Source organism: Nocardia sp. NPDC050378 (genome assembly GCF_040655675.1).
GTDB classification, from domain to species: Bacteria; Actinomycetota; Actinomycetes; order Mycobacteriales; family Mycobacteriaceae; genus Nocardia; species Nocardia coubleae.
In genome coordinates this window covers 1-56081 of sequence record NZ_JBFAKI010000022.1, presented here as the reverse complement: position 1 = coordinate 56081, position 56081 = coordinate 1, and the positions used below count along the sequence as shown (strand labels likewise).

Sequence of the window (56081 nt, the reverse complement as noted above, 5' to 3'; positions counted from 1 at the left end):
TTCGAGGCGGGCAGCCAAGAGCGCCGCGCGATCGACGGTCAGCAGGCGGCGGTTCATCGCCCAGCGCAGTGCCAGTAGCGCGGCCGAGGTCGCACGATCGGCGACGACCACCGAGGTCGCGTCTTTGACGCCGGGGAAAGCCAGCGGCAAGGTGATCGCCTCCGGGTGACCGAAGCTGCGACCCTCACCGGTGCCGAGTCCCGGGTATTCGAGCCGAAACCGTTCCAGCGCAGAGCGTTCGACGCGTGCGCCCGCCCTGGTGACCGGGATGTTCCCGCTGATCTGGCGCATGCCGTGCACGACGGCGGCGGTCGCCGCGGCGCTTTTCTCGGTGTGGGCCGAGTGGATGTTCCAGCCCGTCACCAGGGAGTCGACTTGATCGAGCTCGGCGCCCGCCCGGACCGCGAGCAGGTTCGCCACGCCCGGACTCGCGCCCATGCCGAGCAGCGCCGTCACCCCGGCCGCTTTCGCCTCGGCGTCGAGTTCGAGCATGTCGGCGGTGGGCTGTGGGTCGTCGCAGATGTCGATGTAGTCGCAACCCGCGGCGATGGCGGCGGCCAGGACCGGCGGGCCGAAGCGGAAGTACGGACCGACGGTGTTCACCACGAGGTCCGCCTCGCGCAGTGCCGCGGCGAGTAACGGAGTGTCGGTGACGTCGAGTGCTCGTGCTTCGGCACCGAGTTCCCCCGCGATCTCGCGCGCTGCCCGTTCGTCGCGATCGGCGATCGTCAACGCCGTGACCCTGCCGTCGCCGCGCAGGACGCGTGCCGCGACGCGCCCCATTTCCCCTGCCCCACCCAGTGCCAGAACTCGCATCACTGCCTTCCTTCGAATATATTGACTGTCATGACAGTAAATAAAGTTGGACGGCCGAGCAAGGCCTCCGAGCGCATCGCGCAGATTCTGCGGGCGGCGCGCTCGGTCGTGGCCGCCGACGGCCTCGCGAATACGACGCTGTCACGGGTCGCGACGGTGGCAGGCGTGCAACGCACCCTGGTGCTGCACTACTTCGGTAGCCGCGACGGTCTCATGCAGGCATTCGTCACCGACGCCGTCGCCGAGTACGGCGACAACCTGCTGCGCCTCGGCGCCGACGCGCCCGTCGAGGAACGGGTGGCGCGCATGTTCGAGCCCGGTGCCTACGCCGATCGCGACGATCTGGTGGTGTGGTGCGAACTGGTCGCACTAGCTGCTCGGGAACCGGTTGTGCGGGAACGTCTCACGGACCTCTGGACGAACCGATGGTTGCCCGGCCTCGAACAACAACTCAGTGCCGCCTACCCGGCCGCATCACCGGATCGGGTGGCCATCACCGCGTACGCCCTGGCCTGCCTGTTCGAGGCCCACTGGGCGTTCCACCTCCAGGGTGTGGACGAGCCCGACCGCACCGAGCAGGCCAAACAGAGCGCCCACACGCTCCTGTCCGCCCTCGCCGCCACATAGGACCCAACCGCCACAGCGCCTGCTGTCCGGCATCCGGTGCGCTCGTCACCCGGGTGCCGATACTCGTCTGCGGCGCCGGTGGCGACCCGACCCCACGGCCTTCGTTGCCGCGCAGAAGGTGGCGGCCCTGGTCGTAAAACTGCTCATTCGGTGAGCACTTTGGCGAGCAGGATGGTTCTCATGAACGCGAGCATCGAATCCATCACCTGCGCCGACTCGGCCGAATGGGAAGCGTGGCTGGCCGCGAACCATGCCTCGGCGGACGAGGTGTGGGTGCGGATCGCGAAGAAGGGCGCGCCGGAGCCATCGGTGACCATCACCGAGACGCTCGACGGCGCGCTCTGCTACGGCTGGATCGACAGTCACCGGCGTTCCCTCGACGCGCATCACTACCTGCAGCGATACTCGCCGCGACGGGCCCGCAGCCCGTGGTCGCAGGTCAATGTCGCCAAGGCCGAGGCGTTGATCGCGGCCGGTCGGATGCGGCCCGCCGGTTACGCGGCGATCGAGGAGGCCGTCGCCGACGGGCGCTGGGCAGGAGCCTACGAACGGCAAAGCACCGCCGAAACCCCTGCCGAGCTGGCAGCCGCCCTTACCGAATCACCCAGGGCGGCAGCTGCTTACGAGGCGCTGAGCCGATCGGAGCGGTATCGGCTCTTCCTTCCGATCCTCAAAGCGGCTACGCCGCAAGAGCGGGCGGCCCGCGTCGCCCAAGCCCTCACCGCACTCCGACCAGCCCCGGCGACCGCCTTCAGCGAGGTCGCGCGGCACCAGCACACCCTGTAGCCAGCGGGTTCGGGGCTCCCCGCCAGCGGTATTCAGAGCTCTTTCACCAGGATGGCGCGGGTGTAGAGGAGCGAGAATCCTCGGCCTTGCGCGTTCTGCTGCGACTTGGAACCGGGCGCGGTGGTGACTGTCGCCAGATCACAACCGGCCTTCGCCGCATCGTTGAGACGTGTTGTCAGCAGGGCGGTTTGCACGCCTCGTCGGCGATGCGCCGGCAGGGTCGCCGCGCCCGCGAGGGCCGCGATCCCACCGTCGGTGTGCAGGCTCGCGCCGCCGGCCGCCACCCCGTCTCGGTAGGCGAGGTAGCGACGGGTCCGGTTGGCCGAAGCCATGTCTCGCATCACCGTGGCAATCGCCTCGCGCGGAAATTCCTCGTGGGTCGGACCTTCGTCGGGATGGGCGAACCCGTCGACCACCACATCGAGCCACGCACCGAGATCTTCCCCGGCATCGAGCCGCACCTCCACGCCGTCCGGCACGGCGAACTCGTCGCCGGCCAACCGCATCCCGAGCACATTCTCGAACGACATCAACCGATACCCCCGCCCCGTCAGCTCCTCCCCGATCCCCGACGCCCCCAACTGCGACAACTCCACCTGCACCGGACACCCCACCCGCGCATAAGCCTCTTCGATCGCCTCCCACTCCCCCACGGACGGCACCCCGCCGAACCCGACCCCCACCACCTTGTTCAACGGCGATCCCATCCCCGCGAAACAAGCCGCCCCGCCCCCGATGTCCCGGACGAACCCCTCGACTCCCCGCCCGATCCCGACCCGAGTGGCCCCCACGATCGCCGCGGTCTCCACCCGCTCGATCCGTGCCGCCAAGTCCCCGCCGCAGAACAATGCCCGACCGTTTTCACTCATCCCCCACTTATATCCCCCGTGTCCAGCGAGTTTCCGCTCCCGAACCAAGATCACCACGCGCTGGTGGCGGCGACCTCTCGGCCGATGCCGCCACCAGCGCGTGGTGATCAGGTGTTCAGTTCAGGCGATGCGCAGGGTGACGTCGCCGAGGACGGGTGCGTCGGCGCGGTCGACGGCCGTGACCGCCGCGACGAGCGTGTCGGCCTCCCGCCACACCTTGGTGCGCAGGGTTTCGCCGGGGTAGAGCACGCCGGTGAACTTCGCGCGGAAGCCCGCGACGCGGGTGGCGTCACCGTCGAGCAGGACATCGGTGAGCGACTTGCAGACCACGCCGTAGGTGCACAGTCCGTGCAGGATCGGTGCGGGGAACCCGGCCGCCTGGGCGAATTCGGGGTCGGAGTGCAGTGGATTGCGGTCACCGCAGAGGCGGTAGAGCAGTGCCTGCTGCGGCAGGGTGGCGGTGGTGAGTTCCGCGTCGGGGGCGCGGTCGGGGAGCTCGGCTTTCGTGCTCGGCCCGCGTTCGCCACCGAAACCACCCTCGCCCTTGGCGAAGATCGACGAGCGCGCCGTCCACAGCGGTTCCCCGTCCGCACCGGTGACGGTGTGCTCCTGCACGATCACCGCATTGCTGCCCTTGTCCCAGACCTCGGAGATCCGGCCGACGGACACGGCCTTGCCCGACGCGGGAATCGGTTTGTGCACCACCACTTCCTGATGACCGTGCACCACCTTCGCCAGGTCGATCTCGACGCCGGGGAAACTCACACGCGGCGCGGCGGTCTCGCCGAGGGTCGGGGCGACGGTGGCGAAGGTGGGCAGCACCTGGGGTTCGCTGTCGTCGAGATAACGCAGCTCGACCGGGTCGGTGCAGCGCGCGCCCGCGCCGAGACCCAGGTGATAGAGCTGCACATCCGTGGGGGTCCAGCTGAATTCGCGGCTGGGCAGCGCCGCGCCGAGCGCGATCTGTGGATCGATGGGCACTACTTCACTTCCTTGGCGGTAGAGGACTTCTTGCCGACGATGTCGAGCACGGACAGGTAGGCGAAGGTGATCGCGGGACCGATGGTCGCGCCGGGGCCCGCGTAGGTGTGGCCCATCACCGGTGAGCTGCAGTTGCCCGCCGCGTAGAGGCCGTCGATCACCGAATCGTCTTCCCGCAGCACACGTCCGGCGGTATCGGTGACGAGGCCGCCCTTGGTGCCAAGGTCGCCGGGGACGATCTTCGCGGCGTAGAACGGGCCCTGCGAGATCTCGGCCAGGCACGGGTTGGGCTTCACGGTCGGGTCACCGTAGTAGCGGTCGTAGTGGCTGTCGCCACGACCGAAGTCCTCGTCCTTGCCCTTGGCCACGAAGCCGTTGAACCGCTCGACGGTTCCCGCGAGCGCGTCGGCGGGAACACCGATGCGGGCGGCGAGTTCGGCGATCGTGTCGGCCTTGACGATGTTGTCGTTCTCCATCCAGCGCTTCGGAAACCGCTGTCCCGGTTGCAGACCCGCGAAGATGTAGCGGTTGCGGTAGCGCTGGTCGAACACCAGCCAGGCGGGCACGTTCTCGCCGGGACCGGGCCCCTGGCCGTACTCGCCGCCGTACATGGTGTGCACGGCCTCCACATACGGGGCCGACTCGTTGCCGAAGCGCACGCCGCGGTCGTTGACCATGATGGTGCCGGGCAGGTTGCGTTCGGCCAGCGCGAACCAGGGCTTGCCGCCCTTGAAGATCGTCGGACCCCACCAGGCGTCCTCCATGAACCCGACCGTCGCTCCTGCCGCCATACCCGCGACGATGCCATCGCCGGTGTTGGCCGCGGCACCGGTTGTCCACTCAGTGGTTATCGGCTGCCGCTGGTACTTCGCGCGCATGTCCGCGTTGTGCTCGAAACCGCCGCTGCCGAGGATCACGCCGTAGCGCGCGGTGAACGTGACCGATTCGCCGTCGACGGTGGCCTTGACGCCGGTGATCCGGCCGTCGGTCTCCACCAGGTCGGTGAGAGGCGTGTTGAGCAGGACCGGAACGCCCGCGTCGAGCAGGCCCTTGCGCATGGCGGCGATGATGGCCTGGCCCATGCCGAGCAGGTGCTTACCGGTGAACTTGGCCAGGTAGGTGCGTGCGCCGACGCGCAGCGCCCGCATCATGCCCTTGGGGTGGCGGCGGATCAGGTTCAGCCGCACGAAATCGGCCTGCATCACGACCACGTTCATCGGCGCCTTGGCATACGGCGGCTCGAGATTGGCCAGCTCCGCGCCGAGCACCTTGCCGTTGAAGGGTGTCGGTTCGCACGAACGGCCCTGGCCTAGGCCACCTGGAGCCTCGGGGTAGTAATCGGAGTAGCCGGGCACCCACTTCATTTTCAGCGGCGTGTGGTCGAGCACGAAGTCGAACGCCTCGGCGCCGCGATCGAGGTAGGTGTCGATCTTCTCGGCGGGCACCACGTCGCCGATGATGCTGTGCAGGTAGGTGCGCGCCTCGTCGCGATCGTCGGGGCGGCCCGAGGCGAGCAGCGCCTTGTTCCCCGGAATCCACACCCCGCCCCCGGACCGGGCGGTCGACCCGCCGTAGTGCGCCGCCTTCTCCAGCACCACCACGCTCAGCCCGTGGTGCGCCGCGGTGAGGGCGGCGGTCATTCCAGCGGCGCCACTCCCGACGACCACCACATCGTATTCCCGATCACTCATGTAGAACACGTTATAGAATCAGGGCGAGGTTGCGCTATCTTGTCTGGAAGAAGCCCGAATAAAAAGGTTGAAAACCGGTTACAGTTTGGCTGTCCAGCCGAGCAGATTTCCCCAGGAGGTACCCGTGCTGTCCGACGCGCAGCGGAGTGAACTCGCCGATGAACTGGCGCGCGCCGAACACGACCGGGTGGCCGTGCCGCCGCTGGTCGACCGGTACCCCGGCATCGACGTGGTCGACGCCTACGAGATCCAGTTGCTCAACATCCAACGCCGACTCCGGGACGGGGCACAGGTGGTCGGGCACAAGGTGGGGCTGTCGTCCAAGGCGATGCAGCAGATGATGGGCGTCGACGAACCCGATTACGGGCATCTACTGGCCGAGATGGAAGTCTTCGAAGACGTCCCCGTCGACACCTCGCAGTACCTGCTGCCCCGCGTGGAGGTCGAGGTCGGGTTCGTCCTCGGCAAGGACCTGCCCGGCGAGGACTGCACCGAGGAAGACGTCCTCGCCGCGACCGTCGCCTACGCACCCGCGATCGAGTTGATCGATTCGCGGATCGAAGACTGGAAGATCGGGCTGGCCGACACCATCTCCGACAACGCCTCCTCGGCCGGGTACGTCCTCGGCGAACAGCGCGTGGCCCCGGCCGATATCGACATCACCGCCATCGACGCGGTCCTGACCCGCAACGGTGAGGTCGTCGCCGAAGGCCGCAGCGACGCGGTCCTCGGTGACCCGGTGATCGCGGTGGCCTGGCTGGCACGCAAGGTCGCGACCTTCGGCGTGCGGCTCAAAGCCGGTGACATCGTGCTGCCCGGCTCCTGCACCCGCGCCATCGACGCCCGCCCCGGCGACGACTTCCACGCCGAATTCACCGGACTCGGTTCGGTCCGTTTGCGTTTCAGCTGACCTTCCCTAGGAGTATTCCGTGACAAGTAAAGTCACCGCCGCGATCGTGGGGTCCGGCAATATCAGCACCGATCTGCTGTACAAGCTGATGCGTTCGGACAAGATCGAGCCGCGCTGGATGATCGGCATCGACCCGGACTCCGAGGGCCTGAAGCGGGCAAGCGGGCTCGGTTTGGAAACCTCCGCCGAGGGCGCGGACTGGTTGCTCGCCCTGGACGACAAACCGGACCTGGTGTTCGAAGCCACCTCCGCCTACGTGCACCGCGCGTACGCGCCGAAGTACGAGGCCGCGGGCATCCGCGCCGTCGACCTCACTCCCGCCGCTGTCGGCCCGGCCGTGATCCCGCCGGTGAATCTGGATTCGTTGCGGGACGCGCCGAACGTCAACATGATCACCTGTGGTGGGCAGGCGACCATCCCTATGGTCGCGGCCGTTTCGCGGGTGGTGCCGGTGCGGTACGCCGAGATCGTGGCGTCGGTGGCGTCGGTGTCGGCCGGGCCCGGTACCCGCGCCAATATCGACGAGTTCACCAAGACCACCTCCAAGGGTGTCGAAACGATCGGCGGCGCCCAGCACGGCAAGGCCATCATCATCCTGAACCCCGCCGAGCCGCCGATGATCATGCGCGACACCATTTTCTGCTCCATTCCCGAAGACGCCGACCGCGACGCCATCGCCGACAGCATCCTGCGGATGGAGAAGTCCATCCAGGAGTACGTGCCCGGCTACCGGTTGCTCAACGAACCCCAGTTCGACGACCCGTCGGTGGTGTCCGGCGGCATGGCGAAGGTGTCGATCTTCGTCGAGGTCGAAGGTGCGGGCGACTTCCTGCCCCCGTACGCGGGCAACCTCGACATCATGACCGCCGCCGCGACCCGCGTCGGTGACGTGCTGGCCGATCAGATCATCTCGGCTCGGGTGTAAGGAGTTTCCGCAATGAGCACAATCCTGAAGCCCTTCTCGGGCGAACTCGATGTCCGCGTCACCGACACCTCACTGCGTGACGGGTCGCATCACAAGCGCCACCAGTTCACCGTCGACGAGGTACGCAATATTGTTGCCGCCCTCGACAGTTCCGGCGTGCCGGTCATCGAGGTGACCCACGGTGACGGACTCGGTGGGTCTTCGTTCAACTACGGGTTCTCCAAGACCCCCGAACAGGAACTCGTCAAAGCCGCGGCCGAAACCGCGAAACAGGCCAAGATCGCCTTCCTCATGCTGCCCGGTGTGGGCGTCAAGGAAGACATCAAGATCTCCCAGGACAACGGCGCCTCGATCTGCCGCATCGCGACCCACTGCACCGAAGCCGACGTCTCCATCCAGCATTTCGGGCTCGCCCGCGAACTCGGCCTCGAGACCGTCGGGTTCCTGATGATGGCCCACTCCACCACCCCGGAGAAGCTGGCGAAACAGGCGCGCATCATGGCCGACGCCGGCTGCCAGTGCGTGTATGTCGTCGACTCCGCCGGTGCCCTTGTGCTCGAACAGGTTTCCGACCGCGTCGCCGCACTGGTCGCCGAGCTCGGTGACGATGCCCAGGTCGGTTTCCACGGCCACGAGAACCTCGGCCTCGCCGTCGCCAACTCCGTCTACGCGGTGCGCGCCGGAGCCACCCAGATCGACGGCTCGGCCCGCCGTTTCGGCGCGGGCGCGGGCAACCTCCCCGTCGAAGCGTTCATCGGGGTCTGCGACAAACTCGGCATCAAGACCGGCGTCGACTTCTTCGCCGTCACCGACGCCGCCGAAGACGTCGTCCGCCCCGCCATGCCCACCGAATGCCTCCTGGACCGCCAGGCCCTGATGATGGGCTACGCGGGCGTCTACTCCAGCTTTCTGCGCCACGCCGAACGCCAAGCCGAGCGCTACAACGTCTCCGCCGCCGAAATGCTCGTCCGCGCGGGCAAACGCAAACTCGTCGGCGGCCAAGAAGACCAACTCATCGACATCGCCCTCGAACTCCAACGCGAATCCGCCTCGTCCTGACCACCCCCGATCCCGAAACAAAAGCGCGTCACCACCTGAACACGTGATCACCACGCTCTGGTGGCGGCATCGGCCGGGAAGGCAACGCCACCAGAGCGTGGTGATCACATGGCCAGGGCGTGGGCGCGCGAGTTGTCGGTGGGGTGGGGGAATATGTGGCGCATGGGGGCTATCGATGGGGCGTTCGTCGGGTCGTGGGCTGTCGCCGCGGGGGCGGTTACGCGGTGGGAGTTGCGGCACGACTTCGATCGGATCGCGCCGGATGTCTATGTGGCGCGGGGATGTCGACTGGATGCGGTCGGGCGGGCCAAGGCGGCGGTGCACTGGAGTAAAGGGGCGGGGGTGATCGTGGGGCTTTCGGCTGCGGCGATGCACGGTAACCGGTGGCTTGACGCGGAGTTGCCCGCCGAGATCGCGATTCCGACGTATCGCAGGCCGCCGGCTTGGATCAGAACCCGGCAGGCACACATCGCCCGCGATGAGTGCTGCGATATCGACGGGTACCTCGTCACATCTCCCGCCCGCACTGCCTTCGATCTCGCACGCCGCTTGCCGAGGAAAGAGGCCGTTCCGGTCCTCGATGCACTGTGTCGGGCGACGAAGCTTGCGCCGCCAGAAGTGCTTTCCTTTGCCGCGACCCACGCCGGGGACCGTGGGTGTGCTCAGGTCCGATCGGTGATGCCGCTGGTCGACCCGGGCGCCGAGTCGCCGCCGGAATCACAGACGCGAATGTTGATCGTCGAGAACGGACTTCCGGCGCCGACCACCCAGATCGTCGTGCGGAACACCGCTGGCGGTTTCCTCGCCCGTCTCGACATGGGGTGGAAGAAATGGTGTGTGGCCGTCGAATACGACGGAGCCCATCATTGGACCGACCCCGCCCAGCGTACAAAAGACATCGACCGCGCCGCTGTCCTTGCCGAACACGGCTGGCAGGTGATCCGAACAGGCGCGAATCTCCTCTACACACGTCCTCACATACTTCTCGACCGAATCGAATTCGCCCTCTCAGCACGAGGCGCTTTCCTGAACACCTGATCACCACGCTCCGGTGGCGGCATCGACCGAGAGGTCGCCGCCACCAGGGCGTGGTGATCTCGGTCAGGGTGGGGGGAGGGTGGTGTGGGGGGATCGGGGCGTGAGGGTGGTGGTGAGGAATGCGTAGATGGTGACGATGAGGATGGGGGCGGCCAAGGGGGCCCAGGCCAGGTGGACAGGGACCAAGGCCGCGGTGGTCGCGGCGATGGTGAACAGGACCGCGCCGCCTACCGAGGGGATGGTCGTGGGGACCACGCCTTCGGGAGCGTGCAGGACCGCGGCGTTGAGAAGATAGGTGGTGGCTACCAGACCTGTTGCCGCCGAGGCGATTACGCCCACGTCGGCGAAGGCGAGGGCGGCGACGGCGGTGAGGACCGCGGCGACCGAGGCGGGGCGCCACCACCAGCTCGCGATGACGAAAGCCAGGGCCGGTACGCCGAGGATCGGGTTGATCAGGGCGACCGAGGCGACGAGCAGCAGGCCGGCCAGCAGGGCGAGGAATCTGGTCATCGGCGCACCCGCACTGTTCGACGGTGTTCGGGGAGCAGGCGCATGGCCTGGTCGAGGCGGGTGCCGTCGGGCCAGGCGATGATGTCGACGCCGACGGTGCCCATGTCGCGATACATCGAGGCCCGCTCGAGCTGCCACATCTTGGCCATGGTCGGGTCGAGGCCCTCGGCGAAGGGGGTACCGCGCAGCACATCGACGGCGACCACCACGTGACCGCGTTTGCGCAGGTCGATGAGGGCGAGCGCGAATTGGGTGTCGAGCAGGGTGGAGAAGGCGACGATGATCGCGCCGATCGGCACCGCGGCGTGCGGGGCCAGGGTGCCGGTGTGCTCGACATGTTCGTCGCCGACGCCGAGGACGGTGTCGACGATCCGGTAGAACTGCCTGCGTCCGATATCGGGACGCAACCAGCGCGGCGACTCACCCAGACACACCACGGCGGTGCGGTCACCGGCCTGCAGCGTGGACTGCACCACCTGGGCGGCGCCGCGCACCGACAGTTCCAGCGAGTCGCTGGCGGGCCCGGGGGCCTGCTGGGAGGTGTCGACGAGCACAACTACGTCGGCCGAGCGGTTGGTGAAGCGCTCGGTCACATAGAGCCTGCCGCGACGCGCACTCACCGGCCAGTTCACGGTGCGTAGCTGGTCGCCGGGGGCGTAGGCGCGGATGTCGGCGTATTCGACACCCGGCCCGTGCTTGCGGGTGAGGTGGGTGCCGATGCGATCGGGCAGCTCGGTGCGCGGCATGCGCATCCGCTGCGGATCGGCGATCGGGTAGACGTAGAGATTCGCGGCGGGCAGCTCGGCGGTGGCGACGGCGAGCCCGGCCGGGCTCAGCGCGGTCACCGCTGCCTGCACCGGGTAACGCCCCCAGCGGGTGGCCGAGAGTGCCAGCCGCATCCCGGCCGGTGCACCACCGGAATCGTGGGATTCCTCCACCTCGAGGTCGAGACCGGTGAGGGGAACCGGGGCCATCCGCAGCAGCGCGTGCCCGCTCTCGACGAACGCCGCGGCGACGGCGGTGACGACCTCACCCTCGAAACAGCGGACGGTGCCGCTGCCGTCGACCTGGATCCTGGTCGGGTTCTGCTGCCACGGTGCGGTGGCGAGCACCCCGAGCATCGGTGCGGCGAAGACGACGAGCTGCCACTGCCCGCGCAGCACCGCAACGACCAGCGCCGCCGCGGCGCAGCCGGCGAGGATGAACACCAAAGGCGCCGGGCGCCACCGCAGGTCGACCTCGACGGTCTTCGATTCGTCGCGGTGCTTCATGTGCTCGTGGCGCGGGGAACCGGTAGCCTGCGCAGCAGTTCGGCGATGACGTCCTCGCCGCGGATGCGCCGCACCCACATCTCCGGGCGCAGCGTGATGCGGTGCGCCATGGCAGGCACGGCGAGCGCCTTCACGTCCTCGGGGATCACGTAGTCGCGGCCGAGCAGCAGGGCACGCGCGCGCGACATCTGCACCAGGTCGAGTTCGGCGCGCGGGCTGGCACCGACCTCCACCTGCGGATGACTCCGGGTGGCGGAGGCCAGCGCGACAACGTAATTCACCACGTCGGGGTGCACGGTGACGAACTCGACCGACTGACGCATCTCCATCAGCCCCTGCGCGTCCACCACCTGGCCCACCTGCGGTGGGGTGGAACCGCGTTCGAGCCTGCGCCGGATCATCTGGGTCTCGTCCTGCTCGGACAGGTACCCCAGGCGCAGCTGGATGGCGAACCGGTCGAGCTGGGCCTCGGGCAGCGGGTAGGTGCCCTCGTACTCGATCGGGTTGTCGGTGGCCAGCACGATGAAAGGCTGTGGGAGCAGGTAGGTTTCGCCGTCGATACTCACCTGTCCCTCGGCCATCGCCTCGAGCAGCGCCGCCTGGGTCTTGGGCGGGGTGCGGTTGATCTCGTCGGCGAGGAGCACATTGGTGAACACCGGTCCGCGCCGGAAGTTGAACCGCCCGGACGACATGTCGTAGATCGTCGATCCCAGCAGGTCGGCGGGCAGTAGATCCGGCGTGAACTGCACGCGGGTGAAGTCCAGGCCGAGCGCGGCCGCGAAGGAACGCGCGATCAGCGTTTTGCCCAGGCCCGGCAGATCCTCGATGAGGACATGGCCCCCGGACAGCACGGCGATCATGATGAGCTGCATCTCATCGCGCTTGCCGACCACGACCCGGCCCAGCTCACGCAGTACCGCGTCGGAGCGCTGGACGGTCACGTTCAACGGCATTGTCATCGGTGGCCTCTAACCCCTCACATCGACTGCAATCGGCGCAGGATCTCGTCCAGCGCCGCCCTACCCGGTGCGCGACCCGTCTGGTCGCGCAACGACGAATTCGCCGGGTCCACCCAGCGCCACAGTTCGGGACCGAACTGCAGCTGACCGGCCACCTCGATGGCTCTGCGGTTCTTGGATACCCGCATGCCGGTGGACAATTCGAACTCTTTGGCCAGCAGCGGGCGCAGGTGCCGGTCCCAGTCGGCACGGGTACCGTCGGCGCGGGCGACGAGCATCTCGGCGCGGGCATGCCAGCGGCCGAGCATCTCGGCGGGACCGTTGTCGATGTACTCGGTGAGCGGCTCCTCGCGCCGCACCCGGTAGCGCAGCGACCACACCAGGACACCGAGTGCGACCGCGACCGGCAAGGCGACGGCGAGCGGAAGCAGATCGCGGTCGAGCCGCAACAGCACGACCTCGAGCACCAGCACCGCGACCACCGCCGTCACGACCACGGTCGTCCGGTTGGACCTGATCTCTTCCCCGGGATTCACGCGACCTCCACGCGACGGGCCGCCCGACGTGGGCCGGTCATGCGGGCACCACCCGTCGCTGCAGGTCGGAGAGCACGATGCGCAGCAGTTGTTCGGCGCGCATGCGCTGCCATTCGAGCATCGAGTGGGGGCTGAACCTGGCCTCCTCGAAGAGCGCGACCAGTTCGCGGGCGGAGGCGTCGTGCAGCACGCCGCTCTCGAAGGCTCTGGCCAGCACCTCCATCGGGGTGTCGGAGGCCTTCGGGCGGGCGATGCTGTCGGTGGACAGGCCGCGTTCCATGGCCACGTAGCAGGCGATGATCGCGGTGCGCGGGTCCTGGCCCGGCGCGTTCATCGCGGCCAGGCCCATCTCGGCGGCCCTGGTGAGCGAGTCGACATCGCTGGCCGACGGTGCGGCGGGCTCGTCGGCGACGGCTTGCTCGGGGGCACGCCGTGCGGCGACCGCGACGGCGGCGAGCCCGGCCAGCGCGACCGCGATCAGGGTGATGGCCAGTCCCGCCGCGATGAGCAGGGCGGTGCCGGTGAGTTCGGTCGGTCCCGCGGTGGGGTCGGGCGCGGGCGCGTCGGTGGGGGTGGGTACCGGGCCCGAGCCCTCGGACAGGGTCTCGGCGGCCGGGCGCACCGGCCGGGCGCCGGGCAGCAGGAACAGAGCGGTGACGCCCGCGGCGAACATCAGGGCGACGGAGGCGATGAGCATCGGCACGAGCACCGCGAGCCTGCGCCACTGGATTCTCGGCAGCGCGATGTCCTCGTGTTGCGGCTTGGCGAGCGGGAGGCGATGCTGACTGGCGACGACGCCGGCCACCAGGATGACGATCGAAACCAGCAGCAGCACCGGCATCACCGCGACGAGCAGCGGTGACGGGGCGCCCGATGACTCGTCCGGTCCGGCTCCGGGAAGACTGCCCTGCAACGCGAAAGTCGCGCAGGCCACCAGTGCGATCACGACGATCGCCCGCGTAATGGGCTGATTCACCCCGATCACAGCTGTACCACCAAACCCCAGAGACTGCACAAATCAGCCACATAGTTACATGCCGGGCGGTTCGCTCGGGAGGAAATCGGCTCTTTTGGATTTCCTCCTATTCATTGTCCCCCTCGCGGCAAGGGGCACGCTACGCAGTGCGAACGGTGTGAGCTCCGGTTAATGAGAGTTCACCGAGCCGGCTCGCGGTGCGCGCGAGGTCCGGCACGACGGGTACCCCGGTGGTCAGTTCGGTGACGGGTTCGGCCGCGTGGACCGTGCACGGCAGGTCGGCGTCGTAGAGGATGTCGACCAGATTCACCAGCCGCATCGCCCAGTCCGGTGGCACCGCGCGCAGCGGTGGTACCGCGACCAGGGTCCAGCGGCGGAAACGCGTGGTCAGGCGCAGGTAGTCGGCGGCGCTGGTCGCGGTGCCGCACAGGTGCTCGAAGGCGAAGGTCACCGCGTCGCCGTCGACGGATTCCGCGCGCACGGTTCGTCCGTCGGTCAGGTCGAGTACCACGCCGGGACCGGCGGTGCGCTCCGTCGACACCACGTATCGGCCGGCACAGAATCCGTGGTCGTCACGGGTGCCGAGAGTGCGGTAATCCAGCGGACCGTCGAGGGTCACGACCTCGAGGTTGGCGAGGATGCGCTCGATGGTCGGCACGAACCGGTCGTGGAACAGCGGGTTCGGCAGCAGACCCGCGGGCGGATAGTTCGACGTGACCACCAGGGTGCGACGCTCGGCGAACAGCGTGTCGAGCAGCCGGGCCACGAGCATGGCGTCGCCGATGTCGTGCACGTGGAACTCGTCGAAACACACCAGATCCGCGTCACCCAGCAAACGGCCGATCGCATTTTCGATCGAACCCAGTTCGTGTACCGCGGTGTGCAATGCGGCGAAAAAATTGTGGAAATGAAAGCGGCGCTTGCGAATCGGATCGGCCGAAGCGAAGAATCGATCCATCACCATTGTCTTGCCACGCCCGGGCCTGCCGTGCAGATACACCCCGCGCGCCCGTTTACGCACCCGCCCGTTTCGATCGAGCAACTCCCCGAGCCGCCGCGCCGCCGCCGTCTGCCCGGAATCGAGAACCACCGTCACACCGACCTCCTCGTCCCACCCAGTTGTAGTGGGGCGAGGGAGCCGGGCAACAGACATGGTGACGTGCTCAACAGGTGCGCTGAGTCACTCCGGCGCGAAACCTCAGGCGGTCAGCACCAATCCGGAGGTGGGGACGCCGGTGCCCGCCGTGACGACGATCCGTTCCAGGTCGTCGACCTGGTTCACCGAGGTGCCGCGGATCTGGCGGACGGCTTCGGCGATGCCGTTCATACCGTGGATGTAGGCCTCGCCGAGCTGGCCGCCGTGGGTGTTGAGCGGTAGGCGGCCGCCGAGTTCGATGGCACCGTCGGCGATGAAGTCCTTGGCTTCGCCGCGACCACAGAAACCCAGTTCCTCGAGTTGCATGAGGACGAAGGGGGTGAAGTGGTCGTAGAGGATGGCGGCCTGCATGTCGTCGGCGGTGAAACCGCTTTGCGCCCAAAGCTGTTCGCCGACCAGGCCCATTTCGGGCAGGCCCGTCATGGCGTCGCGGTAGTAACTGGTCATCACGTACTGGTCGGGGCCGCTGCCCTGGGCGGCCGCGGCGATGACGGCGGGACGCTGCGGAAGATCGCGGGCGCGTTCGACGCTGGTGACGACGATGGCGACACCGCCGTCGGATTCCTGACAGCAGTCGAGCAGATGCAGCGGTTCGGCGATCCAGCGCGAATCCTGATGCTGCTCCAGCGTGATCGGCTTGCCGTGAAAGAAGGCGTTCGGGTTGACGGACGCGTGCTTGCGATCGGCGACGGCGACCTTCCCGAAGTCGGCGCTGGTCGCACCGGTGACGTGCATGTACCGGCGCGCGACCATCGCCACCTGCGCGGCGGGTGTTCCGAGACCCTGGGGATAGGCCCAGCCCGCGTCGATCCCCGAGGACGTCGGTGCGGCGGCGAGCGCGGGCGAGAACTGGCCGAAGCGAGCACCGGAGCGTTCGTTGAACGCGCGGTAGGCGACCACCACATCGGCCACACCGGTGGCCACCGCCATCGCCGCCTGCTGCACGGTCGCACACGCCGCACCGCCGCCGTACCCGATGTGGCTGAAGAACTTCAGGTTCGGGATGCCGACCGCCCTGGCCACAGCGGCCTGAGTGTTGGTGTCCATGGTGAAGGTGGTCAGGCCGTCGACATCGGCAGGGGTGAGACCCGCGTCGGCCAGGGCAGCGGTGACCGCCTCCGCGGCCAGCCGCAATTCGCTGCGGCCGGAGTCCTTGGAGAAGTCGGTGGCACCGATACCGACGACGGCCGCGCGGCCGGACAGCGTGCTCATTTCGGCTCCAGATCGGGGACGGCGATGACCGAGGTGGCGATGATGTGCTCACCGAGGCTGTCGCGGCCACGGACGTCGACGGTGATCAGGGTGTCGTCGATCTCGGTGACCGTGCCCGAAAGGGTCAGCGTGTCACCGGCATACAGCGGAACCCCGAGACGCAGCGCGATCGACTTCACCCGTGCGCGCGGTCCGGCCCAGTCGGTGACGAAACGCTGCACCAGGCCGGTGTCGGTGAGGATGTTGACGAAGATGTCGTCGGAACCGCGCTGCACGGCCTTGTCGCGGTCGTGGTGCACGTCCTGGAAGTCCCTGGTGGCCAGGGCGGTACTGATCACGAAGGTGGGATCGGCATGGATCACCAACTCCGGCAGAGTGGTTCCCACCGCGAGAGCGGCGGGATCGATGGTGGTTGTCACGAACGGGTCCTTTCCGGACGGGCAGAGCGAGTCGACTCGGCGCACTGTTCCGCCATGGCTGGACGGATCAAGCGCGGCGAGGTGCCGCGCTCACCGCTTGGCCTGCCAATACGGCAGCACGGTGCCGTCGGCCAGCTTTTCGAAGGCCGCGCGCACCGACAGGTCGATGGCGACCTCGGCCGGGTCGATGCCGCGCAGTTCGCCGAGCATCCGCACGCCTTCGTCGAGTTCGACGAGCGCGACCACGAACGGCAGCTCCCGGCCGGGCACCTTCGGCGCGTGATGCACGACGAAGCTGAACACCGTGCCGGTGCCCGCCGCGACGACGTAATCGGTCGGCTCGGCCTTGTCCTGCCACAGCGCCGGAATCGGCGGGTGCCGCAGGGTGCCGTCGGGCAGACGCTGGATGCGCAGTTCACCGGCTTGGGTTCCGGCCCAGAAGAACTCGGTGTCGCGGGAGATCACCGGACCCACCCGATCGGCGGGCGCGACCTCGACCGCGGCCGTCGAGGTGGCGGCGGCATCGACGGGCGCGGGGACGGCCGGTGCGTATTTCAGGATCCGGAACAGCATTTCGGTGACCACCTCGTCGCCGACCGTCCAGGCGGTGGTGAAGGTGAGGAACCAGCCGTCACCGAGCCCGGTTCGCTTGGGCCCCTTGAACTCCGAGAGACGGCTGGTGACCGTCACCTCCTCGCCCGGACGCAGGTACCGGTGGTAGGTCTGCTCGCAGTTGGTGCCGACGACGGAGGTGTAGCCCGCCGCGTCGAGCAGTTCGTTGACGCGGCCGATGGGATCGTCGGCGGCGCGCGAGCCGTGCAGGCCGGTCATCGTCCAGACCTGCGCCATGGCGGGCGGGGCGACGATGCCGGGATGACCGGCGGCCTTGGCGGCGACCTCGTCGACATAGATCGGGTTGGTGTCGCCGATCGCCTCCACCCAGTTGTGGATCATCGGCTGGTTCACCGGGTCGCGGCCGACGCGGGGAGCACTCTCCCCCGCCGCGACCAGCGCGGTCAGCCCCGCGTGGATATCCTCGGGCACAGCAGTTTCCGGCACACGCCGCTCCTGTTTCATCGGGGCACGCGCGGCAGTTCCAGGCCGGCCGAGGCCACCAGTTCGCGCATGATCTCGTTGACGCCGCCACCGAAGGTGACGACGAGGTTCTGTTTGGTCCGCCGGTCGAGCCAGGCCAGCAGTTCGGCCGTGTCGGGATCGGCGGGGTCGCCGTAGCGGCCGACGACCTCCTCCACCAGCCGACCGGCCTCCTGCAGGGCCTCGGTGGAGAACACCTTGGTAGCCGAGGCATCGGCGATGACCGTGTTCTGCGCGGCGGCCGGATCGGCGGCGGCGACCTGCCAGTTCAGCAATTCGTTGAGCCGCACCATGGTTCGCACCCGGGCGAGCACGCGGCGCACATCCGGCCGGGTGAGCAGCTCGCGCGCCGCCGACCAGTCACGCAGGCGGTCGTAGAGCTGTTCGATCTTGCCCGACGGGCCGAGGCTCACCCGCTCGTGATTGAGCTGGGTGGTGATCAACCGCCAGCCCCGGTTCTCCTCGCCCACCAGCATGTCGGCGGGCACCCGCACGTCGTCGAAATAGGTGGCGTTGGTGTGGTGGGCGCCGTCGCAGGTGATGATCGGCGTCCACGAATAGCCGGGGTCCTTCGTATCGACGATGAGGATCGTGATGCCGCGGTGCCGGGCTTCGACCGTGCCGGTGCGGCAGGCCAGCCACACGTAATCGGCCTCGTGGGCACCGGTGGTGAAGATCTTCTGCCCGTTGACGATCCAGTCGCCATCGCCGTCACGCACGGCGGTGGTCCGCAGCGCGGCCAGGTCGGTGCCCGCCGAGGGCTCGGAGTAGCCGATCGCGAAATGGATGTCGCCGGAGAGGATTCCGGGCAGGAACTTCTTCTTCTGCGCATCGGTGCCGTACTTCTGCAGGGTCGGGCCGACGGTCAGCAAGGTCACCAGCGGCAACGGCACATCGGCGCGCACCGCCTCGTTGAAGAAGATCTGCTGTTCCATCGGGCCGAAACCCTGGCCGCCGAACTCCTTCGGCCAGCCGACACCGAGCCAGCCGTCGCGGCCCATCCGGCGAACCACCTCGCGGTAGGCGTCGCCGTGGCGATTGACCGCCATCTCGGCGTGCTCCTCCGGCGTGACGAGATCGGCGAAATAGGAACGCAATTCCTCGCGCAACCGCCGCTGTTCGGCGGTCAGATCGATGAACATCTGGCTCCCAGGAGGTCGAGCCGCAGATCCGCGCCGCCGAGCAGCCGCGCGAGATCCTTGGCCTGTGAGTAATACCGGTGCATCGGGTGGGTGATGTCGACACCGAGCCCGCCGTGCAGGTGATGGCACTGCTGCATGGCACGCGGCACCTGCGCCGCCACCCAGTACGCGAGCACGGCGAGGTCTTCGTCGATGCGGTCCTGATGCTCGGGCGAGGCGTCGTTCTGCGCCAGGGCCCAGCACGCCGACTCGGCGGCCACGTGCAGGGTGCGCGACACCACGTACAGGTCGGCGATCTGCTGGGCCACCGCCTGGAATTCCGCCAGCGGCCTGCCGAACTGCTCCCTGGTCCGCACGTGTTCGGCGGTCAGGGTCACCGCACCCTTGAGTAGTCCGTCGGCCACCGCGCCGAGGCAGGCGACGGCATAGCGGTGCAGGCCGGGCAGCGCGTCGGGCAGGAGCTGCTCGGCGGGGATCTCCACCTCGTCGAGGACGAGCGAGGCCTCCGGAACGCCCGCCGAACCGGTCACCGGGATCACCTCGAGGCCCGGAGCGACCCCGTCGACCAGGGCGACCCCGGCATCGGTCGGCACCAGGATCCAGCGTGCCTGTTCGGCGTAGAGCACGCCGGTCTTGCGGCCGGTGACGCGCACGGTGTCGCCGTCGCGCACGGCCTTGGTCGTCGGTGCGGTGGTGAACGGCGCGCCCGGTTCGTTGAGCGCGGCCGTGAGCACGGTGCCCTTGCCGATCTCGGCGAGCACCCGTTCGGCCAGGTGATCGGGCAGCACCGGCAACAGCGGAAGCACACCGAACCCGAAGGTCGGCAGTGCGGGCACCGCCGCCGCGTCGGTGGCCAGTTCCATCAGCAGGGCCGCCACCTCGGGCAACCCCATTCCGTCACCGCCGAACCGCTCGGGCACGGGGACCGCGAGCAGGCCCGAATCGATGAGACTCGGCCACAATTCCATGTCGCGGGCAGGCTCACGTTCGAGCAGGCTCACGACAACCTCGGCTACGGCATCGGCACTTTCGTCGCGGGTGAAATCCACGGCGTCCTCCTTCGAGCTAACTGTCCGCATCGCGCGGCATGCCGAGAATCCGTTCGGCCGCCACGGTCAACAGGATCTGCTCGGTACCGCCCGCGATGGAGAGACAGCGTGTGAGCAAGAATTCTTTCAGAACGTCGCTATCCAGGGAACCTTCCCGACCGGAAAGTTCCAGTGCATATTCCGCGAGCTCCTGCCGGTACCGGACGCCGACCAGTTTTCGGACGGCCGCCTGGGCGCCCGCATCGGCTCCGGCCACGGTGGCCGCCGCGATCCGCTGATCCAGCAATGTGCCAGCAATCGAGGTGGTGATCAGGGCGCCGAAATGATCCTCGCGCAATTCTGTTCCCCATCCACCGGGCGGGAAACCGGCGATCAGCGCTTCCAGCGCGCCACCGATCCCGCCGCCGCCCATGGCGACCCGCTCGGCCGACAGGGTGGCGCGGGCGATCTTCCAGCCGTTGTTCAGCGCGCCGACCAGGCAGTTGTCGGGCACGAACACGTCGTCGAGGAACACCTCGCTGAACTTCTCCTCGCCGGTGATCTGCACCAGCGGGCGCACCTCCACACCGGGGGCGCGCATGTCGACGAGGAAATAGCTGATACCGCGATGCTTGGGTGCGGACGGATCGGTGCGGGCCAGGCAGATGCCCCAGTTAGCGGTGGCACCCAGCGAGGTCCACACCTTCTGACCGCGCAGCACCCATCCGCCCTCGACCCGCTCGGCGGAAGTACGAAGGGCAGCCAGGTCGGACCCGGCGCCCGGCTCGCTGAACAGCTGACACCAGATCACCTCGCCGTGCAGGGTCGGCCAGACGAAGCGCTCGATCTGCTCCTCGGTACCGAAGCGAAGCAGGGTCGGCACCGCCCACCCGGCGACCGCGAGGTCCGGGGTTTCCACCTCGGCGCGGCGCAGTTGCTCGGCGATCTGCAGGCAGGTCATCGGATCCGCGCCTCGCCCATAGGGTTTCGGCCAGTGCGGCATGATCAGGCCCGCGTCCGCCAGCGCGCGCGGGCGTTCGGTCTCCGCAAGCGCGGCGATGGTGGCGATCTCGGCCGACAACGCGGTGTCGCCCGCCGCGTCACCGAGGACGCGCTCGGCGCCGGTGGTCCTGCGCTGCCCGTCGCGGGTGAGTTCGGTGACCCGGGCCCGCCAGCGCGCCGACCCACCGAGCAGCTGTCGCAGCGAGCTTGCCCGGCGCAGGTAGAAGTGCGCGTCGTGTTCCCAGGTGAAGCCGATGCCGCCGAGCACCTGGATGGCGTCCTTGGCGGTGTCGACGGCCGCGTCGAGCGCGCAGGCCGCGGCGACAGCGGCCGCGATCGGCAGCTCTTCGCCACCGGCGTCGAAGGCATCGGCGGCATCGGCGGCGACCGCGCGGATCAGTTCGGTGCGGCACAGCATCCAGGCGCACAGGTGCTTGATCGCCTGGAAGCTGCCGATCGGCTTGCCGAACTGCTCGCGCACCTTGGCGTAGTCGACGGCCGTTCGCAGGCACCAGCCGGCCAGCCCGGCCAGTTCGGCGGCCGCGAGGGTGACGAACAGATCGGTGACGTCGAACGACGGCGCGAAACCCCGTTCGGCGGTGGCACTCTCGGCGGTCACCCGGGCGAGCGGCACCGTCGGATCACCGCCGGACAGCGGCGTGATCGTCGCGTCGGTGAGCACGAACCAGCGGGTGCCGTCGGCGGTCTCGGCAGGCACGAGCACCTGCGTGTCCGCATCCGCCCCATAGACGAATTCCCAAGTGCCGCTGACCTTCCAGCCTTCGGCATCCGAACCCGTCGCCGCACCCGACGACGCATCGGGCAGCGCGACGCCACAGGGCGTCCCGTCGGGCGCGCCGGTGACCAGACCCGCCAGCGCGGTGGCGAGCACCGGACCGCTCACCAGGTCGTCGGCCGTCTGTTCCAGCAGTACGGCGAGGTCGGCGACGGTGCCGCCGAGTCCGCCGTGATCGTCGTCGAGCGCTACCTGGAACAACCCGAACTCGGCAAGTGCGGGCCAGCACTCGCGCCAGCTACCGCCCGCCCGCATTGTTGCAATCGGCGCCGCCGAGCTCGCCCAGCTCCGCAGGGAGGCCGCGGCGGCTTTATGCTCGTCAGTGGTGGCGATGGTCACAAGAAAAACCGCCCTTCCGGCGTGGCTCCCACTCCTAGAACATGTTCTAATATCCGGGGTGGGTGTAAGTCAAGAGACCTTCACCGGCAACCATGTTCTCCTGCCGTACTCAGCGAAAGGGTTTCCACGATGGACAGTCCCGCACCAACGCCCACCGTGACGACACTGTCCGAAGAGGAGCTGAGTTCCACCGCGCAACGGGAACGCCGCAAGCGCATCCTCGACGCCACCCTCGCGCTCGCCTCCAAGGGCGGCTACGACGCGGTGCAGATGCGCGCGGTCGCCGAACGCGCCGACGTGGCCGTCGGCACCCTCTACCGCTACTTCCCCTCCAAGGTCCACCTGCTGGTGTCCGCCCTGGCAAGGGAATTCGAGCAGTTCGAGAGCAAGCGCAAGCCGCTGGCGGGCGACGGCCCGTCCGAGCGCATGCACGGCCTGCTCACCCAGATCACCCGGATGATGCAGCGCGACCCGCTGCTCACCGAAGCCATGACGCGCGCGTTCATGTTCGCCGACGCCTCCGCCGCCGCCGAAGTGGACCGCGTGGGCAAGGTGATGGACCGGGTGTTCGCCCGCGCCATCGCCGACGGCGAACCGACCGAGCGTCAGCTCGCCATCGCCCGCGTGATCTCCGATGTGTGGCTGTCGAATCTGGTGGCCTGGCTCACCAGGCGCGCATCTGCGACCGACGTCACCGAACGCCTCGAGCTCACCGTCGACCTGTTGCTGGGCGATCGCGGATAACCCCTGCTTACCCGTCGGTACGGCCGGACGAGGACCGACGGGATTAGCCGCGAGGTCGCGGACTACCCGGACGACACTCGTGCGCACAACCCGCCGCGCCGCTCGCGCGCGAGAATTGACCCAGTATTGTTTTTGGCGCCCCCTGATCCACTCCTCCCATCACTAGGTTGGATGCGTGAGCGCACAGGAACTGCCCTTGGATGTCCGCCGTGCACTGGCGTCGGTCGCACGAGTGCCACGGCTATTGGTCGCCTCGGACTACGACGGGACAATCGCCCCGATCGTGTCCGACCCGTCGAAAGCGTTTCCCCAACGGGAATCGGTGAGTGCGCTACGCGCGCTCGCGGGGCTGACCAATACGACGGCAGCGGTGATCTCCGGCCGAGCTCTGCGCGACCTCGCCGCGCTGTCGCGGCTCCCCGTAGAGGTGCAACTGATCGGTAGTCACGGCTCCGAGTTCGATGTCGGCTTCGTGCACGCCATCGACAACGACGCCAAGCAACTGCTCTCCGAGATCCACGCCGCCTTCGCCCGGATCGCCGCCGACAACCCCGGCGTCACCGTGGAGATGAAACCGGCGAGCGCCGCACTGCACGTGCGCAACGCCAGCCCCGAAATCGGCAGGCGCGCACTGAATGCCGCGCGCCAGGGCCCGGCGTGCTGGGTGGGCGTGCAGGTCACCGAGGGCAAGGCGGTGATCGAACTCGCGGTGATCCCCACCGACAAGGGCACCGCGCTCGACACCATCCGGCACCAGGAAAGCGCCTCGGCCGCAGTGTTCTTCGGCGACGACGTCACCGACGAGAAGGCCTTCCGCGTGCTGTCGGGGCCCGACGTGGGCATCAAGGTCGGCGAGGGCGAGAGCCTGGCCAAGCTGCGCGTCGACTCCACCGAGGACGTGGCGCGCGCACTGGCCTTCCTGGTCGAGGAGCGGCGCACCTGGCTCGCCGGTGCGAGCGCACCGCGTATCGAGCGGCTGAGCATGCTCGCCAGCCCGCGCTCGGTCGCCCTGCTCACCCCCGACGCGACCGTCACCTGGTTCTGCCACCCCGAACCCGATTCGGCGGCGGTGTTCGCGCACCTGCTCGGCGGGTCGGCGGCCGGTCACTTCTCGGTGGCACCGGAGCGACCGAGCCTGCCGCTGTCGCAGCGCTATGTCGACGGCACCATGACCGTCGAAACCCGCTGGGCCAGTCTGCAAGTGGCCGACTACCTGCCCCACGACGTGACCCCCAACCGCACCGATCTGACCCGCGTCATCACCGGTACCGCCAAGGCCGTCGTGCACTTCGCGCCGCGGCCGGAGTTCGGGCAGGTGCCGGTGCGAATCGAGGCCGTGCACAACGGGCTTCGGGTGAGCGGCACCAACGATCCGATGGTGCTGCGCTCCCCCGGCGTGCAGTGGGAGATCACCTCCGACGGCATCAGCGAGCAGGCGCGGGCCGTGGTCGATCCGGCCGTGGCGCCGGTGATTCTCGAATTGCGCTGCGGTACGGCCGATCTCGCGCCGTCGATGACGCCGGAGTCGCAGCGTCGTCAGCTGGCCGAGAAGTACTGGACCGAGTGGGCCGCCGGCCTGCAACTGCCGCCGCTGAAGCCCGATCTGATGAAGCGTTCCGCGCTGACCCTGCGCGGGCTCGTACACCGGCCGTCGGGGTCGATCCTGGCCGCCGCTACCACCTCGCTGCCCGAGGACATCGGCGGCGTGCGCAACTGGGACTACCGCTACTGCTGGCTGCGCGACGCCTCACTCACCGCGCAGGCACTGGTGACGCTCGGCTCGCTCACCGAGGCCGAGGAATTCCTGGACTGGGTGCACAAAGTGCTCGCCACCCTGCCCGGCCCGGAGCGGCTGCACCCGCTGTACACGATCTACGGCGAGACCCTGCCGCCCGAGGCCGTCATCGACCTGCTGCCCGGATACGCCGGTTCGCGGCCGGTGCGCGTGGGCAACGCGGCCAATATGCAGGTGCAGCTCGATGTGTTCGGCCCGATCGTCGACCTCATCACCACCCTGGCGCAGGAACGGGAACGCCAGGGTGCCACCGACGCGGCCAAGGCACTGCCCGACGCCGACTGGGAACTGGTGCACGCCATGGTCTCCGCGGTGCAGCGGCGCTGGACCGAACCCGACCACGGCATCTGGGAGATCCGCGGCAACCCGCGGCACCACGTGTACTCGAAGGTGATGGGCTGGCTCACCGTCGACCGCGCGCTCACCCTCGCTCAGCGTTTCGATCGCGCCATCGATCCCGAATGGGTGACCCTGCGCGACACGATCGCCGAGGAGGTGAAGGCCAAGGGCTGGAACGAGGAGGTGCAGTCCTACACCGCGGCCTACGACGGCACCGATCTGGACGCGGCCACCCTGCACATCGGCCTCAGCGGCCTGATCGACCCCGCGGACCCGCGTTTCGCGGCGACCGTCGTGGCCACCGAGGCCGAGCTGCGCAGCGGCGCGACGGTTTACCGCTACCACCACGACGACGGGCTGCCCGGCGGTGAAGGCGGTTTCCACCTGTGCGCCGCCTGGCTGGTCGAGGCCTACCTGTTGATCGGTCGCCGTTCCGACGCCGAGGCACTGTTCACCCAGCTCGTCGCCGCGGCGGGCCCGACCGGCCTGCTCAGCGAGGAGTACGACCCCGTCGCCGAGCGCTCCCTCGGCAACCACCCGCAGGCCTACAGCCACCTCGGTCTGCTGCGCTGCGCCCAATTGCTCAGCGCTGCCCGCCTCCCCGTGACATCAGGCCAGATCTAGGCGCGGGGATGCGGTAGGCAGACGGCCGACGTTCTCCATAGGGGAACGTCGGCCCGTGCCCGATGAATTACCCATGTACTTGCGAAACAGGGGCGGCAGTCCGGTGGCCTCGTTCACGGCCCAGCATCATTCCTGCTAATCTAAAACGGTAACGATTTCCATTATGATCTGACGCACAACCGTGTGTGGTCCGGTCGTGGTTTGCCCCAGGAGTCCCGCGTGAACAGTCGAATCGCCCGTGCCTGTGCCGGCCTCACGGCGGGAGTGGCGGTCGCCGCCGTCCTGACGGCCTGCGGCGGTGGCTCCGAGGAATCCGGCACTCCCTCGATCGTGGCGTCCACCGATGTGTGGGGCTCGGTCGCCAGCGCGGTCGCCGGACCGGACGCCCAGGTCAGTGCCATCATCACCGATCCGGCCGCCGACCCGCATTCGTTCGAGACCTCGGCGACCGATACCGCGAAGATCAGCGATGCCGAGCTCGTGGTGTTCAACGGTGGCCACTACGACGAGTTCATCGAGCAAGCCATCTCCGGTAAGGACAAGCGGACCGTCGAGGCGTTCGAGCAGCGCACCGACAAGAGCGACGAGAACGAGCACGTCTGGTACGACGTCACCACCGTCGCCGCCGTCGCCGACCGCATCGCCGCCGAACTCGGCGAGATCGACGCGCCGCACAAGGACGCCTACACCGAGCGTGCCGTCGCCTTCAAGAACCAGCTGATGGGCATCAGCACCATCACCGGCGCCATCGCGGCGCAGACGCCGAACGCGGCCGTCGCCCAGTCCGAGCCGCTGGCGCACTACCTGCTGCTGGCCGCCAAGGCACAGGACAAGACTCCGCACGAATTCCAGGAAGCGATCGAGCAGGAGACCGACCCGTCCCCGGCCGCCGTCGCCGCCACCCGCGACCTCATCACCGGCAAGCAAGTGAAGGCGCTGATCTACAACACCCAGACCCAGGACAAGGTCACCCAGGACCTGCGCGCGGCCGCACAGGCTGCCGGTGTGACGGTGGTCGAGGTGACGGAGACGCTGCCCGAGGGTGTCGACTACGTGCAGTGGCAGACGGCCAATGCCAAGGCGCTGGCCGCGGCTCTGCGCTGACGCTCGAACCCGATCGAGGACCTCATGACCGACGCAACCGCCCTGTCGGCGCCCGGCACAACCGGCGCGTCTGCCGCAGGCGTGGCAGACGCGCAAGCGGATCCGGCGATCCGGTTGCGCTCGGCCACGATGTCGTTCGGCGAACGCACTCTGTGGAGCGACCTCGATCTCGAGGTTTCCCCTGGTGAGTTCATCGCGGTGCTCGGCCCGAACGGGTCGGGTAAGACCTCGCTGTTACGAGTGCTGCTCGGCACGCTCGGGCTTACCGCGGGCAGCGCGGAGATCGCCGGACGGCGAGCCGGGGTGGGCAATCCGGGTATCGGGTACATCCCGCAGCAGAAGACGATCGACGCCGGAGTGCTGTTGCGCGGCGTGGATCTGGTCGGACTCGGCGTGGACGGACACCGCTGGGGGCTCGGGTGGCGCAAACGCGGGAAACGGGCCGAGCAGGTCGAGGCCGCCATCGCCGCGGTCGGCGCGCAGAAGTTCGCGCATGCCCCGCTCGAATCGCTGTCGGGCGGCGAGCAGCAGCGGTTGCGGGTGGCCCAGGCGCTCGTCGGCGACCCCTCGGTACTGCTGTGCGACGAACCCCTGCTCAGCCTCGACATGGCCAACCAGCGCCTCGTGGCCGAACTGATCGACAAGCGCCGCCGCGAACACGACACCGCCGTGCTGTTCGTGACCCACGAGCTCAATCCGATCCTGCCGCTGGTCGACCGGGTGCTGTACCTGGTCGACGGCGAGTTCCGGATCGGCACACCCGACGAGGTGATGACCTCGCAGACCCTCTCCGAGCTCTACGGGACCGAGGTGGAGGTACTGCGGGTGCGCGGGCGGCTCGTGGTCGTCGGCACCGGTGACGATATGGACGCGCTGGCCTGATGGACAAGCTCACCAAGGTGCTCACGTCGATGTTCGACATCGGCACCACCGCGAACCTGCTCGGCTACGACTTCGTCCAGCAGGCGCTGCTCGCCGCCGCCCTGCTCGGCCTGCTCGCCGGGCTGATCGGGCCGCTCATCGTGGCCAGGCAGATGTCGTTCGCCGTCCACGGGACCAGTGAACTGTCGCTCACCGGCGCGGCGGCGGCGCTGCTCGTCGGCGTGGGTGTCGGGTTCGGTGCCATCGCCGGATCGGTGGTCGCGGCCGTATTGTTCGGGTGGCTGGGTTCGCGTGCGCGCGAACGTGATTCGGTGATCGCGGTGGTGCTCTCGTTCGGGCTCGGCCTGTCGGTGCTGTTCCTGTGGCTGTCCCCCGACCGCGCCGGATCGAAGTTCTCGCTGCTCACCGGGCAGGTCGCCAGCGTCGGCTACGACGGGCTCGCCCTGCTGCTCACCTGCACCGCCGCCGTGCTCGCCGTGCTCGCCGTGGTGTACCGGCCGCTGCTGTTCGCCAGCGCCGACCCCGAGGTGGCGGTGGCGCGCGGAGTGCCGGTGCGGGCGCTGTCGGTGGTGTTCGCGGTGCTGCTCGGCATCACCGCCGCGTTCGGCGTGCAGATCGTCGGCGCGCTGCTGGTGCTCGCCCTGCTCATCACCCCGGCCGCCGCGGCCGCGCAGGTGACGTCGAGCCCCCTGCGGGCCACCGTTCTCTCGGTGGTCTTCGCCGAGGTCGCCGCCGTCGGCGGGCTGCTGCTGTCGCTGGCGCCCGGCGTGCCGGTGTCGACCTTCGTCACCGGCATCTCGTTCGCCATCTACCTGGTGTGCCGGGTCGTCGGGCACCGGCAGCGCAAGCTCGCGCCCGTGCGCTGAAATCGCCACGGACCGCGCACGGCAGCGCGATGATTCATCCATGATCGATTTCTCGGTGCCGGAGGATCTGGCCGCCCTGCGCGATCGGGTGCGCGCGTTCGTCGTCGACCGGATCGTGCCGTTCGAACGCGATCCGCGGCTCACCGCGCACGGGCCGACCGACGAGTTGCGAGCCGAACTCGTCGAGCTGGCACGGGCCGAGAAGCTGCTCACCGTGCAGGCGCCCGTCGAGTACGGCGGGCTCGGGCTCAGCCACGTGGAGCAGGCGCTGGTGTACGAGGCGGCCGGGTGGTCGACGCTCGGGCCGGTCGCGATGAACTGCGCGGCGCCCGACGAGGGCAACATGTATCTGCTCGGCAAGATCGCCGACCCCGAACAGATCGACCAGCATCTGATGCCGATGATCCGAGGGGAACGGCGCTCGGTATTCGCCATGACCGAACCGGGCGGAGCTGGTTCGGACCCCGGGCAACTCAGCACGCGGGCCGTGTTCGACGGCGAGAACTTCGTGATCGACGGGCAGAAATGGCTCATCACAGGTGCCGACGGCGCCGCGACCTGGATAATCATGGCCGACCTTGCCGAGAACCCGCACCTGCCCGCCGGGCCGACACTGTTCCTCACCGAGGCCGACACGCCGGGCATCGTCATCGAGCGGATCATGAACACGATGGACCGCAACTACGTGGGCGGGCACGCGGTGGTGCGGTTCGAGAATCTGACGCTGCCACCGGATGCGGTGCTCGGCCGCACCGGTCAGGCCCTGCGCTACGCCCAGTTGCGCCTGGCTCCCGCCCGGCTCACGCACTGCATGCGCTGGCTCGGCGCCGCCGAACGCGCGCAGAGCATCGCCCTCGACCACGCGCGCACCCGCACCGCCTTCGGCAAACCCATCGGGCAGCACGAAGGTGTGTCGTTCATGTTGGCCGACAACGAGATCGCGCTGCACCAGTGCCGGCTCACCATCTGGCACACCTGCTGGCTGATGGACCAGGGGCAGCAGGCCAGGCACGAATCGTCGATGGCCAAGTCGTATGTCTCCGAGGAACTGTTCAAGGTCACCGACCGGTGTGTGCAGGTGCTCGGCGGAATCGGGATCAGCGACGAGACCGTGGTGGAAATGCTGTTCCGCGACATGCGCGCCTTCCGGCTCTACGACGGGCCGACCGAGGTCCACAAATACGCGATCGGCAGACATCTGGTCGGCCGCTAGTACCATTCGATCCCATGAGTTCGGAACTGCTGGTCGATGTCCGCGCGGGCGTCGCGGTGCTCACGCTCAACCGTCCTGCCCAGCGCAACGCCGTCACGGCGACCATGACGGCCGAACTCGGGGCGGCCCTTCGCCGCTGCGACACCGACGACGCCATCCGCGCCGTCGTCATCACGGGCACCCCACCCGCCTTCTGCGCCGGTGCCGACCTGTCGGCCGGTGCGGGTGGGGCGAGCGCGACGCTCGACCCGTCACCGTGGCAGGTGCGTAAACCGGTGATCGCCGCCGTGAACGGGCACGCCGTCGGCATCGGGCTCGCGCTCGCCTTGCAGTGCGATCTGCGCTATTTCGCCGACGACGCCGTGTACGGGCTCAGCCAGGTCCGGCGCGGTGTGCTCGCCGACGGCTACGCGCACTGGACCGTGCCCCGCCTGGCCGGGCTCGCCAACGCCGCCGACATCATGCTCACCGGCCGCACCTTCGACGGCGGCGAAGCCAAGTCGATGGGGCTGGCCAATGCCAGCCTGCCCGCCGCCGAAGTGCTGCCGACCGCGCTGGCCGTCGCCGAGGACATCGCCGGTGGCCCCGCACCGCTCCCCGTGGCCCTCACCAAGCGGCTCATCTGGGAAAGCCTCGGCATGACCCCCGCCGTGGTCGGGCAGCTCGAATCCGAGCTCAACGCGCACGTGGCCAAGAGCGTCGACGGCGGAGAGGCGATGACGGCGTTCAAGGAACGTCGTCAGCCGCAGTGGTCGGGCAGCGTCAACGACGAGTGGCCCGCCTGGGACGCCCCCGGCGAACGCCCGAGCCTCGACTAGCTCAGAAGTTCCCGTTGCACGACCCGGCCAGGTACAGCAGCGCGAAACAGATCATCAGAATCGTGCCGATGATCCCGCCGATGTACCCGATGAGCACCTGGTGACGCCCACTGAGCCCACCGTAGGAAGCGTCGATCTCGTTGAGTGCCCGCTTCCCGAGCGTCCACGCGACCGGCCCGAAGATCCCGCAGCAGAACGGGCTGAGCAGCCCGAGCACGAGAATCATGTTCGCCTGCGGGTGCTCGACCGTGGGGCCGATCGGTTGATTGGGGATCGCCACCCTACGAATTCTACGGTGTGCGACCACGATTCAGCGTCAGCTGACCACAACTAGGCCGCCGACGTGGCGTGCAGACGCCAAACTCAGCCCAGTCGACGCTGCCGAGCGATATCGGCCAACACCACACCGGCAGCAACCGAAGCGTTCAACGACTCGACCGGGCCCGCCATCGGGATGCTCAGGATCGAGTCGCAGGTCTCGCGGACCAGGCGCGACAGGCCCTTACCCTCGGACCCGACGACCACCACCGTCGGCACGCTGCCGTCGAAATCGTCGAGGGTCGTGTCGCCGCCCGCGTCGAGGCCGACGATCTGGATGCCCTGGGACGCCCAATCCTTCAACGTGCGGGTCAGGTTGGTCGCGCGGGCGACGGGCAGGCGTGCCGCCGCGCCCGCACTCGTCCGCCACGCCACCGCGGTGACGGCCGCGCTGCGACGCTGCGGGATCACCACACCCTGACCGCCGAACGCGGCGACCGAGCGGATGACCGCGCCGAGGTTGCGCGGGTCGGTGATGTTGTCGAGGGCGACGAGCAGTGCGGGCTCGGCGGTCGACTTCACCCGGTCCATCAGGTCGTCGGGATGGGCGTACCGGTACGGCGGTACCTGCAGTGCCACACCCTGGTGCAATCCGTTGGCACTCAACCGGTCCAGGTCGGTGCGCGGCACCTCGAGAATGGAGATGCCGAGGTCGGCGGCACGCTGCACGCTCTCGGTGAGGCGGTCGTCGTTCTCGGTACCGACCGCCACGTACAGCGCCGTCGCGGGCACATCCGCGCGCAGGCACTCGAGCACCGGGTTGCGGCCGAGCACCAGCTCGGGACCGTCGTCGGACTTGCGACCGGCGCGCGGCACACCGGACTTGCCGGTCGGACGACCCTGTGCCGCTTTGGCTTTGGCCGCGGCGGCCGCGCGCTTGGCGGCGGGATGCTTGGTGCGTTCGACCGCGGGCGGGGTCGCGCCGCGCCCTTCGAGGCCGCGCCGGCGCCTGCCGCCGGAACCGACGACAGCACCCTTCTTGGTGCCGCCCTTCCTGATCGCTCCGCGTCGCTGTGAATTGCCTGCCATCAGTTCGCCTTTCCGCTAGCTGCGCCCAGCGACCATTCCGGCCCCTGCGGGGTATCGGTGACTTCGATACCCGCCGCGATGAGCCGATCCCGTGCGGCATCGGCTTCTGCCCAGTTCTTGTCCGCCCGCGCGCTCGCCCGGCGATCCAGCTCCGAGCGGACCAGCACGTCGAGCGCGTCGAGCGCCGCCGAATTGTCGGCGGGGGTGTACCAGTGTTCGTCGAACGGGTCGACGCCGAGGATGCCGAGCATCGCCCGCACCTGCCCGGCCAGTTCGGCCGCTGTGTCGAGTGCGCCCGATTCCATGGCGCGATTGCCCTCGTGCACCACGCGGTGGATTTCGGCGAGCGCCTTGGGGATCGCCAGATCGTCGTCGAGCGCGGCGGCGAACGCGTCGGTCCATTTACCGACCGGCACCGCACCGGCCCGATCGTGCACCCGCCGCACGAAAGCCTCGATGCGCTGATAGGAAGCGACCGCGTCGTCGAGTGCCTTGTCGGAGTATTCGAGCATCGAACGGTAATGCGCGCTGCCCAGATAGAAACGCAATTCCACCGGCCGTACGCGAGTGAGTACATTCGGCACCGAGAGAACATTGCCGAGCGACTTCGACATTTTCTCCCCGCCCATCGTCACCCAGCCGTTGTGCAGCCAGTAACGCGCGAAACCGTCGCCCGCCGCCTTCGACTGGGCGATCTCGTTCTCGTGGTGCGGGAAGATCAAATCCATTCCGCCGCAATGGATATCGAATTCGGGTCCGAGATAGAACTCGGCCATCGCGGAGCATTCCAGGTGCCAGCCGGGGCGACCGGGGCCCCACGGCGAGGGCCAGCTCGGCTCGCCCGGTTTGGCGGCCTTCCAGAGGGTGAAATCGCGGGGGTCGCGTTTCCCGCGCGTAGGGGTTTCGCCCTGGTGCACGTCGTCGAGTTTGTGGCCGGAGAGTTCTCCGTAATTCGGCCAGCTCACCACATCGAAATACACATCACCCTCGGCGGCGTAGGCGTGCCCGCGCTCGATCAGCCGCTCCATCAGGGCGACCATCTGGGTGATGTGCCCGGTGGCGCGTGGCTCGGCCGACGGCGGCAGCACACCGAGGGTTTCGTAGGCGGCATCGAACGCGCGCTCGTGCGTGGCCGCCCATTCCCACCACGGCCTGCCCGCCTCGGCGGCTTTGTTCAGGATCTTGTCGTCGATATCGGTGACATTGCGGATGAACCGCACGTCGTAGTCGTGTGCCAGCAGCCAGCGGCGCAGCACGTCGAAGGCGACGCCGCTGCGCACATGCCCGATATGGGGCTGACCCTGCACGGTGGCACCACACAGATACACCGAGGCACGGCCGGGGACCAGCGGGGTGAATTCCCGCATGGTCCGCGTGTCGGTGTCAAAAAGGCGCAAGGTCACGGCATTCGATCCTAGTCGGTGGGATGAGAGTGGGGTTGACCGGCCGGTTCGTGGCTCGCCGCGATTCGGAGGCGGCGACGGTGGGGCGGTCGGGTGGGGTGGCCCGTCAGGGCTGCGAACACTCCAGCAGACAGGTCGCGATGGCGGCGACACCCTCACCGCGCCCGGTCAATCCGAGCCCGTCGGTGGTGGTTCCGGAGACAGAAACCGGTGCGTCGAGTAATTCGCCGAGTACTTTTTGCGCCTCGGCGCGGCGCGGGCCGATCTTCGGGCGATTACCGATGACCTGCACGGCGGCATTGACGACGGAGTAGCCGTCGTCGGTGAGGAGCCTGCGGACTTCGGTGAGCATGGCGGCGCCGGTGACTCCGGCCCATTCGGGGCGGCCGACGCCGAAGACGGCGCCCACGTCGCCCAGGCCGGCGGCGGAGAGCAGTGCGTCGCACAGGGCGTGCACGGCCACGTCACCGTCGGAGTGGCCCGCGCAGCCGTCGGCGTCCGGGAACAGCAATCCGGCCATCCAGCAGGGACGACCGGGTTCGATGGGGTGCACGTCGCTGCCGATGCCGACTCTCATTTCGCGACCTCGCTCCGGTCGGCAGAGCGACTGAGCTGCGCGAAGTCGCCGCCGGGCACGGAATCGGCAGTCGCGGAGTCCCCGACGGGCGCGGACTCGACGGTCGCGAGCTGTGTCGGTGCGTCTGCGGGCGAGGCCTCGGTCGCCCGCGCCGACTCGAGCGACGCAGTGGCGTCGGCCGAGGCCGCGTCGCTTCGCCGGGCGAGGACGGCTTCGGCGAGGGTCAGGTCGAGTGGCGTGGTGATCTTGAAGGCCAGTGGCTCGCCCGCGACGGTGTGCACGGCGACGCCGAGGCGTTCGACCAGGCCCGCGTCGTCGGTCGCGGCGACGTCGGTGGCGTAGGCGCGGCGCAGCAACTCGGCGTCGAAACCCTGGGGAGTCTGGACGGCGCGCAGGCGGGCGCGGTCGGGTGTGCCGGTGACAACGCCCGCGTCGTCGACCGATTTCACGGTGTCGACGACGGGCAGCGCCGGCACGACGGCCGGGCTGCCTGCCTGTAGTTCGGTGGCGACGCGCGCGATGAGTTCGGGCGGAGTGAGCGCGCGAGCGGCGTCGTGCACGAGGTAGTACCCGGCGTCGGGTGCGGCCGCGATGCCCGCGCGCACCGAATCCGTGCGCTCGGCGCCGCCGACGACGACCTGCACCGGCACAGGGGGCATCGAACCGCCGGTCAGCGAAGTGGTGGACAGCAAGGCGGACGCGGCGTCGACCAGTTCGGCGGGTACGACCACGACCACCCGGTGCACAGCACCGGACGCGATCAACCCATCGACGGCCAGCCGGACCATAGGTATACCGCCGACCGGGACGAACGCCTTCGGGGTGGGTTCACCCAGGCGCACGCCACGACCGGCGGCAGGAACCAGTGCTACGACAGGTCGCACACTACGAGGCCGCGGCGAGGACCTCGTCGAGCAGCGATTCGGCCTTGCCGTCGTCGGTGCCCTCGGCGAGCGCGAGCTCACCGACGAGGATCTGACGCGCCTTGGCCAGCATCCGCTTCTCACCGGCGGACAGACCGCGATCCTGCTCACGACGCCACAGGTCGCGGACGACCTCGGCCACCTTGTTCACATCGCCGGAGGCGAGCTTCTCGAGGTTGGCCTTGTAACGGCGGGACCAGTTGGTCGGCTCCTCCGTGTGTGGCGCGCGTAGCACCTGGAAGACGCGGTCGAGACCTTCTTGGCCGACGACGTCGCGCACGCCGACGTATTCGGCGTTTTCTGCGGGAACGCGAACGGTCAGGTCGCCTTGCGCGACCTTCAGGACCAGATACTCTTTCTGCACACCCTTGATGGTGCGGGTCTCGATTGCTTCGATCAGCGCCGCTCCGTGGTGGGGGTAAACGACGGTGTCTCCGACCTTAAAAATCATGTGTCCCGTGCCCCTTTCGATGTTCACAGTTTAACATGCGACTCGGTAACGGCGCGATCAACTGTGCAGGTCAGGGCCACAACGAGGACATCCCAGGGGTTGACAATCAAGAATTGTTGTGCATTGTGTTGCGCCAGAACAGGTTAACCACCAGCACAACGACCGGTATTCGCACTTCGGCCGTCCGGCATCGACGTGGCAACCACGTCCGGGACACCGAACTGTTACTTCCGTACCCGCGCGTCGCGAGCCCCGACGCCACGCGCGCGAAGCGAACTACTACGCTGCCTAGTTACTACCCTCCGGTCCCCGTGTGGAACGGAGTGAGCCCGGTCGACATGGAGGACAAACCGTGACTGCCCTGAAAGCTGTGACCGCCCCGTCGGCGCGACGTCGCATGGTGACGGTTGCCGCGCTCGCCGCTGCCGCGGGCATCGCCCTGACCGGCTGCAGTGCCGGCCAGCACACCCAGACCTCGTCGCAGGACGCCGCCATCAACGGCAACCATGCCGACGTCGGCGACATCTCGCTGCGCAACGTGCACATCGTGTACCCCGAGGCGGCGTCGGAGCACCAGAAGGGCGGCAAGGCCGTCCTCGCCCTGTCGATCATCAACGGCAGCGAGACCATCACCGACGAGCTCACCAGCGTGAGCACCGACCTCGGCCCGATCAAGATCACCGGCCCGGCCGGTGGCAAGTTCGAGCTGAAGCCGCAGGAGACCGTGCTGGTCGGCCCGCCGAGCGTCACCGCCGCGGCCGAGACCGGCGATCACCACGGCACCACCACGGCCGCGCCGACCACCACCGCGGCACCGACCACGGCGCCGGGTGGCGGCAACTCGAGCGCCAGCGATGCCGCTGCCGAGCCGGCGAGCATCGAGATCACCGGCCTCACGGAGAACATCACCCCCGGCCTGACCTACACGGTCACCTTCAACTTCAAGGACGCGGGCACCGTGCAGGTGGCCGTTCCGGTCGACGCCGCCACATCCGAGCGCGTCGAGAACGAGAAGTCCGGCCCGGCGCCCGAGGGCGCGGGCGGCGGTCACTGAGACCAGCAGCCGGGAAAAGCCGTCGCGAACTTTCGCGGCGGCTTTTCTTGTTGTCGGACCCGATCCGTAGGGTGCGCGTGTGGCCAAGACCAAAGCTGTTTTCCGTTGCACCGCGTGTTCGCACGAGGTGTCGAAATGGGTCGGCAAATGTCCTGATTGCGGTGCGTGGGGCACCGTGAACGAGGTGGCGGTCTCGGCCGCCGCGGCAGCGCCGGGGCGCAGGGCCATGCTGCCGAGCACGGCCGCGGCGCCGCTGTCGCAGATCGACGCGAAGGTCACCCAGGCCAGGTCGACGGGGGTGAGCGAACTCGACCGGGTGCTCGGCGGTGGGGTGGTGCCGGGATCGGTCGTGCTGCTGTCGGGTGAACCGGGCGTCGGCAAGTCGACCCTGCTGCTCGAGGTCGCGTTCCGGTGGGCCGCCCAGCGCGACGAGACCGCGCTGTATGTGACGGCGGAGGAGTCGGCTGGGCAGGTGCGCCTGCGTGCCGACCGGACCGGCGCTGTGCACGACCGGGTGTATCTCGCGGCCGAATCGGATCTGTCGATCGTGCTCGGGCACGTGGAGCAGGTGCGCCCGACGCTGCTGGTCGTCGACTCGGTGCAGACGATGCTCGCCCCCGAGGTCGACGGCGTGATCGGCGGTGTCACCCAGGTACGCGCGGTGACGGCGGCGCTCACCTCGCTGGCCAAGGCGAGCGGGATCGCGGTGCTGCTGGTCGGACACGTCACCAAGGACGGCAATGTGGCCGGTCCGCGCACGCTCGAGCACCTGGTGGACGTGGTGCTGCAGTTCGAGGGCGACAAGAACTCCTCGCTGCGCATGGTGCGCGGCATCAAGAACCGCTTCGGCAGCGCCGACGAAGTGGGCTGTTTCGAACTGCACGAGGACGGCATCGCCTGCGTCGACGATCCGTCCGGCTTGTTCCTGCATCACCGCACCGATGCCGTGCCCGGCACGGCGGTGACAGTCGCGATGGACGGCAAACGTCCGCTGGTCGCGGAGGTGCAGGGACTCACGGTGAAGACCGAGATCCCGCAGCCGCGTCGCGCGGTGAGCGGCCTGGACTACAACCGGGTGGCCATGGTGCTCGCGGTGCTGCAGAGCCGTGGACGGGTATTCCTCGGCAAACACGACGTGTACGCGGCGACTGTCGGCGGCATGCGCCTGGTCGAGCCGACCGCCGACCTCGCCATCGCCCTGGCCATCGCCAGCGCCGAGGCCGATATCGCCCTGCCCGCGGGCTGGGTGATCCTCGGTGAGGTCGGCCTGGCGGGCGAGGTCCGCAAGATCACCGGGCTCGGTCGGCGCCTGGCCGAGGCCGAGCGATTGGGCTTCACCACCGCCCTGGTTCCACCGGGTTCGGAGAAGTCCAAGGTCGGTTCGATGCGCATCCACGAGGTCGGCGACCTGCGTTCGGCGCTGCGTTTGGCCGAACTCCGCAAATCCCGGGCACCTCGCGAGCCGGTGGCCGTGGAATAACTCCGGCAAACCGCGCTTTCCGGTCGAATTCGGCATTTCGGCGGTAACAGCCGTTGACACGGTCGTCCGTCCTGCGAATTCTGCAAATCAGCCGTCTTGGACATGTGATTTACAGCGCATCCGCATAATGCCCGGTCGGACGGTATTCAGTCGGCCAGGTTGAACGGTTCGGCCGCGCTGCGGATGGAACCGAGCTGTGCGACAACCATGTACGCGCCCGCCGGAACCGGCAACCGCTCCCCCGCGCATTGTGGCTGGGACGTGGTGCCGAACCAGGTGCCCTTGTACGACAGCTGTTCGCCCGCCTTCAGGGTCTTCACCTCCGGCGGCCCGTCCGGGGTGCAGTCGTTGCTCGCCCACAGCCTGCGCTGCCCGTCGAGGGTGAAGACGAGGAACTGCGGGCCCGCGCCGAGATCGCGCGAGCACGCGGCCGTGGAGATGTTGGTGATCACGGTGCCGAAGCCCGGCTGGTCACCCACCCGGTAGGTCGGCTGGTTGACCGTCACCTTCAGCGCCAGCGACTGATCGCTGCACGGCTGGGCCGCGGGCTCGGGCACGGCGGACGTGGTCGACGCCGCCGCCGACGTGCTGGTCACCGAACTGCTCGCCGCCGCGCTACTGGTCGCACTGCTTATCTGAGGCGTGCTCGCGACCGTCGTCGAGGACGCGGCCGCGCTCGAACCGGACGAATCACCACCGCGCGCCACCAACGTGACCAGCCAGACCACGATGGCGAGCGCGACGATGATGACGCCGATGGCGAGCGCGCGACGACGCCAGTAGATCTCCGGTGGCAGCGGTCCATTCGGTTCCAGCACGCTTCAAAGGTAAGCGCAGCGCGCGAGGGCGCGCTCGATGACCTCGGCGTGTCGGGCGCGTACCGCCCGATTCAGACCGTCTCGCCGATATTGCCGACCACCCGGCGCAGGTGCGCGCGCCCGTCCGACAACTGGTAGGTGACGCTCGCGATCGCGCACTGACCAGTGGCGACGCGCTGGGAGATGATCATCGAGCGCTCCATGAGCAACTTGCTGGTCTCCACCACGTGCCGGGCCTCGAGGTCGTCGACCGTCGTGAGCCCTTCGCGACGGCCGAGCAGGATCGAGGGGGTCACCTTCTCGACCACGCTGCGGATGAAGCCGCCGGGGACGGCGCCGCCGTCGAGCGCGTCGATCGTGGCCTTCACCGCGCCGCAGCTGTCGTGGCCGAGAACCACGATCAGCGGCACATTGAGCACCTCGACGCCGTATTCGATCGAACCGAGCACCGAGGCATCTACGACGTGGCCCGCCGTGCGCACCACGAACATATCGCCGAGGCCCTGGTCGAAGATCAGTTCCGCGGCGACGCGTGAATCGCCGCAGCCGAACAGGATCGCGTGTGGTTTCTGTCCGCCCACGAGCTTGGCTCGGTCGGCCGCCCCCTGGCTAGGATGCAGCAGAGTGTCGTTGACGAAACGCTCGTTGCCCTCGCGCAGCGACTTCCAGGCACTTATCGGATTAGAACCAGGCATACCGACCATTGTGCACACGCTATCGGTTACCAGCGAGTCTGCGCTGTTACGCCTCGGCAAAGTCGGCCTGGCAGAGATGGAACGGAAACAGTGAGTATCGACGCCGAGGTCCTGCTGGATTGGTTCGCCGAGCGGGCGCGCGACCTGCCGTGGCGGCGGCCGGAGGCGACCGCCTGGCACATCCTGATGAGCGAGATCATGCTGCAGCAGACACCCGTGGTCCGGGTGGAGCCGATCTGGCGGGAGTGGGTGGCGCGCTGGCCGGTGCCCTCGGCGATGGCGGCGTCGTCACAGGCCGAGGTGCTGCGGGCGTGGGGCAAGCTCGGTTATCCGCGCCGGGCGCTGCGGTTGCACGAGTGCGCGCGGGTGCTGGCCGCCGAGCACGGCGACGTGGTTCCCGCCGATGTCGACGTCCTGCTCGGCCTGCCGGGTATCGGCGCATACACCGCGCGGGCGGTGGCGTGTTTCGCGTACGGGCAGCGAGTTCCGGTGGTGGACACCAACGTTCGCCGCGTGGTGGCGCGAGCGGTACACGGCCGTGAACCCGGTAACCCGTCCTCGCGCGACCTCGCCGAAACCGAGGCGCTGCTGCCCGTCTCGGTGCCGCGGGCGGCGAAGTTCTCGGCGGCGCTGATGGAACTGGGCGCGCTGGTCTGCACGGCTCGCAACCCCGACTGCGGCAACTGCCCGCTGCCGCGCTGCGCCTGGGTCGACGCGGGCAGGCCGGCCGCCGAGGTGGTGCGCAAGGTGCAGAAGTACGAGGGCACCGATCGCCAGGCGCGCGGCAGGCTGCTCGACGTGTTGCGTGATGCGTCGGGTCCGGTCGAGCGGGTGCGGCTGGACATGGCCTGGGCGCGCGACCCGGGTCAGCGCGCCCGCGCCTTGGATTCCCTGCTGGTCGACGGGCTCGTCGAGCAGACCGAGGACGGCCTGTTCGCCCTGGCCGGCGAGGGAGCCTGAGACCCGGCACTCAAACCCGTGCCAGAAACCGTTCGACGTGCGCGCGGTATTCCTCGGGCCGCTCATCGTGAATCAGGTGCCCCGCCCCGAGGACTCGCACGTACTCCGCGTCCGGATGCACCTCGGCCATCGTCCGCATCTGCCCCGCCGGGGTGATGGTGTGCTCGCCCTCGATGAGCAAGGCGGGCACGCGCAGCGATTTCCATTCGTCCCAGAAGTCGCGCGTTCCCCATTCCTCGGAAATCGCGCGGAAGGTGTCGACCTCGCCGTGCAACCGGTAGCCGCCCGAGTCGGTGAACGCCCGCAGGAAGTACCGCCCGGCCACCGGCCCGAAATAGTCGAGCACGGCCCGGGCGTCGGGGAAGGGTTGCGGCCAGGAGTGGATGAGTTCGGCCCAGTGCGCAGCGGTGCGGCCGGTGAAGTCCGGTGCGATGTCCTCGACGACGATCGCGCGGACCCGGTCGGGGTGGGCCGCCGCGAACACCCACCCGTGCAGCGCACCCATCGAATGCCCGATCACGATCATCGGTTCGGTGATCGCCGCCGTGTGCTCGGCGAGGTCAGCGACGAACGCCTCGGTAGTGAGCTCCGCGGGCGGAACGCGGCCGTGACCTGCGGCATCGAAGGTGTACACATGTCCGAGCGCGCGCAACCACGGCACCTGATCCGACCAGGTACGCGCACTCCCCATCAGCCCGTGCAACAGCAGAATCGGCACCCCGACCCCACCTTCGTCGTACAACACCCAGCCGATTGTGCCAGCTCGAGCATCGGTTTTCGGCCGCCTCGAGCCGGACTGATCGGAGGGGTGCGACGAAGGAGCACCCGGCCCGCGGCGCCGGCCGCCATAGACTGAGCTCATGGCTGTTGTGAAGATCAATGCGATCGAGATTCCCGAGGGCGCGGGCCCGGAGCTGGAGAAGCGGTTCGCCGCGCGTGCTCACGCGGTGGAGAACTCGCCCGGGTTCCTCGGCTTCCAGTTGCTGCGCCCGGTAGCCGGTGACAACCGGTACTTCGTGGTGACGCAGTGGGATTCGGAGGAGTCGTTCGCCGCGTGGCGTGACGGCCCGGCCCGCACGGCGCACGCCGGTCACGGTGCCGACGGCGAGCGGCCCAAGCCGGTGTCGACCGGTGCGTCGCTGCTCGAGTTCGAGGTCGTGCTGGACGTGCCCGCGAAGTCCTGATCCGGGCGTTTCCCCTGGATGTATTGACGCGCGCTGGCAGCGGCTGTCACAGTTCGAGGGAAATTACGCGAGGGTGCGCGGTAATCCGGTGAGATTCCGGAGCGGTCGCGCCACTGTATTCCGTGCCGGATTCCGGTGCGGACAGCCAGACATCGGCACCCTCGCCTATCGCTTCGATCGCGGGACGCGCATCCCGGAGGAGGACCCGAATGGCTATCGCGCATTCACCCAGCCGGTCTACCGGCCTCGACACCCTGGCTACCGTGCTGGTCACGGCCGGTGTCGTTCTTCTCGCACTGCTCACGCTGTACCTGGTCGGTTTCGACCAGGGGGCCGTCTCGCGTAGCGGGATGTTCCTGCACGAGCTGATGCACGACGGACGTCACCTGCTCGGTGTCCCGTGCCACTGACCGGATCCTTCAAAACCCTGCTGTTACGTGGCCTGCTGGCCGGTCTGATCGCCGGCCTGCTGGCCGCGACAGTGGGCTATTTCATCGGCGAACCCCATATCGAGGCGGCCATCGCCATCGAGGAGGCCGGGTCCGGCGGGCATTCGCACGGGACCGTCGAGGACCAGGCGCACGACGAAGAACCGCTGGTCAGCCGATCTGGGCAGCAGGCGGGTCAGTTTCTCGCGCTCGCCCTGGCCGGAATGGCGTTCGGGGCGATCTTCGCCGCCGTTGTGCACGTGGCTCGCCGCTTTACCGCGCTGAGCGGGCCCCGATTGTCGCTGACCACAGCGGGTTTCGCGTGGGCGGCGATCGTCGCGGTGCCGTTCTTCAAGTACCCGGCCAATCCACCGGCGGTCGGCGACCCGGAAACCATCGATCAGCGCACCTGGCTGTGGGTGGCCGTTGTCGTGCTCGGCCTGCTCGCGGTCGCGGCGGCCGTCGCGGCCTATCGCGCGCTGGCCGGGCAGCTCGACTCGTTCCGGCTCGTTGCCGCGGTAGCCGCGTTCGTGCTGGTCACCACGGTCGGTTACGTGCTGCTGCCGGGCGTGAACGAGGTGTCCGACGACTTCCCGGCGACGCTGCTGTGGCAGTTCCGGGTGGCGTCACTGGCCGAAACCGCCACCCTCTGGGCGGCTTTGGGACTGGTGTTCGCCGCGCTCACCGAATGGTCCAGCGCGCGTAGCACTCCGGTAGCACGCGAGGTCGCTACCTCCGGGTGATCCTCGTGAGTACCACGAGAGGGCAGTGTCGGCATCATGACCGACACTGCCTTCTCTGTTTCCGTCGCCCGTCCGGGGGCGGTGCGCGTGGCCTTCGCCGGGCTGGTCACCGCGCTGGCCGCCGGGGTCGCCGAGGGACTGCTGCGCGCCGGACGCGGTGGGACCGAATTCGGCGCCACCGCAACGGGTCTGCTGCCCCGGCTGGCCATCTACCTGGTGGTGCTCGGGGTCGCGATGCACATGGCCAACGGCAGCCGGGTGTCGCGGGCCCTGCTCACCGTCGGTATCGGGATGATCGGGCTGGTCTCGCTCATCATCGAACCGCTGGCGGTACTGCTGTCCACCGACGACTTCGGCGCCCTGTTCGGTGAGCTCGCGCCCGATTCGGCTGTCCTCGTCGCCTGCCGGGCGGTGCACATCCTCGCGGTGGTGATCGCGATTCCGGCGATGTACACCCCGGCAGCGCACCGCTGGTTCACCCAGCGGTGAGTGTTCAGATGAGTTCGGCGTCCAGTTCCACCTCGGCGACACCGGCGAGCGCCTTGCTCACCGGGCAGCCGTTCTTGGCCGCGGTCGCCGCGGTGTAGAAGCCCTCGGCGTCGATCCCGGAGGCGACGGCGCGCACGGTCAGCTTGATCTTGCTGATCCGGAAACCGCCCGCGGGGTCGGGGCCGAGGGTCACGTCGGCGGTGACGTCGAGGCTCTCCGGCGTGCCGCCGACGTTGGCGATCTCGGCCGAGAGCGCCATCGAGTAGCACGACGAATGCGCGGCCGCGATGAGCTCTTCGGGGCTGGTGCCCTCGGCGTTGTCGGCCGCGCGGCGGGGGAAGGTCACGTCGTACTTGCCGACGCCGGAGCTGACCAGCTCGACCTGCCCGGAGCCGTCCTGCAGCCCGCCTGCCCAGAGTGTGCGTGCGCTACGAGTCGCCATCACGTTCCTTTCGTTAGCCAGAGTGTGTGTTCGACACCGAACCTACGTGAGCTCAGACCGGGATACTCGTCACTTCGTCGAGGCGTTCCAGCTTCTCCGGCCACACCTGCTGATGCAGGTCGCGGATGGCGGCGGTGGCGAAACCGGAGTGCCGCAACCGCAACCTGATGCCGCGTGGCTGTTTCAGGAACTCGGCGGCGACCACGGTCTCCACCCCTTCGGTCGCGGCGGTGACCCAGGTGAACTCGATCCGGCGGTTCGGCTCGAGCGCGAGGATGCGGCCGTAGTGCGGGTTGCGTTTCTCGGCCGAGCCGGTGTCGAAATAGAGGGGCTCGTTCACGGCGGGTCGCATCAGAACCGATCCGGGGACGGCCAGCCACAGGTCGAGGCCTTGGGTCCAAGCCGCGTACAGCAGGCTCGGCTGGGCCTTCATGACTCGCTCGACGGTGAGCTCGTGGGGCCGAGTGGACAGGTCCGGGGGGCGAACTGGCTGGTCCATCAGCCGACCCTACCGGTCAAGTGCCCACCGAGCCCGCATCGGGTGTGCCACAGCGTCACTCGGGGTTGGTGACGCGCGCGAGCACGATGCCACCGAGAATCAGCGTCAGGGCCAAGACCCGGCCCGCGCTGAGCGGGTCCTTGTGCACGAGCACGCCGAGACCGATCGCCCCGAGCGCGCCGATCCCGGTGAACACCGCGTACGCCGTCCCGACCGGAAGGGTCTGCATGGCGCGCGAGAGCAGGTAGACCGCCAGCGAGCCGAGCGCGATGCACAGCAGGGTCGGGCCGAACCTGGTGAAGTTCTCGGTGGGTTTGATGGTCTGCGACCAGGCGATTTCGACCAGGCCGGCCACGCCGAGCAAGACCCAGTTCATCGCGCGTAGTCCTTTGCGAGCACGCGTACTTCGGCGATCGCGGCGTCGAGTGAGGCCTCGTGCTCGGTACGCAGGTGGGCGAGGTTGGGGTCCGAGACCGCGTTGGCCAGTTCGGCATTGACGAAAACGGTATCGGTGACGGCGTAATGGCCCGCGAAGAAGTCGCGCAGATAGCGCTCCTGATAGTCGAAGGCGGCCTTCGGCGCGCCGGGCGAGTAGGCGCCGCCGCGTGCGGAGACGACGACGAAGCGCCTGTGCCCCAGCGACATCCGCGGAAAAGTCACCTGATCGAGCCAGGCCTTGAGCGTGGCGGGGATCGAGTAGTTGTACATCGGTGTGCCGATGAGGATCACGTCGGCGGCCAGCAATTGCGCGAGCAGGGGTTCGACGGTGCGCCACGCGGCGCGGGCGGCGGGGGTGACGGCGAGATCGGGCAGACGATCGAGGTCGGTGCTGCCCGCCGCGAGGACGGCATCACACAGCTCGGTCCAGCCCTCGTCGATGAACGGCGCGGGGTCGGTGGCGAGGTCGCGGTAGGTGTAGGCGCCCTCGGGGGCCGCCGCACGCCAGGCCCGCGCGAATTCCGCGCCGAGCCTGCGGCTGAGGGAAGTAGTCCTGGCACTGGCGTCGAGGTGCAGCAGGTGCGTCATGGTCGAACCTTTCGATAACCGGACGTTGTGTCCGCTTGACCCAAGGCTAGAACACAAGTGGACACCTTGTCCATATTTCTGGATCTCGGTTAGAGTCGACCCCATGGAGCCTCGATCCGATCTGCTCACCGGCACGGCACCACCACCCGAACGCACCGACGCCGCCCGCAACCGCGCCAAAGTGCTCGCCGCGGCGGCCGACCTCTTCGCCACCCGCGACCCGCGCACCGTCACCATGGACGACATCGCCAAGGCCGCGGGCGTCGGCCGGGGCACCCTCTACCGCCGCTACCCCGACCGCAATGCCATCGCCGTCGCCCTGCTCGACGAACACGAACGTGCCGTCCAGGAACAGCTCCTGCGCGGCGAACCCCCACTCGGCCCCGGCGCTCCCCCCGCCGAGCGGCTCGCCGCGTTCTATGCCGCCATGATCGAATTGCTCAGCGCCCACGCCCATCTGGTACTCGGCGCCGAAACCGGCGGAGCCCGCTTCGCCACCGGCGCCTACGGGTTCTGGGCACTGCACGTCCGGGCCCTGCTCGTCGAAGCCGGTATCCCCCAGCCCGATTCGCTGATCGATACCGTCCTGGCCCCCGTGGCGGCCGAGGTCTACCTTCAGCAACGCGAACGCGGCTTGTCCCCGGAGCAGATCACCGCGGGTCTGTCGGTCCTCGCTCACCGGCTGCTCGGGGGCGGGTAAGCGCGATGTGTCGGTGGCTACGGCTACCGTCACGCGGGTGAGGACACTGCCTACCGACGCCGAAGTCGACCGGTTCTGGGCCATGATCGAATCCGCCTGGGATGCCTGCGGCGCGCCACGAACCGAGGGTCGGCTCGACCAGTTCCTCGCCGAATTACGCGCGCTCAGTGCTGATTTCACCAGCGAGGAGCTCACTGCGCTGGACCGCGTGGCCGAGCGCGCGCTCTACGACATCGACCGTGCCGATATCCACGCGGTGATCGGGGGGTCCGACGACGGGTTCCTCTATCGCCGCGGCTTCGTCGTCGCGCTGGGTCGCGACTACTACCGCGCGGCTGTGGCCGATCCGGGGGCCGTGCGATCCCACGGCGAATGTGGGCAGATGGGCTACTTCTTCGCCCACCTGCACAAGGACCGGTTCGGGAGCTTCCCCGACCGGAATTCGGGAATCTCCAGGGAGACGGCGTCGAATCCGGCCGGGTGGTCCTGAATCGGGGTCAGGTGAGGTCGCGGCGGGCGGTGAGCCAGATGGTTCCCGTCGCGAAGATCGTCACGTAGACCGCGAGGACGACGAGGGACTCGCCACGGGTCAGGATGTCGAGGACACCAGGCGTCGCTGGGCCTTCCACCGTGCGCATCGCCCCTGCCAGTGAGCCCGCGGCGGTGCCGGGAAGCAGATCGGTGACCGCTTCGATGGGGCCGAATATCCCCGCGACCCCGCGCAGCAGGTTCTCGACGACGAGAACCCAGATCAGGCCGAGCCCGACAGCGAGAGCGGGACCGCGGGCGAGGGCGCCGATGAAGGCTCCCGCTGCGGTCCACATACTCAGAATGGCTGTGCCGGTGAGGATTCCGAGAAGAGATCGGTCGAGTGCGGGCAATGTGACCGGCTGACCTTCCGTCACCGCGATGAGGGACGCGACACCGAGGTCGACGACGAACGCGGCACACACCAGGACGACTACCGTCACCAGTAGGCTCAGCAGCAACCCACCGACCGCGTTCGCCCGGCCCGGCCCCTGGGTGAACACGGTCTTCCACGTCCCCCAGCCGTACCCACTACCCACCGCCAGCGCGCCGAGAACAAGCATCAGCGCACCGCCGAACATCGCCATACCCTGGGTGAATACTTCGGGTACGGCGGTCGGCACGAGCCGGCCGAGCAGCACATCGCGCGGCAAGCCGTCGGACATGGAGCCGCTCTCACCGGAGCGGTAGGCCAGGTAGTCGAACAGGTAGGCGAAGGTCAGATTCAGCAGGATCCATGTGCCGAGCACGATCCAGAAGGCGGGCCAGCGCCGAAGACGCAGACCCTCCGCCCTGATACTCGCCGTGAGATCTCCTGTCATGCTGGTCATTTCGCGACCTCCGTCAGCTCGAAGAAGACTTCTTCCAGGGATTTCTCGTCGACGCGCAGCTCGAGCAGGTCCGCACCCGCCTGCACGACAGCTCGCGCCACAGCAGGCGCCATCGCGGCCGTCGTCTCTATCCGAATGCCCTCGGCGCCCGCTCGCACCGGCGCGCCGGACAGCGCGCGGACCGCCTCGACGGCTACATCCACCGGTTCGGCGCGGACGAGTAGCGATGCGGTGCCGCGCAATTCGGCGACCGTCGATTCGGCGAGCAGACGCCCACCGGAGATCACCCCGACCCGGTGGCAGATTTCCTGCACCTCGGCGAGCTGATGACTCGACAGCAACACGGTGTGGCCGTCTGCCGCGAGATCGACGATGAGCGAACGCATTTCGGCCAGACCGGCCGGGTCGAGACCGTTGGTCGGCTCGTCGAGGACGAGCAGATCGGGATCGCCGAGCAGGGCCGCACCGACACCGAGGCGCTGCTTCATACCGAGGGAATAGGTGCGGAAGCGGTCGTCGGCGCGGGTGGTGAGGTCGACGCGGGCCAGCGCCTGAGTGACCTCGCGGTCGCCGAGTCCGCGATAGCGGGCGAGAACGCGCAGGTTGTCGCGACCCGACAGGTACGGGTAGAAGCCCGGGCCCTCGATCAGTACCCCGACCCGGCGCAGCACCTCCGGGTCGCCGGGGGCGCTGCCGTGGACCGTCGCGCTGCCCGCGCTCGGCCGGACCAGGCCGGTCAGCATGCGCAGGGTCGTCGTCTTGCCCGCGCCGTTGGGGCCGAGGAAGCCGTAGATCTCCCCGGTCCTGACCCGCATACTCACCGCATCGACCGCGAGGTGTTCGCCATAGCGTTTGGTCAACCCGGTGGTGACCACGATTGATTCGTTCATGCGAAAGACGATCCGCGCCGAAGGGGTGCCCGCGCATCCGTCGCGCGGCTCGATCGGGCCTACGTCGCGCGAGGTACGCGGGGCTACGGCAAAAATACGTGCGTAGGCCGACGCTTCTGCCGGGGTGACGCAATAGGGTTGCGTGGGTGGGAGCGAAGTGGGAGCGTGACGCGGCCGTCCGGGACTGGGGGCTGGCGGTGGTGGTCGCGATAGTGCAGCTGGCAGGCAGTTCCGGGGCGAACGCGCAGCAGACCGGGGTGCGTTCGCTCGACGCGTTCGCGTACCTGCTGCTGCTGGCCGGGCCGATCGCGCTCGGCTTCCGGCGGTTGCTCCCCGAGCCGGTGCTGGTGGTGGCCCTGCTCGCCGCCGTGTCCTACGTGCTGCGCGACTACGGGTACGGGCCGATCTTCCTTTCGCTCATCATCGCGTTCCTCACGGCTGCCGTCCACGGATCGCGCTGGCGCACCTACCCGTTGGTCGTCGTCGGCTACCTGACGATGGTGTGGCCGCTGCCCGCCCTGCTCGGCCGCGATGTCGACGCCTGGCAGGTCTTCGGCCTGCTGGCCTGGCTGGGTGTACTGGTCGGGATCGCCGAGGGAATCCGTCAGCGGCGCACGGTGGTGCTCGCGCGCCGGGAGCGGGCCGAGGCGGCGCAACGCGATGAACAGGCACAGCAGGCGCGGGCCGCGTCCGAGGAACGGCTCGCCATCGCCCGCGAGTTGCATGATGTACTGGCACACAGCCTTTCGCTGATCAATGTGCAGTCCTCGGTGGCGCTGGAACTGTTCGACCGCAAACCACAGCAGGCCGCCGCCGCGCTGGCCACGATCAAGACCACCTCCAAAGAAGCACTGACCGAGGTGCACACGCTGCTGCACGCGATCCGCAGCGGCGCACCCGTCGCTCCCGAGTACCCCGAAACCCCTGCGGCCGAGCCGGTTCCGGCACCCGCGCCGCGCGCTCCGGCACCGACGCTCGACGACCTCGACACCCTGTTGCGACGAACCAGAGCGACCGGTCTGCCCGTCGACACCAAGGTCATCGGCACCCCCAAGAAGCTGCCGAGCGTGATCGACGTGGCCGCCGCCAGGATCATCCAGGAATCGCTGACGAATGTGGTGCGGCACGCGCCGGGGTCCACGGCGATGATCACCCTGCGCTACACGCCCGAAACGGTCGACATCACCGTCGACAACACCCGCCCGACCGGTACCGCCGTGCGCAGCGGGATCGGCGGCAACGGGATCATCGGCATGCGGGAACGGGCGCATGCGCTCGGCGGGGCGCTCACCGCCGGACCCCGGCCGTCCGGCGGGTTCCGGGTGGCCGCGCGGTTGCCCTCCCGGCCGGCCGGAGCAGAGACATGATCCGGGTGCTGGTCGCCGACGATCAGGCGCTGGTGCGCGGCGGGTTCGTCGCGCTGCTCGATGCCCAGGACGACATCGAGGTGGTCGGCGAGGCCGAGAACGGCGAGCAGGCCGTGCGGATGACGCGCGCGCTGGTGCCATCGGTCGTGCTGATGGACATCCGCATGCCCGTCCTCGACGGGTTGGCCGCCACCCGCATGATCGCCGACGACGCGCAGCTCGCCGACGTGCGCGTCGTCGTGCTCACCACCTTCGAACTCGACGAATACGTCTTCGAGGCGATCCGCGCCGGCGCCTCGGGTTTCCTGGTGAAACACACCGAACCCGCCGACCTGCTCCGCGCCGTCCGGGTCGTCGCGGCGGGCGAGGCCCTGCTTTCCCCCGGCGTCACCCGCCGCCTGCTCACCGAATTCGCCACCCACGCCAAACAACCACCCCCGCTCGCCCTCGCCGACCTCACCGACCGCGAACGCGAGGTCCTCACCCTGGTGGCCGAGAGCCTCACCAACGCCGAGATCGCCGCCCGCCTCTACCTCAGCCCCGCCACCGCCCGCACCCACGTGAGCCGCATCCTCACCAAACTCGCCGCCCGCGACCGCACCCAACTCGTCGTCCTCGCCTACGAATCCGGCCTCGTCCGCCCCGGCTGGCAGTAGCCGGAGCGCGCCTTCGGGTCAGCTGTCCGTACCCGCTCGGCGGCGTTCGTCCTCGGAGAAGTGGGCGCGTCGGGCCATTCCGGCGGGGGCGGCCTGGGCTCGGGCCGAGTAGGCCGAGAGGGCGTCGAAGGCGCCGCGCACGCCGCCTGCGACGGGGGCGTAGGTGATGGAGGAGCCGGGGTCGAAGCCGAGGTCGGAGCCTACTTCGACGGCGTCCATGTTGGCGCCGAGGAAGACGAAGGTCCAGTTGTAGACCTCCTGTTGCTGGGTGATCAGGGATTTGACCGCCGCGTGCGTCCATTCGCGGCTGGAGTTCTCGTGGCCGTCGGTGAGGACGACGACGATCACCGTGCCGGGCCGCTCGTGCTCGGGGCGGGCCGCGAGCTCCTCACCGACGCTGGTGACGAGTTTGCCGACGGCGTCTGCATCGAACCGGAACGGTCGAGCAGAACAGCGATGAGCGTGCGATCGGAATCGGTCATGCGTGTGAACACCCCCGTGTCGTGTGGACTGGCCCAACCCACGGTACGCCGCGAATTCACCTCCCGGAGGCCGTGAAAAGCGGCTCTACCAACGAAAAAACCCACCTTCTGAGTTCAGAAGGTGGGTTTTTCGTTCAGCTGGTTACTCGCCGGAGGCGGCGGTGTCGGGGGCGGTGCCCTCGGCTGCTCCGGTGAGGACGACCTCGGGCTTGTCGTCGCCCGTGGGGGCCTTGGTCAGCTTCGTCTTGCCGGTGAAGGTGAACTTGGCGTCTTCGCCCTGGCCTTCGCCGTCCCAGTTCTCCACGTCGACCGTGATGGTCTGGCCGGCGCCGATCTCGCCGAAGAGGATCTTCTCCGACAGCTGGTCCTCGATCTCGCGCTGGATCGTGCGACGCAGCGGACGGGCACCCAGGACCGGGTCGAAACCGCGCTTGGCGAGCAGGCTCTTGGCCTGGTCGGTGAGCTCGATCGCCATGTCCTTGTTCTTCAGCGCCTTGGCGACACGGTTGATCATCAGGTCCACCATCTGCACGATCTGCTCGCTGGTGAGCTGGTGGAAGACGATCACGTCGTCGATGCGGTTGAGGAACTCGGGGCGGAAGTGCTTCTTCAGCTCGTCGTTGACCTTGAGCTTCATCCGCTCGTAGTTCGAGCCCTCGGCGTTGGACTGGGTGAAGCCCAGGCCGACGGCCTTGGAGATGTCGGAGGTGCCAAGGTTCGAGGTGAAGATCAGCACGGTGTTCTTGAAGTCGACCGTACGACCCTGACCGTCGGTGAGGCGGCCGTCCTCGAGCACCTGCAGGAGGGTGTTGTAGATCTCCTGGTGCGCCTTCTCGATCTCGTCGAACAGCACCACCGAGAACGGCTTGCGCCGCACCTTCTCGGTGAGCTGGCCGCCCTCCTCGTAACCCACGTACCCGGGAGGGGCACCGAACAGGCGCGAGGCGGTGAAGCGGTCGTGGAACTCGCCCATGTCGATCTGGATGAGCGCGTCGTCGTCGCCGAACAGGAAGTTCGCCAGCGCCTTGGACAGCTCGGTCTTACCGACACCGGACGGACCGGCGAAGATGAACGAACCGGACGGGCGCTTCGGATCCTTCAGGCCGGCGCGAGTGCGGCGGATCGCCTTGGAGACGGCCTTGACGGCATCCTCCTGGCCGATGATCCGCTTGTGCAGCTCGTCCTCCATACGGAGCAGACGGGTGGTCTCCTCCTCGGTGAGCTTGAAGACGGGGATACCGGTCCAGTTGGCCAGCACCTCCGCGATCTGCTCGTCGTCGACCTCGGCCACCACGTCCAGGTCGCCCGAACGCCACTGCTTCTCCCGCTCGGCGCGCTTGGCGACGAGCTGCTTCTCCTTGTCGCGCAGACGCGCGGCCTTCTCGAAGTCCTGCGCGTCGATCGCGCTTTCCTTCTCGCGGCGGGCGTCGGCGATCTTGTCGTCGAACTCGCGCAGGTCCGGCGGCGCGGTCATCCGGCGGATGCGCATGCGCGCGCCCGCCTCGTCGATGAGGTCGATCGCCTTGTCCGGGAGGAACCGGTCGTTGATGTAGCGATCGGCCAGCGTCGCGGCGGCCACGAGAGCGCCATCGGTGATGGAGACCCGGTGGTGCGCCTCGTAGCGGTCGCGCAGACCCTTGAGGATGTTGATGGTGTGCTCGACGGTCGGCTCGCCCACCTGCACCGGCTGGAAACGGCGTTCCAGGGCGGCGTCCTTCTCGATGTACTTGCGGTACTCGTCGAGGGTGGTCGCGCCGATGGTCTGCAGCTCGCCACGGGCCAGCTTCGGCTTCAGGATCGAGGCCGCGTCGATCGCGCCTTCGGCAGCACCCGCGCCGACGAGCGTGTGCAGCTCGTCGATGAACAGGATGATGTCGCCGCGGGTGTTGATCTCCTTGAGCACCTTCTTGAGGCGCTCTTCGAAGTCACCGCGGTAGCGGCTGCCCGCGACAAGGGAACCCAGGTCGAGGGTGTAGAGCTGCTTGTCCTTGAGGGTCTCAGGGACCTCGCCGTTGACGATGGCCTGCGCCAGGCCCTCGACGACGGCGGTCTTACCGACACCGGGCTCGCCGATCAGCACCGGGTTGTTCTTGGTGCGGCGGCTCAGCACCTGCATGACGCGCTCGATTTCCTTCGAGCGGCCGATGACGGGGTCGAGCTTGCCTTCCAGCGCCGCCTGCGTGAGGTTGCGCCCGAACTGGTCGAGCACCAGCGAGGTGGACGGCGTACCCGCCTCACCGCGCGAGCCGGTGCCCTCGACGGGCTCCTTGCCCTGGTACCCGGACAGCAGCTGGATGACCTGCTGACGGACCCGGTTCAGGTCGGCGCCCAGCTTGACGAGCACCTGGGCCGCGACGCCCTCACCCTCGCGGATGAGGCCGAGCAGGATGTGCTCGGTGCCGATGTAGTTGTGACCGAGCTGCAGCGCCTCGCGCAGACTCAGTTCCAGCACCTTTTTCGCACGCGGGGTGAAGGGGATGTGACCGGACGGCGCCTGCTGGCCCTGCCCGATGATCTCCTCGACCTGGCTGCGCACACCCTCCAGCGAGATGCCAAGGGACTCCAGCGACTTCGCCGCCACGCCCTCGCCCTCGTGGATCAACCCAAGCAGGATGTGCTCGGTGCCGATGTAGTTGTGGTTGAGCATCCGGGCCTCTTCTTGGGCCAGGACAACGACACGCCTCGCGCGGTCGGTGAACCTCTCGAACATCGCTCCCTCACTCTCCTGCTCCGACATTCTGGCAACAGACGCCGCTGTGTGCTCGGTACAACCTTGGGCGCCGGAGGCGACAACTGTCGCCGTCAGCCTGCCATGAAGCCCGGGGGTTGCGGCCCCCACCATCCACTCTAGTTGGCCGGGGATTCCGCCGTCTCCGCTCCACCCTATTGGGGACCGGTGACAACTTGGCCATTCACTCACAACGCGCACGTCGCGGCATTCGTTTCCGTTCCAGTTTTGCCTACAGCGAAATCGCCGTCAGCCGGTGAACGGGGGCACGAACTCGCACGGCACGGGCGCCTGCCTGGCCGGATCGAGGGCGTTGAGGACGTGACCGGCGGCACGCGGACTGCCCGCGATGGCCATGTGCTCGGACCAGTCCTGGGCGCAGCCGTCCTGCACGACGACCGAGGTGGCGTTCGGGCCGGGCACCAGGCCGGAGGTGTGCGGCACGACGAGCTCGTCGAGGACCGTGACGATATTGACGTAGGTGACGCGCGGGTCGTACACCCCGTCGGCATTGAGCGCGGTCATGAACGGCGAACCGCTGAACATCTGCGCGCACGCCTGACACAACGAGCCGGTGGCGGCGTCGAAGACCGGTCCCGCGCCGAGCGCCCGGCTGAAGTGGGCGATATCGCCCGCGCCGAACGCATTGGTCCCGAGCCAGGGCGGCGCGATCCCGACCAGCGTGCCGACCTTTTCCCCGCCGCCGAGCCGCTTGAGGTAGTAGTTGCCGACGATATTGCCCTGCGAGTGGGCGACCAGATCGACCCGTTCGGCGCCGGTCCGCGCGAGGACACCGTCGACGAAGGCCGACACTTCCGCCGCACTCTGCTCGACGGGGCGCATCCCGCCGATGGCCGAGACGGGCCAGGGCAGCTCGTACGCGCCGTAGGTGAGGGTGAACACGCAATAGCCCTCGTTGGCCAGCAGCGGGACGTACACGCCCCAATTCGTCTGTGCCCCACCGCCGGTGCCGTGCAGCAGGACGACCGGATTCGGATGTTCCGGGGTGGGAACGCAATCCGGGTCGTTCGCCCCGGGTAGCGCGCCGCCCGGGTTCGTCAGCTCGGGCGCGATGCCCGCGAAGAAGTTGTAGTCGACCGGGTAGGGGTCGGCGGCCGCGCCACCTGCCCCCACGAGACCGAGCAGCATCGCGACAGCGAGAACGAGCATCGACTTACTTCGCATGGAACCACCCCTGACTGGAACGTGTTCCAGTCATCATGGAACACGTTCCAGCCTTCGCGCGGCACTACGGTGCGATTCAGCGCACCACCGCTGGCGAAACGGTCTGCCCCGAGAGCGGGGCGGCGGCGTTCGACTTGCCCTGCTGCACCCCCGCCACGAACAGCGCACCGCACAGCACAAGGAACGCCGCCGTGTGCAGCACTGCCCGCAGGATGTTCCAGCGCACCCACGCCGCCTCGAAATCGGCGCGCACCGAAACGGGGTCGGCCAGTGTCGCCGGGTCGCCCGCCGCGGCGAGGGCGTCGTTGAGCGGCACGTTCTGCCCGGCGGTGACCGCGAACGCGATCACGTTGAGCACCAACGCGATTCCGATCCAGATCAGCGTGGCACGGTGATCGCCGCCCAGGTGCAGCGCGGCCGCGAGCGCGGTGAAACCGACCGTCCCGAGGAAGCCGAACATGAACCACGGGTTGATGATCACCACGTTGATCTTCTGCATGATCTCGATCAGCGTGCGGTCTCCGGTACGCGTCAGGGCGGGCATCACCGAGATCGCGTAGGCGTAGAACACGCCTGCGACGAGGCCGGTGCTGAGCATCGCGAGAACCAGCGAGGACAAACGAATGGCCGACATGGGAACCAACTCCTGACTCGAATCCGGAGCCGCACTCCGGTGACAGGAACTAGTCAACCGCGTCCCTACCGCCACCGACATGGTTCAGGCGCTCGGCCACCTGCGTCAGACGCTCGGTTCGCAGCCGTCTCGAGAACCCGCGGCGCAGGCCGCGATGTCAGAGCTCGTGATCGGAGATCATTCCGCTCTGCATCGCGAGGGCGGCGAGCCGGGTGCGCTTCTGATTCTGCGGCAGATTCTCCACCCCGAACTTCGCGAACAGGGCACGCAGGTGAGTTTTGATCGCGTCGATCGACAGGAAGAGTTCCTCGGCGATCTGCTGGTTCGACGCGGGCGTCGCGAATCCGGTGCCGTGCTTGTACGGACGGCACAGGGCGATCAGCACCGCGCGCTGGGTTTCGGTCAGCGAACGCATGGTGGGGATGGAACCGGAGGCGGTATGCGTGGCGTCGTCGACGACACCACCGAAATCGAAGAAATGCACCAGCGTGGTGCCGACGCGAATGCGGTCACCCGGGCTCAGCCTGCGCCTGCCGACCAACCGCTCACCGTTGACGAACGTCCCGTTGCGCGACAGACCGTCGTCGATGATCGTCCAGTGCGCACCGAGGTGTTCGACCGCGGCATGCAACCGGGACACCTCGGCATCCCAGCCGAGCACGAGATCGGCCTGAACATTGCGCCCGATGGTGATCCGCTGCCGCGCGGGGTCCAGGGGCAATTCATGCTGGCGCCCAGTGTTGTCGGTGTACCGAAGAAAGGAGCTCACCGCACATCTCCCGAGACTCGAAACACCTTGCGCACAACCATCAGTCTATCTTTCCAGACCGCGCCCCCGCCCCGGACAACGACCTGAAAAAGCGCCCAGAACCCGCACCCCTACCGCATTCCCAGCCCCCACTCCCCGACCCCGAGGAGGGGACGCCGCGAAGCGGCGGTCGGCGGCCGTCCCGACGATCAGGCGCCGTTGCGTAGGCGACGAAGGAGCAAGCAACGGTGCCTGATTCCCCGGGCTCGAGCGGGTCGAAATGGTA

59 protein-coding genes, 1 pseudogene and 1 riboswitch (1 of these 61 running past the window's edge) are annotated in these 56081 nt (G+C 68.4%); of the genes and pseudogenes, 24 read left to right on the top strand and 36 right to left on the bottom strand.

What is annotated here, in order from left to right; genetic code table 11:
* Positions 1-816: the 5' portion of a saccharopine dehydrogenase NADP-binding domain-containing protein gene (locus AB0I35_RS29765; RefSeq protein ID WP_357399638.1), read on the bottom strand. It extends 384 nt beyond the left edge of the window; only the first 816 of its 1200 coding nucleotides appear in the window; the start codon lies at positions 814-816; the stop codon falls past the left edge of the window.
* Between the two features lie 30 nt (positions 817-846).
* Between AB0I35_RS29765 and AB0I35_RS29760 the strand changes: the two genes are divergently transcribed.
* Both AB0I35_RS29760 and AB0I35_RS29755 read left to right on the top strand, forming a co-directional pair.
* Positions 847-1443 (top strand): TetR/AcrR family transcriptional regulator, encoded by a 597-nt coding sequence (locus tag AB0I35_RS29760; RefSeq protein WP_357399637.1) that lies wholly within the window; start codon positions 847-849, stop codon positions 1441-1443.
* A 180-nt stretch (positions 1444-1623) separates the two neighbouring features.
* Positions 1624-2229, top strand: coding sequence for a YdeI/OmpD-associated family protein (locus AB0I35_RS29755; RefSeq protein WP_357399636.1), 606 nt, complete (start codon positions 1624-1626; stop codon positions 2227-2229).
* A 32-nt stretch (positions 2230-2261) separates the two neighbouring features.
* On the opposite strand, the gene AB0I35_RS29750 is transcribed toward AB0I35_RS29755, so the two are convergent.
* The 3 genes from AB0I35_RS29750 to kstD form a co-directional block, all read right to left on the bottom strand.
* Entirely contained in the window at positions 2262-3098 is an 837-nt protein-coding gene (locus tag AB0I35_RS29750; protein WP_357399667.1) for a GNAT family N-acetyltransferase, read from the bottom strand.
* Between the two features lie 120 nt (positions 3099-3218).
* A complete protein-coding gene (locus tag AB0I35_RS29745) occupies positions 3219-4079 on the bottom strand; it encodes a MaoC/PaaZ C-terminal domain-containing protein (protein ID WP_357399635.1) in 861 nt (286 codons plus the stop codon).
* Positions 4079-5770, bottom strand: a complete 1692-nt coding sequence (gene kstD / locus AB0I35_RS29740; protein ID WP_357399634.1) for a 3-oxosteroid 1-dehydrogenase — start codon at positions 5768-5770, stop codon at positions 4079-4081. The genes AB0I35_RS29745 and kstD overlap by 1 nt, the downstream gene beginning before the upstream one ends.
* Before the next feature lie 124 nt (positions 5771-5894).
* Here kstD and AB0I35_RS29735 point away from each other — a divergent pair, with 124 nt between their 5' ends.
* The 4 genes from AB0I35_RS29735 (at position 5895) to AB0I35_RS29720 (ending at position 9702) form a co-directional block, all read left to right on the top strand.
* The gene (locus AB0I35_RS29735) at positions 5895-6680 is read left to right on the top strand and encodes a 2-keto-4-pentenoate hydratase (protein WP_357399633.1); all 786 of its coding nucleotides are present in this window, start codon (positions 5895-5897) and stop codon (positions 6678-6680) included.
* 19 nt (positions 6681-6699) lie between these two features.
* On the top strand, positions 6700-7605 hold the full coding sequence (locus AB0I35_RS29730; RefSeq protein WP_357399632.1) for an acetaldehyde dehydrogenase (acetylating): 906 nt from the start codon (positions 6700-6702) through the stop codon (positions 7603-7605).
* Positions 7606-7617: 12 nt separating this feature from the next.
* A complete protein-coding gene (gene dmpG / locus AB0I35_RS29725) occupies positions 7618-8664 on the top strand; it encodes a 4-hydroxy-2-oxovalerate aldolase (protein ID WP_357399631.1) in 1047 nt (348 codons plus the stop codon).
* A gap of 231 nt (positions 8665-8895) precedes the next feature.
* Entirely contained in the window at positions 8896-9702 is an 807-nt protein-coding gene (locus tag AB0I35_RS29720; RefSeq protein ID WP_357399630.1) for a hypothetical protein, read from the top strand.
* 63 nt (positions 9703-9765) lie between these two features.
* Here AB0I35_RS29720 and AB0I35_RS29715 read toward each other — a convergent pair whose 3' ends face one another.
* From AB0I35_RS29715 to AB0I35_RS29660, 12 genes are all read right to left on the bottom strand, one after another.
* Positions 9766-10212 carry a hypothetical protein gene (locus tag AB0I35_RS29715; protein ID WP_357399629.1) on the bottom strand — a complete coding sequence of 149 codons (447 nt, stop codon included), beginning with the start codon at positions 10210-10212 and terminating at the stop codon, positions 9766-9768.
* The gene (locus tag AB0I35_RS29710) at positions 10209-11483 is read right to left on the bottom strand and encodes a DUF58 domain-containing protein (protein WP_357399628.1); all 1275 of its coding nucleotides are present in this window, start codon (positions 11481-11483) and stop codon (positions 10209-10211) included. Before AB0I35_RS29710 ends, AB0I35_RS29715 begins: the two co-directional genes overlap by 4 nt.
* Positions 11480-12442, bottom strand: coding sequence for a MoxR family ATPase (locus AB0I35_RS29705; protein ID WP_067495609.1), 963 nt, complete (start codon positions 12440-12442; stop codon positions 11480-11482). Before AB0I35_RS29705 ends, AB0I35_RS29710 begins: the two co-directional genes overlap by 4 nt.
* A gap of 17 nt (positions 12443-12459) precedes the next feature.
* Positions 12460-12978, bottom strand: a complete 519-nt coding sequence (locus AB0I35_RS29700; RefSeq protein WP_357399627.1) for a hypothetical protein — start codon at positions 12976-12978, stop codon at positions 12460-12462.
* A gap of 37 nt (positions 12979-13015) precedes the next feature.
* The gene (locus AB0I35_RS29695; RefSeq protein WP_357399626.1) at positions 13016-13954 is read right to left on the bottom strand and encodes a DUF4129 domain-containing protein; all 939 of its coding nucleotides are present in this window, start codon (positions 13952-13954) and stop codon (positions 13016-13018) included.
* 139 nt (positions 13955-14093) lie between these two features.
* Complete coding sequence (gene zapE / locus AB0I35_RS29690; RefSeq protein WP_357399625.1) at positions 14094-15050, bottom strand: cell division protein ZapE; 957 nt, start codon at positions 15048-15050, stop codon at positions 14094-14096.
* Positions 15051-15152: 102 nt separating this feature from the next.
* Positions 15153-16322 carry a lipid-transfer protein gene (locus AB0I35_RS29685; protein WP_357399624.1) on the bottom strand — a complete coding sequence of 390 codons (1170 nt, stop codon included), beginning with the start codon at positions 16320-16322 and terminating at the stop codon, positions 15153-15155.
* Complete coding sequence (locus AB0I35_RS29680; protein ID WP_357399623.1) at positions 16319-16741, bottom strand: MaoC family dehydratase; 423 nt, start codon at positions 16739-16741, stop codon at positions 16319-16321. Before AB0I35_RS29680 ends, AB0I35_RS29685 begins: the two co-directional genes overlap by 4 nt.
* A 90-nt stretch (positions 16742-16831) precedes the next feature.
* A complete protein-coding gene (locus AB0I35_RS29675; RefSeq protein WP_357399622.1) occupies positions 16832-17800 on the bottom strand; it encodes a MaoC family dehydratase N-terminal domain-containing protein in 969 nt (322 codons plus the stop codon).
* 14 nt (positions 17801-17814) lie between these two features.
* Positions 17815-18978, bottom strand: a complete 1164-nt coding sequence (locus tag AB0I35_RS29670) for an acyl-CoA dehydrogenase family protein (protein WP_357399621.1) — start codon at positions 18976-18978, stop codon at positions 17815-17817.
* Positions 18963-20027, bottom strand: coding sequence for an acyl-CoA dehydrogenase family protein (locus AB0I35_RS29665; RefSeq protein WP_357399620.1), 1065 nt, complete (start codon positions 20025-20027; stop codon positions 18963-18965). The genes AB0I35_RS29670 and AB0I35_RS29665 overlap by 16 nt, the downstream gene beginning before the upstream one ends.
* 16 nt (positions 20028-20043) lie before the next feature.
* A complete protein-coding gene (locus AB0I35_RS29660) occupies positions 20044-22143 on the bottom strand; it encodes an acyl-CoA dehydrogenase (RefSeq protein ID WP_357399619.1) in 2100 nt (699 codons plus the stop codon).
* Between the two features lie 129 nt (positions 22144-22272).
* Here AB0I35_RS29660 and kstR point away from each other — a divergent pair, with 129 nt between their 5' ends.
* The 7 genes from kstR (at position 22273) to AB0I35_RS29625 (ending at position 30528) form a co-directional block, all read left to right on the top strand.
* Entirely contained in the window at positions 22273-22887 is a 615-nt protein-coding gene (gene kstR / locus AB0I35_RS29655; RefSeq protein WP_067495630.1) for a cholesterol catabolism transcriptional regulator KstR, read from the top strand.
* Between the two features lie 175 nt (positions 22888-23062).
* Positions 23063-25645, top strand: a complete 2583-nt coding sequence (gene otsB, locus AB0I35_RS29650; RefSeq protein WP_357399618.1) for a trehalose-phosphatase — start codon at positions 23063-23065, stop codon at positions 25643-25645.
* Positions 25646-25864: 219 nt separating this feature from the next.
* On the top strand, positions 25865-26749 hold the full coding sequence (locus AB0I35_RS29645; RefSeq protein WP_357399617.1) for a zinc ABC transporter substrate-binding protein: 885 nt from the start codon (positions 25865-25867) through the stop codon (positions 26747-26749).
* 129 nt (positions 26750-26878) lie between these two features.
* A complete protein-coding gene (locus tag AB0I35_RS29640; RefSeq protein WP_357399666.1) occupies positions 26879-27631 on the top strand; it encodes a metal ABC transporter ATP-binding protein in 753 nt (250 codons plus the stop codon).
* Positions 27631-28497, top strand: coding sequence for a metal ABC transporter permease (locus tag AB0I35_RS29635; protein ID WP_357399616.1), 867 nt, complete (start codon positions 27631-27633; stop codon positions 28495-28497). The genes AB0I35_RS29640 and AB0I35_RS29635 overlap by 1 nt, the downstream gene beginning before the upstream one ends.
* Before the next feature lie 40 nt (positions 28498-28537).
* On the top strand, positions 28538-29710 hold the full coding sequence (locus AB0I35_RS29630; protein ID WP_357399615.1) for an acyl-CoA dehydrogenase: 1173 nt from the start codon (positions 28538-28540) through the stop codon (positions 29708-29710).
* Positions 29711-29724: 14 nt separating this feature from the next.
* Positions 29725-30528 carry an enoyl-CoA hydratase-related protein gene (locus tag AB0I35_RS29625; protein ID WP_357399614.1) on the top strand — a complete coding sequence of 268 codons (804 nt, stop codon included), beginning with the start codon at positions 29725-29727 and terminating at the stop codon, positions 30526-30528.
* A gap of 1 nt (position 30529) precedes the next feature.
* Here AB0I35_RS29625 and AB0I35_RS29620 read toward each other — a convergent pair whose 3' ends face one another.
* From AB0I35_RS29620 to carD, 6 genes and pseudogenes are all read right to left on the bottom strand, one after another.
* Positions 30530-30808 carry a hypothetical protein gene (locus AB0I35_RS29620; protein ID WP_067495645.1) on the bottom strand — a complete coding sequence of 93 codons (279 nt, stop codon included), beginning with the start codon at positions 30806-30808 and terminating at the stop codon, positions 30530-30532.
* Positions 30809-30891: 83 nt separating this feature from the next.
* Positions 30892-31875, bottom strand: coding sequence for a 23S rRNA (guanosine(2251)-2'-O)-methyltransferase RlmB (gene rlmB / locus AB0I35_RS29615; protein WP_357399613.1), 984 nt, complete (start codon positions 31873-31875; stop codon positions 30892-30894).
* Positions 31875-33278 (bottom strand): cysteine--tRNA ligase, encoded by a 1404-nt coding sequence (gene cysS / locus AB0I35_RS29610; protein WP_357399612.1) that lies wholly within the window; start codon positions 33276-33278, stop codon positions 31875-31877. The genes rlmB and cysS overlap by 1 nt, the downstream gene beginning before the upstream one ends.
* 106 nt (positions 33279-33384) lie before the next feature.
* Positions 33385-33855, bottom strand: coding sequence for a 2-C-methyl-D-erythritol 2,4-cyclodiphosphate synthase (gene ispF, locus AB0I35_RS29605; RefSeq protein WP_181700831.1), 471 nt, complete (start codon positions 33853-33855; stop codon positions 33385-33387).
* A gap of 203 nt (positions 33856-34058) precedes the next feature.
* A pseudogene (gene ispD, locus AB0I35_RS29600) lies at positions 34059-34739 on the bottom strand (2-C-methyl-D-erythritol 4-phosphate cytidylyltransferase); the annotation flags it as partial.
* A gap of 1 nt (position 34740) precedes the next feature.
* Entirely contained in the window at positions 34741-35229 is a 489-nt protein-coding gene (gene carD / locus AB0I35_RS29595; protein ID WP_019044685.1) for an RNA polymerase-binding transcription factor CarD, read from the bottom strand.
* Positions 35230-35581: 352 nt separating this feature from the next.
* Here carD and AB0I35_RS29590 point away from each other — a divergent pair, with 352 nt between their 5' ends.
* Together AB0I35_RS29590 and radA are read left to right on the top strand one after the other, a co-directional pair.
* A complete protein-coding gene (locus tag AB0I35_RS29590) occupies positions 35582-36283 on the top strand; it encodes a hypothetical protein (RefSeq protein WP_357399611.1) in 702 nt (233 codons plus the stop codon).
* Between the two features lie 79 nt (positions 36284-36362).
* Positions 36363-37763 (top strand): DNA repair protein RadA, encoded by a 1401-nt coding sequence (gene radA, locus AB0I35_RS29585; RefSeq protein WP_357399610.1) that lies wholly within the window; start codon positions 36363-36365, stop codon positions 37761-37763.
* Between the two features lie 146 nt (positions 37764-37909).
* On the opposite strand, the gene AB0I35_RS29580 is transcribed toward radA, so the two are convergent.
* Entirely contained in the window at positions 37910-38581 is a 672-nt protein-coding gene (locus AB0I35_RS29580; protein WP_357399609.1) for a hypothetical protein, read from the bottom strand.
* 71 nt (positions 38582-38652) lie between these two features.
* Positions 38653-39276 carry a carbonic anhydrase gene (locus AB0I35_RS29575; RefSeq protein WP_357399608.1) on the bottom strand — a complete coding sequence of 208 codons (624 nt, stop codon included), beginning with the start codon at positions 39274-39276 and terminating at the stop codon, positions 38653-38655.
* A 90-nt stretch (positions 39277-39366) separates the two neighbouring features.
* Between AB0I35_RS29575 and AB0I35_RS29570 the strand changes: the two genes are divergently transcribed.
* Positions 39367-40236, top strand: coding sequence for an A/G-specific adenine glycosylase (locus AB0I35_RS29570; protein WP_357399607.1), 870 nt, complete (start codon positions 39367-39369; stop codon positions 40234-40236).
* A 10-nt stretch (positions 40237-40246) separates the two neighbouring features.
* On the opposite strand, the gene AB0I35_RS29565 is transcribed toward AB0I35_RS29570, so the two are convergent.
* The gene (locus tag AB0I35_RS29565; protein ID WP_357399606.1) at positions 40247-40981 is read right to left on the bottom strand and encodes an alpha/beta hydrolase; all 735 of its coding nucleotides are present in this window, start codon (positions 40979-40981) and stop codon (positions 40247-40249) included.
* A 115-nt stretch (positions 40982-41096) separates the two neighbouring features.
* Here AB0I35_RS29565 and AB0I35_RS29560 point away from each other — a divergent pair, with 115 nt between their 5' ends.
* The 4 genes from AB0I35_RS29560 to AB0I35_RS29545 all read left to right on the top strand — a co-directional run bounded on the left by AB0I35_RS29560 (position 41097) and on the right by AB0I35_RS29545 (position 43080).
* Positions 41097-41420 (top strand): antibiotic biosynthesis monooxygenase, encoded by a 324-nt coding sequence (locus AB0I35_RS29560; protein WP_357399605.1) that lies wholly within the window; start codon positions 41097-41099, stop codon positions 41418-41420.
* A gap of 26 nt (positions 41421-41446) precedes the next feature.
* Positions 41447-41596: riboswitch (cobalamin riboswitch) on the top strand.
* Between the two features lie 33 nt (positions 41597-41629).
* Positions 41630-41830, top strand: a complete 201-nt coding sequence (locus AB0I35_RS29555) for a CbtB-domain containing protein (RefSeq protein WP_067977397.1) — start codon at positions 41630-41632, stop codon at positions 41828-41830.
* A complete protein-coding gene (locus tag AB0I35_RS29550; protein ID WP_357399604.1) occupies positions 41821-42591 on the top strand; it encodes a CbtA family protein in 771 nt (256 codons plus the stop codon). The genes AB0I35_RS29555 and AB0I35_RS29550 overlap by 10 nt, the downstream gene beginning before the upstream one ends.
* 36 nt (positions 42592-42627) lie before the next feature.
* Positions 42628-43080 (top strand): hypothetical protein, encoded by a 453-nt coding sequence (locus AB0I35_RS29545; protein WP_357399603.1) that lies wholly within the window; start codon positions 42628-42630, stop codon positions 43078-43080.
* A 4-nt stretch (positions 43081-43084) separates the two neighbouring features.
* Here the strand turns inward: AB0I35_RS29545 and AB0I35_RS29540 are convergent, their stop codons facing one another.
* Genes AB0I35_RS29540 through AB0I35_RS29525 form a run of 4 tightly spaced genes read right to left on the bottom strand, consistent with a single transcriptional unit; the run spans position 43085 to position 45047 of the window.
* Positions 43085-43522: an OsmC family peroxiredoxin gene (locus tag AB0I35_RS29540; protein ID WP_067495675.1), complete on the bottom strand. Its 438-nt coding sequence runs from the start codon at positions 43520-43522 to the stop codon at positions 43085-43087.
* Positions 43523-43574: 52 nt separating this feature from the next.
* Positions 43575-44021 carry an SRPBCC domain-containing protein gene (locus AB0I35_RS29535; protein WP_357399602.1) on the bottom strand — a complete coding sequence of 149 codons (447 nt, stop codon included), beginning with the start codon at positions 44019-44021 and terminating at the stop codon, positions 43575-43577.
* A gap of 55 nt (positions 44022-44076) precedes the next feature.
* Positions 44077-44397, bottom strand: coding sequence for a multidrug efflux SMR transporter (locus AB0I35_RS29530; protein ID WP_357399601.1), 321 nt, complete (start codon positions 44395-44397; stop codon positions 44077-44079).
* A complete protein-coding gene (locus AB0I35_RS29525; protein ID WP_357399600.1) occupies positions 44394-45047 on the bottom strand; it encodes an NAD(P)H-dependent oxidoreductase in 654 nt (217 codons plus the stop codon). The genes AB0I35_RS29530 and AB0I35_RS29525 overlap by 4 nt, the downstream gene beginning before the upstream one ends.
* A gap of 103 nt (positions 45048-45150) precedes the next feature.
* Here AB0I35_RS29525 and AB0I35_RS29520 point away from each other — a divergent pair, with 103 nt between their 5' ends.
* Together AB0I35_RS29520 and AB0I35_RS29515 are read left to right on the top strand one after the other, a co-directional pair.
* Positions 45151-45747 carry a helix-turn-helix domain-containing protein gene (locus tag AB0I35_RS29520; protein WP_357399599.1) on the top strand — a complete coding sequence of 199 codons (597 nt, stop codon included), beginning with the start codon at positions 45151-45153 and terminating at the stop codon, positions 45745-45747.
* Between the two features lie 37 nt (positions 45748-45784).
* Positions 45785-46237 carry a DUF4240 domain-containing protein gene (locus tag AB0I35_RS29515; protein WP_357399598.1) on the top strand — a complete coding sequence of 151 codons (453 nt, stop codon included), beginning with the start codon at positions 45785-45787 and terminating at the stop codon, positions 46235-46237.
* A 7-nt stretch (positions 46238-46244) separates the two neighbouring features.
* On the opposite strand, the gene AB0I35_RS29510 is transcribed toward AB0I35_RS29515, so the two are convergent.
* Positions 46245-47105, bottom strand: a complete 861-nt coding sequence (locus tag AB0I35_RS29510) for an ABC transporter permease (protein ID WP_357399597.1) — start codon at positions 47103-47105, stop codon at positions 46245-46247.
* Positions 47102-47995 carry an ABC transporter ATP-binding protein gene (locus AB0I35_RS29505; protein WP_357399596.1) on the bottom strand — a complete coding sequence of 298 codons (894 nt, stop codon included), beginning with the start codon at positions 47993-47995 and terminating at the stop codon, positions 47102-47104. Before AB0I35_RS29505 ends, AB0I35_RS29510 begins: the two co-directional genes overlap by 4 nt.
* Positions 47996-48141: 146 nt before the next feature.
* On the opposite strand from AB0I35_RS29505, the gene AB0I35_RS29500 reads away from it, so the two are divergent.
* Entirely contained in the window at positions 48142-49362 is a 1221-nt protein-coding gene (locus tag AB0I35_RS29500; protein WP_357399595.1) for a histidine kinase, read from the top strand.
* Positions 49359-50018: a response regulator transcription factor gene (locus AB0I35_RS29495; protein ID WP_357399594.1), complete on the top strand. Its 660-nt coding sequence runs from the start codon at positions 49359-49361 to the stop codon at positions 50016-50018. Before AB0I35_RS29500 ends, AB0I35_RS29495 begins: the two co-directional genes overlap by 4 nt.
* An 18-nt stretch (positions 50019-50036) precedes the next feature.
* On the opposite strand, the gene AB0I35_RS29490 is transcribed toward AB0I35_RS29495, so the two are convergent.
* From AB0I35_RS29490 to AB0I35_RS29470, 5 genes are all read right to left on the bottom strand, one after another.
* Positions 50037-50366 (bottom strand): hypothetical protein, encoded by a 330-nt coding sequence (locus tag AB0I35_RS29490; protein ID WP_357399593.1) that lies wholly within the window; start codon positions 50364-50366, stop codon positions 50037-50039.
* A 276-nt stretch (positions 50367-50642) separates the two neighbouring features.
* A complete protein-coding gene (locus tag AB0I35_RS29485) occupies positions 50643-53210 on the bottom strand; it encodes an ATP-dependent Clp protease ATP-binding subunit (RefSeq protein ID WP_067495751.1) in 2568 nt (855 codons plus the stop codon).
* Between the two features lie 267 nt (positions 53211-53477).
* Entirely contained in the window at positions 53478-54413 is a 936-nt protein-coding gene (locus AB0I35_RS29480) for a lipase (protein WP_357399592.1), read from the bottom strand.
* 76 nt (positions 54414-54489) lie between these two features.
* On the bottom strand, positions 54490-55047 hold the full coding sequence (locus tag AB0I35_RS29475) for an anthrone oxygenase family protein (RefSeq protein ID WP_357399591.1): 558 nt from the start codon (positions 55045-55047) through the stop codon (positions 54490-54492).
* Positions 55048-55204: 157 nt separating this feature from the next.
* Entirely contained in the window at positions 55205-55816 is a 612-nt protein-coding gene (locus AB0I35_RS29470) for an FHA domain-containing protein (RefSeq protein WP_357399590.1), read from the bottom strand.
* Between the last annotated feature and the right edge of the window lie 265 nt (positions 55817-56081).

Coding starts and splice junctions, on each gene's coding strand:
- AB0I35_RS29760 (WP_357399637.1), top strand. CDS start 847: ATGACAGTAAATAAAGTTGGACGGCCGAGCAAGGCCTCCGAGCGCATC.
- AB0I35_RS29755 (WP_357399636.1), top strand. CDS start 1,624: ATGAACGCGAGCATCGAATCCATCACCTGCGCCGACTCGGCCGAATGG.
- AB0I35_RS29750 (WP_357399667.1), bottom strand. CDS start 3,098: ATGAGTGAAAACGGTCGGGCATTGTTCTGCGGCGGGGACTTGGCGGCA.
- kstD (WP_357399634.1), bottom strand. CDS start 5,770: ATGAGTGATCGGGAATACGATGTGGTGGTCGTCGGGAGTGGCGCCGCT.
- dmpG (WP_357399631.1), top strand. CDS start 7,618: ATGAGCACAATCCTGAAGCCCTTCTCGGGCGAACTCGATGTCCGCGTC.
- AB0I35_RS29715 (WP_357399629.1), bottom strand. CDS start 10,212: ATGACCAGATTCCTCGCCCTGCTGGCCGGCCTGCTGCTCGTCGCCTCG.
- AB0I35_RS29710 (WP_357399628.1), bottom strand. CDS start 11,483: ATGAAGCACCGCGACGAATCGAAGACCGTCGAGGTCGACCTGCGGTGG.
- AB0I35_RS29705 (WP_067495609.1), bottom strand. CDS start 12,442: ATGACAATGCCGTTGAACGTGACCGTCCAGCGCTCCGACGCGGTACTG.
- AB0I35_RS29685 (WP_357399624.1), bottom strand. CDS start 16,322: ATGAGCACGCTGTCCGGCCGCGCGGCCGTCGTCGGTATCGGTGCCACC.
- AB0I35_RS29670 (WP_357399621.1), bottom strand. CDS start 18,978: ATGTTCATCGATCTGACCGCCGAACAGCGGCGGTTGCGCGAGGAATTG.
- kstR (WP_067495630.1), top strand. CDS start 22,273: ATGGACAGTCCCGCACCAACGCCCACCGTGACGACACTGTCCGAAGAG.
- AB0I35_RS29640 (WP_357399666.1), top strand. CDS start 26,879: ATGTCGTTCGGCGAACGCACTCTGTGGAGCGACCTCGATCTCGAGGTT.
- AB0I35_RS29635 (WP_357399616.1), top strand. CDS start 27,631: ATGGACAAGCTCACCAAGGTGCTCACGTCGATGTTCGACATCGGCACC.
- AB0I35_RS29630 (WP_357399615.1), top strand. CDS start 28,538: ATGATCGATTTCTCGGTGCCGGAGGATCTGGCCGCCCTGCGCGATCGG.
- AB0I35_RS29625 (WP_357399614.1), top strand. CDS start 29,725: ATGAGTTCGGAACTGCTGGTCGATGTCCGCGCGGGCGTCGCGGTGCTC.
- rlmB (WP_357399613.1), bottom strand. CDS start 31,875: ATGGCAGGCAATTCACAGCGACGCGGAGCGATCAGGAAGGGCGGCACC.
- ispF (WP_181700831.1), bottom strand. CDS start 33,855: ATGAGAGTCGGCATCGGCAGCGACGTGCACCCCATCGAACCCGGTCGT.
- carD (WP_019044685.1), bottom strand. CDS start 35,229: ATGATTTTTAAGGTCGGAGACACCGTCGTTTACCCCCACCACGGAGCG.
- AB0I35_RS29575 (WP_357399608.1), bottom strand. CDS start 39,276: ATGCCTGGTTCTAATCCGATAAGTGCCTGGAAGTCGCTGCGCGAGGGC.
- AB0I35_RS29560 (WP_357399605.1), top strand. CDS start 41,097: ATGGCTGTTGTGAAGATCAATGCGATCGAGATTCCCGAGGGCGCGGGC.
- AB0I35_RS29555 (WP_067977397.1), top strand. CDS start 41,630: ATGGCTATCGCGCATTCACCCAGCCGGTCTACCGGCCTCGACACCCTG.
- AB0I35_RS29545 (WP_357399603.1), top strand. CDS start 42,628: ATGACCGACACTGCCTTCTCTGTTTCCGTCGCCCGTCCGGGGGCGGTG.
- AB0I35_RS29540 (WP_067495675.1), bottom strand. CDS start 43,522: ATGGCGACTCGTAGCGCACGCACACTCTGGGCAGGCGGGCTGCAGGAC.
- AB0I35_RS29535 (WP_357399602.1), bottom strand. CDS start 44,021: ATGGACCAGCCAGTTCGCCCCCCGGACCTGTCCACTCGGCCCCACGAG.
- AB0I35_RS29530 (WP_357399601.1), bottom strand. CDS start 44,397: ATGAACTGGGTCTTGCTCGGCGTGGCCGGCCTGGTCGAAATCGCCTGG.
- AB0I35_RS29525 (WP_357399600.1), bottom strand. CDS start 45,047: ATGACGCACCTGCTGCACCTCGACGCCAGTGCCAGGACTACTTCCCTC.
- AB0I35_RS29520 (WP_357399599.1), top strand. CDS start 45,151: ATGGAGCCTCGATCCGATCTGCTCACCGGCACGGCACCACCACCCGAA.
- AB0I35_RS29510 (WP_357399597.1), bottom strand. CDS start 47,105: ATGACCAGCATGACAGGAGATCTCACGGCGAGTATCAGGGCGGAGGGT.
- AB0I35_RS29505 (WP_357399596.1), bottom strand. CDS start 47,995: ATGAACGAATCAATCGTGGTCACCACCGGGTTGACCAAACGCTATGGC.
- AB0I35_RS29495 (WP_357399594.1), top strand. CDS start 49,359: ATGATCCGGGTGCTGGTCGCCGACGATCAGGCGCTGGTGCGCGGCGGG.
- AB0I35_RS29485 (WP_067495751.1), bottom strand. CDS start 53,210: ATGTTCGAGAGGTTCACCGACCGCGCGAGGCGTGTCGTTGTCCTGGCC.
- AB0I35_RS29480 (WP_357399592.1), bottom strand. CDS start 54,413: ATGCGAAGTAAGTCGATGCTCGTTCTCGCTGTCGCGATGCTGCTCGGT.
- AB0I35_RS29475 (WP_357399591.1), bottom strand. CDS start 55,047: ATGTCGGCCATTCGTTTGTCCTCGCTGGTTCTCGCGATGCTCAGCACC.